The 57671-nt window shown below is 70.8% G+C and carries 45 protein-coding genes and 1 pseudogene (1 of these 46 running past the window's edge); 24 read left to right on the top strand and 22 right to left on the bottom strand.

Going from position 1 to position 57671, the window contains the following annotated elements; translation table 11 throughout:
- Positions 1 to 381 carry the start of a glycosyl hydrolase family 28-related protein gene (locus A6A27_RS25825; protein ID WP_073837249.1) on the bottom strand. The gene continues 1302 nt to the left of window position 1, outside the view, so only the first 381 of its 1683 coding nucleotides appear in the window; it begins with the start codon at positions 379 to 381; its stop codon lies beyond the left edge, outside the window.
- A gap of 418 nt (positions 382 to 799) precedes the next feature.
- A complete protein-coding gene (uxaC, locus tag A6A27_RS25820) occupies positions 800 to 2251 on the bottom strand; it encodes a glucuronate isomerase (RefSeq protein WP_073837248.1) in 1452 nt (483 codons plus the stop codon).
- A gap of 176 nt (positions 2252 to 2427) precedes the next feature.
- On the opposite strand from uxaC, the gene A6A27_RS25815 reads away from it, so the two are divergent.
- The 10 genes from A6A27_RS25815 (at position 2428) to A6A27_RS25770 (ending at position 13574) form a co-directional block, all read left to right on the top strand.
- On the top strand, positions 2428 to 3417 hold the full coding sequence (locus A6A27_RS25815; RefSeq protein ID WP_073837247.1) for a LacI family DNA-binding transcriptional regulator: 990 nt from the start codon (positions 2428 to 2430) through the stop codon (positions 3415 to 3417).
- 182 nt (positions 3418 to 3599) lie between these two features.
- Positions 3600 to 4703, top strand: a complete 1104-nt coding sequence (locus A6A27_RS25810; protein WP_241825463.1) for an extracellular solute-binding protein — start codon at positions 3600 to 3602, stop codon at positions 4701 to 4703.
- On the top strand, positions 4700 to 5845 hold the full coding sequence (locus A6A27_RS25805; RefSeq protein WP_073837245.1) for an ABC transporter ATP-binding protein: 1146 nt from the start codon (positions 4700 to 4702) through the stop codon (positions 5843 to 5845). The genes A6A27_RS25810 and A6A27_RS25805 overlap by 4 nt, the downstream gene beginning before the upstream one ends.
- The gene (locus A6A27_RS25800) at positions 5842 to 6768 is read left to right on the top strand and encodes an ABC transporter permease (RefSeq protein WP_073837244.1); all 927 of its coding nucleotides are present in this window, start codon (positions 5842 to 5844) and stop codon (positions 6766 to 6768) included. Before A6A27_RS25805 ends, A6A27_RS25800 begins: the two co-directional genes overlap by 4 nt.
- Positions 6768 to 7661, top strand: coding sequence for an ABC transporter permease (locus tag A6A27_RS25795; RefSeq protein ID WP_083672854.1), 894 nt, complete (start codon positions 6768 to 6770; stop codon positions 7659 to 7661). The genes A6A27_RS25800 and A6A27_RS25795 overlap by 1 nt, the downstream gene beginning before the upstream one ends.
- The gene (locus A6A27_RS25790; protein WP_073837243.1) at positions 7658 to 8272 is read left to right on the top strand and encodes a bifunctional 4-hydroxy-2-oxoglutarate aldolase/2-dehydro-3-deoxy-phosphogluconate aldolase; all 615 of its coding nucleotides are present in this window, start codon (positions 7658 to 7660) and stop codon (positions 8270 to 8272) included. Before A6A27_RS25795 ends, A6A27_RS25790 begins: the two co-directional genes overlap by 4 nt.
- A gap of 85 nt (positions 8273 to 8357) precedes the next feature.
- Positions 8358 to 9311, top strand: coding sequence for a sugar kinase (locus tag A6A27_RS25785; protein ID WP_073837242.1), 954 nt, complete (start codon positions 8358 to 8360; stop codon positions 9309 to 9311).
- The gene (locus tag A6A27_RS25780; RefSeq protein WP_073837241.1) at positions 9308 to 10828 is read left to right on the top strand and encodes a UxaA family hydrolase; all 1521 of its coding nucleotides are present in this window, start codon (positions 9308 to 9310) and stop codon (positions 10826 to 10828) included. Before A6A27_RS25785 ends, A6A27_RS25780 begins: the two co-directional genes overlap by 4 nt.
- The gene (locus A6A27_RS25775) at positions 10825 to 12318 is read left to right on the top strand and encodes a mannitol dehydrogenase family protein (RefSeq protein WP_198940450.1); all 1494 of its coding nucleotides are present in this window, start codon (positions 10825 to 10827) and stop codon (positions 12316 to 12318) included. Before A6A27_RS25780 ends, A6A27_RS25775 begins: the two co-directional genes overlap by 4 nt.
- A 134-nt stretch (positions 12319 to 12452) precedes the next feature.
- Positions 12453 to 13574 carry an IS630 family transposase gene (locus A6A27_RS25770; RefSeq protein WP_198940449.1) on the top strand — a complete coding sequence of 374 codons (1122 nt, stop codon included), beginning with the start codon at positions 12453 to 12455 and terminating at the stop codon, positions 13572 to 13574.
- Between the two features lie 72 nt (positions 13575 to 13646).
- Here A6A27_RS25770 and A6A27_RS45145 read toward each other — a convergent pair whose 3' ends face one another.
- Positions 13647 to 14024 carry a nuclear transport factor 2 family protein gene (locus A6A27_RS45145; RefSeq protein ID WP_198940448.1) on the bottom strand — a complete coding sequence of 126 codons (378 nt, stop codon included), beginning with the start codon at positions 14022 to 14024 and terminating at the stop codon, positions 13647 to 13649.
- Positions 14025 to 14327: 303 nt separating this feature from the next.
- Here A6A27_RS45145 and A6A27_RS25765 point away from each other — a divergent pair, with 303 nt between their 5' ends.
- Positions 14328 to 16181: a GH39 family glycosyl hydrolase gene (locus A6A27_RS25765; RefSeq protein ID WP_073837240.1), complete on the top strand. Its 1854-nt coding sequence runs from the start codon at positions 14328 to 14330 to the stop codon at positions 16179 to 16181.
- Positions 16182 to 16336: 155 nt separating this feature from the next.
- Here the strand turns inward: A6A27_RS25765 and A6A27_RS25760 are convergent, their stop codons facing one another.
- The 5 genes from A6A27_RS25760 to A6A27_RS25740 all read right to left on the bottom strand — a co-directional run bounded on the left by A6A27_RS25760 (position 16337) and on the right by A6A27_RS25740 (position 22069).
- The gene (locus A6A27_RS25760; RefSeq protein WP_073837239.1) at positions 16337 to 17881 is read right to left on the bottom strand and encodes a glucoamylase family protein; all 1545 of its coding nucleotides are present in this window, start codon (positions 17879 to 17881) and stop codon (positions 16337 to 16339) included.
- A gap of 29 nt (positions 17882 to 17910) precedes the next feature.
- Positions 17911 to 18759, bottom strand: coding sequence for a carbohydrate ABC transporter permease (locus A6A27_RS25755; protein WP_073837238.1), 849 nt, complete (start codon positions 18757 to 18759; stop codon positions 17911 to 17913).
- Positions 18760 to 18761: 2 nt separating this feature from the next.
- Positions 18762 to 19724: a carbohydrate ABC transporter permease gene (locus A6A27_RS25750; protein ID WP_073837237.1), complete on the bottom strand. Its 963-nt coding sequence runs from the start codon at positions 19722 to 19724 to the stop codon at positions 18762 to 18764.
- Between the two features lies 1 nt (position 19725).
- Complete coding sequence (locus A6A27_RS25745; protein WP_241825462.1) at positions 19726 to 20844, bottom strand: sugar ABC transporter substrate-binding protein; 1119 nt, start codon at positions 20842 to 20844, stop codon at positions 19726 to 19728.
- Between the two features lie 193 nt (positions 20845 to 21037).
- Complete coding sequence (locus A6A27_RS25740) at positions 21038 to 22069, bottom strand: LacI family DNA-binding transcriptional regulator (protein ID WP_073837235.1); 1032 nt, start codon at positions 22067 to 22069, stop codon at positions 21038 to 21040.
- Between the two features lie 119 nt (positions 22070 to 22188).
- On the opposite strand from A6A27_RS25740, the gene A6A27_RS25735 reads away from it, so the two are divergent.
- Positions 22189 to 24609: a beta-galactosidase gene (locus tag A6A27_RS25735; protein ID WP_083672853.1), complete on the top strand. Its 2421-nt coding sequence runs from the start codon at positions 22189 to 22191 to the stop codon at positions 24607 to 24609.
- Positions 24610 to 24683: 74 nt separating this feature from the next.
- Here the strand turns inward: A6A27_RS25735 and A6A27_RS25730 are convergent, their stop codons facing one another.
- Together A6A27_RS25730 and A6A27_RS25725 are read right to left on the bottom strand one after the other, a co-directional pair.
- On the bottom strand, positions 24684 to 25721 hold the full coding sequence (locus tag A6A27_RS25730) for an alpha/beta hydrolase (RefSeq protein ID WP_073837233.1): 1038 nt from the start codon (positions 25719 to 25721) through the stop codon (positions 24684 to 24686).
- A gap of 9 nt (positions 25722 to 25730) precedes the next feature.
- Positions 25731 to 26774 (bottom strand): hypothetical protein, encoded by a 1044-nt coding sequence (locus A6A27_RS25725; RefSeq protein WP_073837232.1) that lies wholly within the window; start codon positions 26772 to 26774, stop codon positions 25731 to 25733.
- 156 nt (positions 26775 to 26930) lie between these two features.
- On the opposite strand from A6A27_RS25725, the gene A6A27_RS25720 reads away from it, so the two are divergent.
- Positions 26931 to 28694 carry a phosphatidylglycerol lysyltransferase domain-containing protein gene (locus A6A27_RS25720; RefSeq protein WP_241825461.1) on the top strand — a complete coding sequence of 588 codons (1764 nt, stop codon included), beginning with the start codon at positions 26931 to 26933 and terminating at the stop codon, positions 28692 to 28694.
- The gene (locus A6A27_RS25715; RefSeq protein ID WP_083672852.1) at positions 28694 to 29452 is read left to right on the top strand and encodes an SGNH/GDSL hydrolase family protein; all 759 of its coding nucleotides are present in this window, start codon (positions 28694 to 28696) and stop codon (positions 29450 to 29452) included. Before A6A27_RS25720 ends, A6A27_RS25715 begins: the two co-directional genes overlap by 1 nt.
- A gap of 77 nt (positions 29453 to 29529) precedes the next feature.
- Here the strand turns inward: A6A27_RS25715 and A6A27_RS25710 are convergent, their stop codons facing one another.
- The 3 genes from A6A27_RS25710 to A6A27_RS25700 all read right to left on the bottom strand — a co-directional run bounded on the left by A6A27_RS25710 (position 29530) and on the right by A6A27_RS25700 (position 36529).
- On the bottom strand, positions 29530 to 30546 hold the full coding sequence (locus tag A6A27_RS25710) for a LacI family DNA-binding transcriptional regulator (RefSeq protein ID WP_158074045.1): 1017 nt from the start codon (positions 30544 to 30546) through the stop codon (positions 29530 to 29532).
- 39 nt (positions 30547 to 30585) lie between these two features.
- Complete coding sequence (locus tag A6A27_RS25705) at positions 30586 to 32025, bottom strand: glycosyl hydrolase family 28 protein (RefSeq protein WP_073837229.1); 1440 nt, start codon at positions 32023 to 32025, stop codon at positions 30586 to 30588.
- A 289-nt stretch (positions 32026 to 32314) separates the two neighbouring features.
- A complete protein-coding gene (locus tag A6A27_RS25700) occupies positions 32315 to 36529 on the bottom strand; it encodes a HEAT repeat domain-containing protein (protein ID WP_073837228.1) in 4215 nt (1404 codons plus the stop codon).
- Positions 36530 to 36832: 303 nt separating this feature from the next.
- Here A6A27_RS25700 and A6A27_RS25695 point away from each other — a divergent pair, with 303 nt between their 5' ends.
- Positions 36833 to 37789 (top strand): SCO2521 family protein, encoded by a 957-nt coding sequence (locus A6A27_RS25695; protein WP_073837227.1) that lies wholly within the window; start codon positions 36833 to 36835, stop codon positions 37787 to 37789.
- A gap of 6 nt (positions 37790 to 37795) precedes the next feature.
- On the opposite strand, the gene A6A27_RS25690 is transcribed toward A6A27_RS25695, so the two are convergent.
- The 3 genes from A6A27_RS25690 to A6A27_RS25680 are packed head-to-tail and all read right to left on the bottom strand — an operon-like array spanning position 37796 to position 41529.
- A complete protein-coding gene (locus A6A27_RS25690) occupies positions 37796 to 38773 on the bottom strand; it encodes an SCO2522 family protein (RefSeq protein WP_073837226.1) in 978 nt (325 codons plus the stop codon).
- Complete coding sequence (locus tag A6A27_RS25685; protein ID WP_073837225.1) at positions 38758 to 39687, bottom strand: SCO2523 family variant P-loop protein; 930 nt, start codon at positions 39685 to 39687, stop codon at positions 38758 to 38760. Before A6A27_RS25685 ends, A6A27_RS25690 begins: the two co-directional genes overlap by 16 nt.
- Positions 39688 to 41529: an SCO2524 family protein gene (locus tag A6A27_RS25680; RefSeq protein ID WP_073837224.1), complete on the bottom strand. Its 1842-nt coding sequence runs from the start codon at positions 41527 to 41529 to the stop codon at positions 39688 to 39690.
- Between the two features lie 388 nt (positions 41530 to 41917).
- On the opposite strand from A6A27_RS25680, the gene A6A27_RS25675 reads away from it, so the two are divergent.
- A complete protein-coding gene (locus A6A27_RS25675) occupies positions 41918 to 43942 on the top strand; it encodes a beta-propeller domain-containing protein (RefSeq protein ID WP_241825460.1) in 2025 nt (674 codons plus the stop codon).
- Between the two features lie 49 nt (positions 43943 to 43991).
- Here A6A27_RS25675 and A6A27_RS25670 read toward each other — a convergent pair whose 3' ends face one another.
- Positions 43992 to 44786 carry an SCO2525 family SAM-dependent methyltransferase gene (locus A6A27_RS25670; protein ID WP_073837223.1) on the bottom strand — a complete coding sequence of 265 codons (795 nt, stop codon included), beginning with the start codon at positions 44784 to 44786 and terminating at the stop codon, positions 43992 to 43994.
- A gap of 232 nt (positions 44787 to 45018) precedes the next feature.
- On the opposite strand from A6A27_RS25670, the gene A6A27_RS25665 reads away from it, so the two are divergent.
- Both A6A27_RS25665 and A6A27_RS25660 read left to right on the top strand, forming a co-directional pair.
- Positions 45019 to 45636: an IS110 family transposase gene (locus tag A6A27_RS25665; RefSeq protein ID WP_073837222.1), complete on the top strand. Its 618-nt coding sequence runs from the start codon at positions 45019 to 45021 to the stop codon at positions 45634 to 45636.
- A gap of 555 nt (positions 45637 to 46191) precedes the next feature.
- Positions 46192 to 46827, top strand: a complete 636-nt coding sequence (locus A6A27_RS25660; RefSeq protein ID WP_143194153.1) for a hypothetical protein — start codon at positions 46192 to 46194, stop codon at positions 46825 to 46827.
- 63 nt (positions 46828 to 46890) lie between these two features.
- On the opposite strand, the gene A6A27_RS25655 is transcribed toward A6A27_RS25660, so the two are convergent.
- Positions 46891 to 48531, bottom strand: a complete 1641-nt coding sequence (locus tag A6A27_RS25655) for a RecQ family ATP-dependent DNA helicase (RefSeq protein WP_073837220.1) — start codon at positions 48529 to 48531, stop codon at positions 46891 to 46893.
- A gap of 151 nt (positions 48532 to 48682) precedes the next feature.
- Here A6A27_RS25655 and A6A27_RS25650 point away from each other — a divergent pair, with 151 nt between their 5' ends.
- A complete protein-coding gene (locus A6A27_RS25650; RefSeq protein ID WP_073837219.1) occupies positions 48683 to 49975 on the top strand; it encodes an exo-beta-N-acetylmuramidase NamZ family protein in 1293 nt (430 codons plus the stop codon).
- 135 nt (positions 49976 to 50110) lie between these two features.
- On the opposite strand, the gene A6A27_RS46220 is transcribed toward A6A27_RS25650, so the two are convergent.
- On the bottom strand, positions 50111 to 50365 hold the full coding sequence (locus tag A6A27_RS46220) for a hypothetical protein (RefSeq protein WP_241825459.1): 255 nt from the start codon (positions 50363 to 50365) through the stop codon (positions 50111 to 50113).
- A gap of 301 nt (positions 50366 to 50666) precedes the next feature.
- On the opposite strand from A6A27_RS46220, the gene A6A27_RS25640 reads away from it, so the two are divergent.
- Positions 50667 to 50849, top strand: a complete 183-nt coding sequence (locus A6A27_RS25640; RefSeq protein ID WP_241825458.1) for a hypothetical protein — start codon at positions 50667 to 50669, stop codon at positions 50847 to 50849.
- Positions 50850 to 50930: 81 nt separating this feature from the next.
- Here A6A27_RS25640 and A6A27_RS25635 read toward each other — a convergent pair whose 3' ends face one another.
- Complete coding sequence (locus tag A6A27_RS25635) at positions 50931 to 52628, bottom strand: carboxylesterase/lipase family protein (protein WP_198940447.1); 1698 nt, start codon at positions 52626 to 52628, stop codon at positions 50931 to 50933.
- 105 nt (positions 52629 to 52733) lie between these two features.
- On the opposite strand from A6A27_RS25635, the gene A6A27_RS25630 reads away from it, so the two are divergent.
- The 3 genes from A6A27_RS25630 (at position 52734) to A6A27_RS25620 (ending at position 56134) form a co-directional block, all read left to right on the top strand.
- On the top strand, positions 52734 to 53510 hold the full coding sequence (locus tag A6A27_RS25630) for an aminoglycoside adenylyltransferase domain-containing protein (RefSeq protein ID WP_073837217.1): 777 nt from the start codon (positions 52734 to 52736) through the stop codon (positions 53508 to 53510).
- A gap of 117 nt (positions 53511 to 53627) precedes the next feature.
- The gene (locus A6A27_RS25625) at positions 53628 to 54806 is read left to right on the top strand and encodes a hypothetical protein (RefSeq protein ID WP_143194152.1); all 1179 of its coding nucleotides are present in this window, start codon (positions 53628 to 53630) and stop codon (positions 54804 to 54806) included.
- A gap of 41 nt (positions 54807 to 54847) precedes the next feature.
- A complete protein-coding gene (locus A6A27_RS25620) occupies positions 54848 to 56134 on the top strand; it encodes an MFS transporter (protein WP_073837215.1) in 1287 nt (428 codons plus the stop codon).
- A 71-nt stretch (positions 56135 to 56205) separates the two neighbouring features.
- On the opposite strand, the gene A6A27_RS25615 is transcribed toward A6A27_RS25620, so the two are convergent.
- Both A6A27_RS25615 and A6A27_RS25610 read right to left on the bottom strand, forming a co-directional pair.
- On the bottom strand, positions 56206 to 56580 hold the full coding sequence (locus A6A27_RS25615; protein ID WP_073837214.1) for a VOC family protein: 375 nt from the start codon (positions 56578 to 56580) through the stop codon (positions 56206 to 56208).
- Positions 56581 to 56715: 135 nt separating this feature from the next.
- Positions 56716 to 57057: pseudogene (locus tag A6A27_RS25610) on the bottom strand (OsmC family protein); the annotation flags it as partial.
- A 199-nt stretch (positions 57058 to 57256) separates the two neighbouring features.
- Here A6A27_RS25610 and A6A27_RS25605 point away from each other — a divergent pair.
- Positions 57257 to 57646: an MmcQ/YjbR family DNA-binding protein gene (locus A6A27_RS25605; RefSeq protein WP_241825457.1), complete on the top strand. Its 390-nt coding sequence runs from the start codon at positions 57257 to 57259 to the stop codon at positions 57644 to 57646.
- Positions 57647 to 57671 lie beyond the last annotated feature (25 nt).

Genomic DNA, 57671 nt, shown 5'->3' with positions numbered 1-57671 from the left:
GGTGTAGGTCCCCGGCGGCACGAGGACGACTCCCCCGCCGCGCTCGCCCGCGTGACGTACCGCGGCGTTGAATGCCGCCGTGCAGTCCGTCCCGTCGGGGCGGGCGCCGAAGTCGGTGACCTTTGCGATGACCGGGGACGTCGGCGGGCGCTCGCCGAGCCGGTAGCCGGCTGCGGACACGTCCGGAACGAGCGGGTGGCAGCCGCGGGCCTCCCGCCACTGTTGCAGGAGATCGGTGGAGGCGTCCCTCGGTGGGTCGGCGGCCTCCCCGGCCGCACGCGCCGGCCGAGCCTTGCCGCCGAGTGCCGTGGCGGCGGTGGCGGCTGCCCCCAGGCCGAACAGCCCTCGTCGGGTGATGGCGGGATGCGTAATCGGCGGCATGGCAACTCCTCCGAACCCTGGTCGAGCACGGCAAAGGATTGAAATCGTTTGCGGTGCGAGGTTCACGACACCAAAGGGTTGGCCGTGGGTCAATGCGTTACGAGACTGAAACTTGTTTCAATATCGATCTTCGTCCGCGCGGTCGTCGGTCCACAGGCGGGTAGGAGTTGTTGGGGTGCAGGCGACAGCTCCGGACGGCAGCTGACGTCCGTCCCACCGTGGCCCCGAATCCACGACGGTCACCGGCAAGTCGCCCTCGAAGCGGCGAAACGGCGGTGGTGACGTTGCATGGCCGCAGCGTCTGAGATTGTCGCCTGCGCCTCGCTCCCGTTGCCGCGGCCCGGCCCGGCCCGGACAATTCAGGTGAGCCGGGCCGGGCCGCGGCGCGTTGCGCGACTGTCAGAGCGGAGCAGTTCGGCTATTCCCCGGCAGCAGCGTGGGTGTCGGCTCGGCCTGCGGCGGGGGCGTATGCCTGTTGCGGCAGGCGGTATGCCAGGTCGATCGCGGTCTCCACGGCCTCGTCCTCCGACAGCCGGTGCTCCAGCACGAGCCGGGCCAGGTAGCCGGCGTCGATGCGGCGGGCGAGGTCGTGGCGGGCGGGGATCGAGAGGAACGCGCGGGTGTCGTCGACGAAGCCGGAGGTGTTGTAGAAGCCCGCGGTCTCGGTCACCAGTTCACGGAAGCGGCGCATCCCGTCGGGGCTGTCCAGGAACCACCATGGCGCCCCGAGCCGCACTGAGGGGTACACACCGGCGATCGGGGCGAGTTCGCGGGAGTAGACGGACTCGTCGACGGTGAACAGGATGAGCCGGAAGTTCGGGTCGCGCCCGAAGGCGTTGAGCACCGGCCGCAGCGCGCGGGTGAACTCGGTGGTGACGGGGATGTCGAATCCCTTGTCGGCGCCGAAGGCGGTGTGGATGGCGGTGTCGTGGTCGCGGAGCACCCCGGGGTGGATCTGCATGACCAGGCCGTCGTCGCACGACATTCGCGCCATCTCGAACAGCATGTGACCGGCGAAGGCGGCCGCGTCGTCGTCGCGCACGGCGCCGTCGCGCGCATCGGCGTAGATCCGCCTTGCCTCCGTCTGCGGCAGGGGCTCGGCGGCGGCGGTGAGGTGACCGTGGTCGGTGGCCCGCGCCCCGGCCTGCGCGAAGGCTTCGCGGCGGTTGCGCAGTGCGGCGAGGAAGCCGTCGTAGTCGCCGGTGTCCACTCCGGAGAGGTCCTGGAGCTGCTGGAGCCGCCGGGCCCAGCCGGTGGAGCCGACGTGGGTCAGGGCGTCCGGACGGAACGTCGGTATCACCCGGGCGCCGAGGCCCGCCGCTGCGAGCCGGGCGTGGTCGTCGAGCGTCGAGGTGGCCGGGTCGGTGGTGGAGATCAGCTCGATGTTGAAGGTGTCGAGCAGCGCCTGGGGCCGGAAGCCGGGTTCGGCCAGGCGGGCTTCGATCAGGTCGTACAGCAGGTCGGCGGTGTCCGGGCCGGGTGCTACGTCGATCTTGAGGACTTCGACGATCTCGTGTTCGAGCCAGTAGCGGCTGGGGGTGCCGCGGAAGAGGTGCCAGTGGGCGCAGAAGCGCCGCCAGATCTGCCGGGGGTCGGTCTCGACCGCGCCCCCGTCGGCCCTGTGGACGCCGAGGCTCTCCAGTGGAACGCCCTGGGACACGAGCATCCGGGTCACGTAGTGGTCCGGTACCACCAGCAGCTGCGCCGGGTCGGCGAACCGGTCGTCGTCGGCGAAGACGGCCGCGTCGACGTGTCCGTGCATGCACAGCAGCGGCAGCGCCTGCGTCGCCTGGTAGACCCGGCGGGCGACGGTGCGGATGTCGTCTCCGGCTGGCAGGGCTCGGTCGGGGTGCAGACGCAGCTGGGCCACGCAAATCTCCTTGCCGGCTAGGGCTGAACAACTCCTGCAAAGGATTGCATCGACCCCGCCCGCCTACAAGGGGAAGCTGCGTCCGTCTCCCGGAAACATTCACGTAACCAAGTATTGACACGGAACTGCAATCGGTTTCAGACTGCGAGGCACGCCACGGAGCAGGGAGGTGAGCCGTGCGAGCGACGATCCGCGAGGTGGCCCGCGAGGCGGGTGTCTCGGCATCGACGGTGTCTCGGGCGTTGTCGACGCCGGAGATGGTCAACGACGCCACCCGGGAGCGGGTCCTACGAGCAGCCGATCGACTGGGCTACGCGCCCAACCGCGCTGCCCGTGGTCTGATCACCGGCCGTACCGGCAACCTGGGCCTGATCGTCCCGGACCTGACCAACCCCTTCTTCCCCAGCGTGGTCAAGGGGGTGCAGGCCAAGGCGCGGGAAGCGGACTACGCCGTCTTCCTCGCCGATACCGACGAGGACCCGGCCGCCGAGATCGGGCTCGTGCGGGTCCTCGCCAAGCAGGTGGACGGCCTCATCCTGTGCTCCCCCCGGGCCCCGGAGGAGGAGATCCGCGAGCTGACCGAGCACACCACGCTCGTCATGGTCAACCGTCGCTTCGGCAACCTTCCGTCCGTCGTCTTCGACAACGCGGAGGGCGTGCGGCAGGCGATCGCCCATCTCCAAGCGCTCGGTCACCAACGGGTCGCCTGGGTCGGCGGGCCGCGAACCTCGTGGTCCACCCGGGACCGGATGCGCGCCATGCGCGCCGCGACCAGCGCCGCCGGCATGGACCTGTACGTGGCCGGTCACTTCCCGCCCTACTTCGAGGGCGGGGTCGCGGCGGCCGACCTCGTCATCGCCTCCGGCGTCACGTCGGTCATCGCCTACAACGACGTCATGGCGCTCGGTCTGCTCAGCCGGCTGCGGGACCGTGGCGTCGACGTGCCGCACGACATCAGCGTGATCGGCATCGACAACATCCAGATGTCGGCGATGTCCTCGCCGGCCCTCACCACCGTTTCGCTGGTCAAGGAACAGGCGGGCCGGGCCGCGGTCGACCTGTTGCTCGCCCTGCTGTTGCAGCCCGACAGCGTGCGCAACACGCGTCGGGAACTGCCCGCTCAACTTCTCGTGCGCGGCTCCACCGGGGTTGCGCGAACCACCTGACCACCACCTCCCCCACCGCCGGCCCACGGCCGCGACCTTCGGGGTGACCGAGGAAGGGATGTTCCATGGGTATCACTCGGCGCAGTGCCTTGATTGCCACCGCATCATCCGTGCTCACGTTCGCCGTCGGTTGCGGGGCGCCGAGCGGCCCCGGCGGGGACAGCGGCGACAGCAGCGGACCCGTGCCCGATAAGCCGAAGAAGGCCGTCACGCTCAATGTCCTGGACGTGGCGGGCAACCTGCAGCTGACGCAGGGGATGATCGACGAGTTCGTGCAGAAGAACCCCGACGTCATCTCGCGGGTCACCTACTCCAAGTCGCCCGCCCCGGAGCTGGCCGGCAAGATCAAGGCGCAGCAGAACGCCAACCGGGTCGACATCGGCCTGGTCCTGACCGGCGTCGACGGCCTCGCCGCCGGCATCGACCAGAACCTGTGGATGGACCTGCTGCCCACCTACGCGGACCGGTTGCCGGGGATGAACGACTACCAGGAACCGGCCGCTGCGATGCAGAAGTTGGCCGGCAACGCGGGCGTGACGGTCACCTACTACCCGTCCGGCCCCCTCCTGGAATACCTGCCGGCGAAGGTGTCCAACCCGCCGACCAGCGCCGAGCAGCTCCTCGCCTACGCGAAGGCGCACCCGGGCAAGGTCCAGTACGCCCGCCCGGCCAACTCCGGCCCGGCCCGAACCTTCCTGATGGGACTGCCCTACATCCTCGGCGACAAGGACCCCAAGGACCCGGTGAACGGGTGGGACAAGACCTGGGCCTACCTCAAGGAGCTCAACCAGTACGTCGAGTACTACCCCAGCGGCACCGCCGAGACGATGAAGAACCTCGCCAACGGGACCGCCGAGGTGATCGCCTCGACCACCGGATGGGACATCAACCCGCGGGTGCTCGGCACGGTGCCCAAGGAGGCGAAGGTCAGCTCGCTGCAGGGCTTCCACTGGGTGACCGACGCCCACTACGCCGTCGTCCCCAAGGGCGTCTCCACCGACACCCAGGCCGCCTTGCTGGCCTTGCTGAAGTTCATGCTCACCCCCGAGCAGCAGGCAAAGGCGTTCGACCAGGGCTACTTCTACCCCGGACCGGCGGTGAAGGGCGTCGACCTGTCGATGGCGCCGCAGAAGAGCCAGGACGCCATCAAGGAGTTCGGCCGCCCGGAGTACGAGCAGCTCATCGCCAGCAACCCGACCGAGGTTCCGCTGGACGCGAAGGCGCTCGTCGCGGCGTTCGACCGCTGGGACCGCGAGATCGGCAGCGGAAAGGTGAAGCAGGGATGAGTACCGCGACCTCAGGCTTCTCCGAGCTGCGGCTGGACGGTGTGTCACGCCGCTTCGGAAGCCAGGACGCGCTCAGCAACCTCGACCTGACCATCCGGGCGGGCGAGTTCATCGCCCTGCTCGGCCCCTCCGGCTGCGGCAAGTCCACCGCGCTGAACTGTCTCGCCGGGCTGCTGCCGCTGACCGCGGGCAGCATCTGGCAGGACGAGCGCCGGGTCGACACTTTGCCACCGGAACGCCGCGGGTTCGGGATGGTGTTCCAGAGCTACGCCCTGTTCCCGCACATGTCCGTCCGCGGCAACATCGCCTTCGGCCTGCGGATGCGGCGGCTGCCGAAGGACGAGATCCGCCGGCGTACGGCGGAAGCGATCCGGCTCGTCCGCCTCGAGGAGCACGCCGACAAGCTGCCCGGTCAGCTCTCCGGCGGCCAGCAGCAGCGGGTGGCGATCGCCCGCGCCGTCGTGCTCGAACCGTCGCTGGTGCTCATGGACGAGCCGCTGAGCAACCTGGACGCGAAGCTGCGCCTGGAGATGCGCACCGAGATCCGCCGGCTGCACCAGTCGCTGGGGCTGACCACCGTCTACGTGACGCACGACCAGGAGGAGGCGCTGTCACTGGCCGACCGCCTGGTCGTGCTCCGGGGTGGCCGGGTGCAGCAGATCGGGTCGCCCGAGCAGCTGCACACCCGACCGGGCAACTGGCACGTCGCGGACTTCATGGGCTACCGCAACCTGTGGCCGATGCGGGCCCAGTCCGTACGGGACGGCCTGGTCACGGTGGAGGCCGACGGGCTGCGGCTGGTCGGCGACCCGGTCGGCGACATCTCGCCGGGTGACGCGGTGATCGCCGGGGTGCGCCCGGAGGACGTCCGGGTCGCCGAGCCGGGCGCGCCGGACGGCGTGCCCGCCGAGATCGAGGTGGTCGAGTACCAGGGCCGGGAACTCGCGGCCGAGGCGCGCACCGCCGCCGGCCTGCAGGTCCACGTCCGCACCGAGCAGCGCCTCGCCCCCGGCGACGCGGTCTCGTTGCGCGTGGCACCGCACCGGCTGCTGGTCTTCCCGACCGACTCACCCGAGCAGCCTCCCGCCGCCCCCGGCGATCCGGCCGACGCGGTGGTCGAGGAAGCGGGGCTCGTCGGATGAGTGCCACGGCAACCCGCCCCGCGCCGTCCGCCGGTGCGCCGCAGTCTCCTCGGGCGCACTGGCGGCACCGCCTGGCCGAACGGGGCGTCGATGCGCAGTTGTGGCTGCTCGCGCCGGCAGTGCTCTTCGTCGTCCTGCTGTTCCTGTACCCGTTCTTCTACGGGCTCGGCCTGTCCTTCCAACCCACCGAGGGTGGCCCGTTCAGCGACTACGCACGCTTCTTCGGCGACGCCTACCAGCGTGACACCATGTGGATCACGCTGCGCCTCGCCCTGCCGGCTGCCCTGCTGAACGTGCTCGCCTCGGTGCCCATCGCCTACCGGATGCGGGGGCGGTTCCGCGGCAAGCGGCTGGTCACCATCCTGCTGGTCGTACCCATCACGCTCGGGACCGTGCTGACCGCCCAGGGCCTGCTCAACTTCCTCGGTCCCACCGGCTGGTTCAACCGCGTGCTGCTGGCGCTGCACCTCACCGATGAGCCGGTACGGCTCGTGCACAACTACTGGGGCGTCTTCTTCTCCCTGGTCATCACGGGGTTCCCCTTCGCCTTCCTGCTCGTGCTCTCGTACCTCACCGGCATCGACCCGACGCTGGAGCGGGCGGCTGCGACGCTCGGCGCGGGTTGGTGGCAGCGGTTCCGCATGATCACCCTGCCGCTGCTGGCGCCGGGGCTCGCCACCACGTTCTGCCTGACGTTCGTGCTGGCCTTCAGCGTGTTCCCATCCGCCGTGCTGGTCGGCAACCCAGCCGGCGAGACCCGGGTCATCTCGATCGCCGCGTACCAGGCCGCCTACGAGCAGTACGACTACCCGTACGCGTCCGCGATCGCCATGATCATGGGCCTGATCGAGCTGGTCGTCATCTCGGTGGTACTGCTGGCCCGCACCCGCCTCTACACCGGATCGACGGGAGGTAAAGGCTGATGAGCACGGTCACCGGCATCCGCCGCGGCGACGCGATCGCCGCCGGCGACCCCCGACCGCGACGGCGGCTCGTCGCGCGCCCCGCCGCCTGGCTGGTCTGGGGCGTGGTGGTCTTCTTCTTCCTCAACCTGCTCGGTGTCGTCGGATCCGTCCTGGTCAGCTCCTTCGGCCAGCGCTGGTTCGACACCTGGCTCCCCGACGGCTACACCGGCAAGTGGTACGGAGAGGCGTGGCACGAGTTCGCGCTCTTCGACGTCATCGTGGTCACCCTGCAGGTCTCCCTACTGGTCGTGGCGCTGTCGCTGGTGGTCGGGGTGCCCGCAGCGTACGTGCTGGCCCGGCGCAACTTCCCCGGCAAACGGCTCGCGTTGCTGGTCTTCCTGCTGCCGATCCTGATGCCGCCGATCACCTACGGCATTCCACTGGCGACGGTGCTCTACAAGTTCGGCCTGGCCGGTCACCTCTCCGGCGTCGTGCTGGCGAACCTCGTGCCGTCGGTGCCGTTCGTGATCCTCACGATGACGCCATTCATCGAGCAGATCGACCCGCGGATCGAAAATGCCGCCCGGATGTGCGGCGCCGGCCTGTGGTCGGTGTTCCTCCGGGTGCTGTCGCCGCTGCTGCTGCCCGGGATGCTCGCCTCGGCCATCCTCGTCCTGGTGCGCACCGTCGGCATGTTCGAGCTGACCTTCCTCACCGCCGGCCCCGACTCGCAGACCCTGGTGGTCGCCCTGTACTACTCCATGTCCGCGGCGGGTATCCGGGCACAGCAGTCGGTGGACGCCATGGCCGTGATCTACACCTCCATGATGTTGGTGCTGCTCGTGATCAGCCTGCGCTACGTCAACCCGACGCAACTGGTCGCCCGGGTCAAGGAGGAGCCGGACTCGTGAGCGACCTGATCACGCTGCTGCGCGAGCAGCGGATCCTGCCGGTGCTACGCCTGCCGACGGCGGCCGAGGCCACGGCCGCCACCGCCACCATGTTCGGTCACGGCCTGCGCGTGGTCGAGTTGACCGCGACGACCCCGGACTGGGCCAGCGCGGTGCGCGACGCACGCCACGCGGCGCCCGACGGCACGCTGGTCGGCCTCGGCACCGTCACCAGTGGGGCGCTGGCGGCGCAGGCGGTGGAGGCGGGCGCGCAGTTCCTGGTCAGCCCGTGGCCGGCGCCCGACGTCCGGGCGGTCGCGGCGAGCGCCGGGCTGCCGTTCCTGGAGGGCGCCTTCACTCCCGGCGAGGTGGCGGCCGCCACCGCACGGGGGCCGGTGAAGGTGTTCCCCGCCCATGTGGGTGGCCCGGCCTTCCTGGCCAGCCTGCGGCAGCTGCTCCCGGACGCGGAACTCGTACCCACCGGCGGGATCGCGCTCGAGGCGGTGCCGGACTGGCTACGGGCCGGCGCGTGCGCGGTCGGCGTCGGCAGCGACCTGCTGCGCCCGGGCGCGGCAGACCGGCTGCGGTCGCTGCTGGACGCATTCGAGGACGCGGGCGAGGCGACGCCATGACGATCGACGAGGAGGCGGCTGCCCGTTTCCCCTACTCCCCCGCGTACCTGCCGGTGAACCGGCTCGAGGACGGCACGGTGCACCCATGGTGATCATTGCCCCGGACGTACTCGTCCTCGGCGAGATCCTCGTCGAACTGACCGCACTCGAACCGCTGCGCGACGGCGCGACGCTGCGCTTGGGATTCTCCGGCGACGCGCTGAACGCCGCCGCCGCGGCCGCCGCGGCCGGCGCGCACACCTGCCTGCTGGCCCGGGTGCCCGACGACGAACTCGGCGACGAACTGGTGGCCCGGGTGGCCGCGCTCGGCATCGACCCGTCGTGCCTGATCCGCACCCCCGGGCAGCACGGCCTCTACCTGCAGCACGCCGACCCGTCCGGGCAGCGGGAGTTCGTCTACGTCCGGCGCGGCAGCGCCGGCTCCTGCCTGTCCCCCGCCGACGTGCCGCCCGACCTCGCCGAACGCGCGGGCGTGGTGCTCTCCAGCGGCGTCGCCTGCGCCATCTCGACCACGACGTTCGAGGCAGTACAAGTGGCCGCACACGCCGCGAACTGCTTCGTCTACGACCCGAACTGGCGGCCACGACTCGTCAACGCAGACACCGCCGCCGGCCACCTGCGGGCGCTGGCCCCGCACGCCCGGCTGGTCACACCGGCGTGGCCCCGCGAGGCCGCAGCGCTGCTCGGCGCCGCGGTGACGGATCCCGCCCAGGCGTGCGCCGCGTTCCGCGCGCTCGGGGCGGCAGCGGTCGCCCTCACCCGGGGCGCCGACGGCGTACTGCTGGACGACGGCGGGCAGCAGACCGAGGTGCCCGCGTATCCCGCCGAGCAGATCGTCGACCAGACCGGCGCCGGGGACGTGCTGGCCGGTACCGTCGCCGCCCGGCTCGCCCTCGGCGACACCCTGCCCGACGCGATACGGCTGGGCGCGGCCGCGGCGGCACTGTCGCTGCGCGGCCACGGCGGCACGGGATACCTGCCGGCGCTCGACGAGACCCGCCGACTGGTCGCGCAAACCGAACTGGAGGTCTCGGGATGAGCCTGGTGGTGTTGCACGAGGTCGACGACGTCGCGGTGGCGACGACCGCGATGCCGGACGGGACGTCCGTCGTGGTGCGCGGAGCGGGCGAGGTGACGCTGCGTGGCGACCTGCCCGCCGGGCACAAGGTCGCCCTGCGGGACCTGCCCGCCGGGGCGCTGGTGCGCAAGTACGGCCAGGTGATCGGGCGTACCCTCGCCGAGGTCCGCGCCGGCGAGCACGTGCACGGGCACAACCTCGGCATGCCGCAGGACGCCGCCGCCCGGACGGCGCAGGGACAACCGGCGCCAGCCGCACCGCTGCCCGCCGACCTGCGGCGGACGTTCCACGGCTACCGCCGGCCGGACGGCCGCGTGGCCACCCGCAACTACGTCGGGGTCCTGACCACCGTCAACTGCTCGGCGACCGTGGCCCGCAAGGTCGCCCGGCTCACCGAGGACCTGGCCGAGGAGGTCGACGGAGTCGACGGGGTGGTCGCCCTGACCCACGGCACCGGCTGCGGCATGGCCGCGCAGGGCGACGGCTGGGAACTGCTGCGCCGCACCCTGGCCGGCTACGCACGCAACCCGAACATCGGTGGGCTGGTCGTCATCGGGCTCGGCTGCGAGGTCAACACGGTGACCGGCCTGATGGCGGACCTCGGCGTGGCCGACCACGTACCGGTGTCGTCGTACACCATCCAGGAGCTGGGCGGCACATCCTCGGCGGTGCGGCGCGGCGTGGAACTGGTCCGGGCCATGATCGACGACCTGGCCGGCGCGGCCCGCACCGAGGTCGACGTGGCGGAGCTCGTCCTCGGCCTGCAGTGCGGAGGCTCCGACGGCTGGTCCGGCCTGACCGCGAACCCGGCCCTGGGCGTCGCCTCGGACCTGCTGGTCGCCGCCGGCGCGACCAGCGTCCTGGGTGAGACGCCGGAGGTGTACGGCGCGGAGCATCTGCTGGCCGCCCGGGCCACCGACCCCGCGGTGGCCGACGCGCTGATGGCGCGCATCCGCTGGTGGGAGGAGTACACCCGGCAGCAGGGCACGACGCTGGACGCGAATCCGTCCCCGGGCAACAAGGCCGGCGGCATCACCACCATCCTCGAGAAGTCGCTGGGCGCGGTCGCCAAGGCAGGCCACAGCCCGCTGGCCGCCGTCCGGGAGTACGGCGAGCAGATCCCCCGGCCGGGCCTGGTGTTCATGGACACCCCCGGCTACGACCCGGTCTCGGTGACCGGCATGGTCGCCGGCGGGGCGAACCTGATCTGCTTCACCACCGGCCGCGGTTCCGTCTTCGGCAGCCGCCCCGTGCCGACGGTCAAGCTGGCCACCAACGCCGAGCTGGCCACCCGGATGGCCGGCGACATCGACCTGGACTGCTCCGCGGTGGTCGAGCAGGGCGTACCGCTGCCGGAGATGGGCCGCCAGGTGTACGACCTGCTGCTCGACGTGGCGTCGGGCCGGCGCACGGCCAGCGAGGAGCTGGGCCTGGGCGGCGAGGAGATCGTGCCGTGGCAGCTGGGAGCGGTGCTGTGACCGACGGGACGGGGACCGGGCAGCGGCTGCGCCTCGACACGCTGGAGCGGATCACCGGGCCAGGCCAGGGCTGGCGCGGCCCGCAGGTCGATCCGCGCGCGCTGCGCGTCGGGATCGTGCACCTGGGCATCGGCGCGTTCCACCGGGCCCACCAGGCCGTCTTCACCGAATTGGCCGCCGCGGCGACGGGCCGCGACGACTGGGGCATCACCGGCGTCACCCAGCGGTCGGCGTCCGTGCGGGAGCAACTGATGCCGCAGGACGGCCTCTACACGGTGCTCGAACGGGCCGCCGACGCGGCATCGCTGCGCGTCATCGGCAGCGTCCGGGAGGTCGTCTTCGGCGGCGCCGACCCGACGGCGGTGGTCGACCGGATCACCGACCCGGCCGTGCGCGTGGTCACGCTGACCGTGACCGAGAAGGGATACCGGCGCGACGGTGCCGGCGGCCTGGACCGGTCCGATCCGCAGGTCGCGGCCGACCTCGCCGGCCAGCCGCCCGCAACCGCCGTCGGCCAACTGGTACGCGGGCTGCAGCACCGCCGGTCGCGAAGCGGCGCACCGATCACCGTGCTGTCCTGCGACAACCTGACCGGAAACGGGCAGGTGCTGCGCGCACTGGTGCACGACTTCGTGGACGCGCTGCCGCCGTCGCAGGCGGCGGGGCTCGCGGACTGGATCGCGACGTCGGTACGGTTTCCGTCCTGCATGGTCGACCGGATCGTGCCGGCCACCACCGAGCAGGACCGCGCGGACGCCCGCCGGATGCTCGGCCTTGAGGATCGGGGCGTGGTGGTCGCCGAACCGTTCAGCCAGTGGGTCATCGAGGACGATTTCGCCGCCGACCGACCCGCCTGGGAACGCGCCGGCGCCGTCCTCACCACCGACGTCGCCGGGTGGGAGGCGGTGAAGCTGCGCATGCTCAACGCGAGCCACTCGCTGCTCGCCTACCTGGGCGCCCTGTCGGGACACGACACCATCGCCGGCGCGCTGTCCGACGACCGGCTCGCGGCGGCCGCTGAAGCGCTGATGGTGCAGGATGTGGCGCCCACCCTGCGGGTGCCGGACGGGCTTGATCTCGACGACTACCGGCGTCAGGTGCTGACCCGCTTCGCCAACCCGGCGCTGCGGCACCGCACGGTGCAGGTGGCGATGGACGGGTCGCAGAAGCTGCCGGTGCGGCTGCTGGGCACGGTTCGGGACCGCCTGTCCGCCGGGCAGGTGCCACGGCACGCGACGCTCGCGGTCGCGGCCTGGATGGTGTACGTCGCGCGGGGCCACGACGTACGGGGGCGAGCGCTGCCGCTGGACGATCCGATGGCCGACCGGCTGCGCGCCGCGGCGGCCCCGGCCGACGGTGCCCCGCACCGCCTGGTCGACTCGCTGCTGCGCGTACCGGAGATCTTCGGCGCGGACCTTGCCGAGCACGACGGCTTCCGGACGGCGCTGATCGACCACGTCGCGCGGTTGACGAAGGGCGATCTGGTCTGACCCGACGGCGCCGCTGTCCCTGCGGGGTCAGCGCCGCCGTCGGTTGTCCAGTGCTGTGACCGCATACGTTCACCGGGTTGGCGGTCGTGGCGGTTGGATGTGCGGCGACGTCCGATCCGATCGCTGGAGGCCCGGTGGCCGGGCCTGCCCGTGTACGCAGACTGACCGACCAGGAGGGGCAGAAGCTGCAGCAGATCATGCGCAGGGGCAGCACGAGTTCGGTGCGCTACCGGCGCGCGATGATGCTGCTCGCCTCGGCGGGCGGGAACCGGGTGCCGGTGATCGCCCCGCTGGTCCAAGCCGACGAGGACACCGTGCACGATGTGATCCACCGCTTCAACGAGATCGGCCTGGCCTGCTTGGCCCCTCAGCGGGCGGGAGGCCGTCCCCGCCTACTCAGTCGTGAGGACGAGGACTTCGTCATCCGGACGGCCACCACTGGCCCCACCAGGCTCGGCCAACCCTTCACCCGCTGGTCGATCCGCAAACTCGCCGCTTACCTGCGGAAAGTGCACGGCCGCGTCATCCGCATCGGCCGTGAAGCCTTACGGTGCCTGCTCCGGCGCCGCGGCATCACCTTCCAGCGCACCAAGACTTGGAAGGAGTCGCCCGACCCTGATCGCGACGCCAAGCTCGACCGGATTGAGCAGGTGCTGGACCGCTTCCCGGACCGGGTCTTCGCCTTCGACGAGTTCGGGCCTCTGGGGATCCGGCCCACCGCGGGCTCCTGCTGGGCGAAACAGGGCAAGCCAAACCGGCTGCCGGCGACCTACCGCCGCACCCATGGCGTCACCTACTTCCACGGCTGCTACTCCGTGGGCGACGACCGCCTGTGGGGCGTCAACCGACGTCGCAAGGGCACCGCCAACACCCTGGCCGCGCTCAAGTCGATCCGCGCCGCCCGACTCGACGGCGCCCCGATCTACATCATCCTGGACAACCTCTCCGCCCACACCGGCGCGGACATCCGCCGCTGGGCGAAGAGGAACAAGGTCGAGCTGTGCTTCACCCCGACCTACGCTTCCTGGGCCAATCCGATCGAGGCCCACTTCGGCCCGCTGCGGCAGTTCACCCTGGCCAACTCCCACCACCGCAGCCACCCCGCGCAAACCCAGGCACTGCACCGCTACCTGCGCTGCCGCAATACCAACGCCCGCCACCCCGACGTACTCACCGCCCAACGCAAGGAACGCGCCCGCGTCCGCAGCGAGAAGGGCATCCGCTGGGGCGGACGCCCCCTCAACACCGCAGCCTGACCAACCGCGAACCGCAGCCCCCGAGCGCCGAAGGGGGCAAGTTCAGGAGAAGGACAGCGACAGAAGGATGACTCAGGAGGCGGACGGTTCGATCTCCCCCGCAAAGACGATGAACTGGTCGATGAGGCTCCGCCGCAGATGGACGACGTCCGTTCCCGCCAGGCGGGGACCTCCATCCGGCGTGGTAAAGACCCACTGGTACCGGGCCCACTCGTCAGGCATGTCCACCGCCGAGCAGCGCACCATCGTGCCGGTCCCCGCCGGGTGGCGCCGGATGTCCAGCACGAACCGCTCGACCGCCGCGATTCCTTCGCTGCGACCCAACGGCCCCCAGAAAACCACGTCTGAGGTCAGAGCCTGGGAGAGCAGGGCAGTCACATAGCTGTCGTCCGAGGCGTTGAACGCGGAGATGAACGTGTCGATCGCGGAGCGTGCAATCTCTTCCTGCATGCCCCAGTAATACCAGCCGTTTCGCGTGCGCTCGTCCCGCGAGCCGCCTTCCGATCACGGTGAACCATCCCGGTCACACCACTAGGCGATCAAGGAGCTGGCGGGGAGGCGGGAGGCTGCTTCCAGCGCCGCGGGTTGCCCGGTGAGTGTGGTCGTTGACGCGCAGTCGGGAGATGACGGCCATGTGCAGGGCGCTGTTGGCGGCACGGTCGCCGCCGCGGTACGTCGTCGGGATCGCGCAAGCGACGGTAACCGGTTACAGTCCTCGAAACCGGATCAACCACGACCGCCAGGAGGCACCCGGTGACGAACGCCAGCGGAACCCGGCCGTCCGACGCCCGGACCGATTGGGAAGCCCGCATAGCGCGCCGCAGCGACGAAGGCGGCACGGCCGCGCTACCCGACCTGCCCCCGCCTGCCGGGCTCACCGCCACCCCGGGCCACGGACACGTCCGCCTCTCCTGGCAGCCCGTCGACGGCGCGGTCGGCTACCTGGTGCACCGTGCACCGCTGGACGGCGACCGGGTGTCCGGGCCGTTCACCCCGGTGGACCACCTCGGCGGAGACGTGCTCTCCGTGCCGGACACCTGGTACGTCGACACCACCGGCACCCCGGGCGAGCGGTACGCGTATGCGGTGGCCGCTGTACCTGAGGTGACCGTGACCGGCGCGCTGAGCGGCCCGGTCCCGGCGGCCGCCCTACCTGCCGGCGGTGAACCGCCCACCGTGACGCTGCACCTCGACGCGGGCGCCGCGGGCACGACCCTGCACCGGCCCTGGCAGCCGATGATCGGCAGCGAGCGGCTGTCCCAACTGCTCTGCCGGGACCGCTCCGGCGGCCGGGAGATCGGGGCCGAACTGCTGGCCGCGCTCCGCCGGGTACGCGACGAGATCGGCGTGAACACCGTGCGGGCGCACTCGATCCTGCACGACGACCTCGGTGTCTACCGCGAGGTCGACGGCGAGCCGGTGTACGACTTCAGCCGGGTGGACCAGGTCTATGACCTGCTGCTGGGCATCGGCATGTCGCCGGTGGTGGAGATCGGGTTCATGCCCCGCGACCTGGCCAGCGACCCGGACCGCACGGTCTTCGAATACCGCGGCATCATCTCCCCGCCGCGCGACTGGGACCGGTGGTCCGGGCTGGTTCGGGCGCTGGTGGCCCACCTGCTGGACCGGTACGGCGAGCAGGTGCTCGGTTGGGACTTCGAGGTGTGGAACGAGGCCAACCTGGAGGTCTTCTGGTCCGGCAGCCGCGAAGAATGGATGCGGCTGTACGACGTGACCGCCCGCGCGGTCAAGGACGTCGACCCGCGGATCCCGGTGGGCGGCCCCTCGTCGGCCGCCGCCGGTTGGGTGGACGCGTTGCTGGAGCACGCCGCCCGGTCCGGGACGCCGGTGGACTTCGTATCCACCCACACGTACGGCAGCCCGCCGCTGGACCTGCGGCCCACCCTGGCCCGGCTCGGCTTCCCCGACGCGCGGATCCTGTGGACCGAGTGGGGCGTCACCCCCACCCACTTCCACCCGGTCAACGACGGCACCTCGGCCGCCACCTTCCTGCTCACCGGCATGCGGTCGGCCGCCGGCCGGGTCGACGCGCTGTCCTACTGGGTAGCCAGCGATCACTTCGAGGAACTCGGCCGGCCGCCGAGGCTGCTGCACGGCGGGTTCGGTCTGCTCACCGTCGGCGGCATCGCCAAGCCGCGCTACCACGCCCTGCACATGCTCGCCCAGCTCGGCGAGACCGAGCTGCCGGTACGGGCCACCGGCGACGGCGCCGACGGCCTGGTGCAGACCTGGGCCAGCCGGCGCGCCGATGGCAGCCTCGCGATCCTGGTCTGGGTGGCCACCCTCGACCAGGACAAGCGGGATGGTGATCCGGCGCTGGCCCGGCGGATCCGGCTGGTCATCGACGGCGCTGCCGGCCGGCCCGCCGTGGTCTCCCGGCTCGACTGGGAGCACGGTGACATCACCACCCTCGCGGACCGGTTGGGCGTCGCCGACTGGCCGACCGACGAGCAGTGGGCCGCGCTAGGCGCCGCTGACCAGCTCCCGGTGGAGAAGGTGCAGCCGGCCGCCGAGGCCGGGGCCGCGGTGATCGAGCTGGACCTGCCGCAGCCTGGGGCGGTGCTGGTCGAGGTCTTCGGGGCCTGAGGCGGGCCCGGGAAGTAGGCCCTCAGCCATCGGCTGAGGGCCTACTTCCCGGATCAAACGTGACCAGGGCATTTGCTAACCGAACGACGCACGACCCTTGGCACGATCCACGGGTTGGACAGGTGCCTACACCTGTGCCGCGATGTCACTCGCCGTCATGAAGCGGCCCCGCGCAGCTGCGGAAGGTTCTGGTTGGCCGGAACGTTGAACGTCTCCTGTGCGATCAGTGGACGGATCCGGCCTTCGAACTGCGGCGAGACGAACGCGCGGCGGACGAGGTCGTCGGCGAGCTCGTTGCCGAGCGCCCCCATGATCATGGCCTGGTCGAGCGAGAGGTGGCGCTTGGCCACGGTGCCGCTGCCGACCGCGATCGCGTCGTAGAAGCCGCCGGGGCCGTACGAGTCGAAGTTGGCCTTGAGCCGGGCGAGGTTGTCGACGACCGCTCCCTTGGCGTACGGGAGAGCGAGGAACGCCGCGTGCGGGGTCACCACGCCGTCGCCGTAGTCGGGGTCCGGGCCGGCCGGGCGGCAGTCGCCGAACCCCGCGTCGTACTTCGAGCGCTCCATGTCGGACGGGTAGCCGTCGGTGTCCATGCCCATCGCGTCGACACCCCAGGCCATGTAACCGCCGGCCGGGTCGCTGGCTGGGGAGAAGCCCCAGTAGCCGTACCCGGCGTCATTCATTCCGTGCTCGATCTGGCCGGCGACCGTCGCGGGGTGGTTGCGGCCCCAGCTGTTGGGTGCCCACCTTGCTTCGGGCACGAACAGGTCGGGCATCAGCGCCTCGAACATGTCGCCGCCCCAGCTGGGTACGAACTGGATGCCGCGGTACTGGTACGCGCCCTCGTACACCGGAACGCCCGCGTAGGTGGTGTTGAAGCCGACCGGCTGCATCTCGTGCCAGCTCCAGTCGCAGGTGGCCGGCAGGGTGCGCATCGTGTTGTAGTAGGCCTTTGGTGGGATCTGACCCATGGCGATGCCCAGGTAGGTCGCGATGCGCGGTTCGGTGACTGTGATGTCGTAGTGGTTGCAGGTGAACCAGACGCCGTCGCGCTGCCGCGAGCATCCCGGGGGTGGCGCGTCCCAGAAGCCGCCGGCGATCAGGCCGCTGGCCCCGAACGGGGTGGCCGCCGCCGGGTTGTAGTAGAAGCCGAAGTTCATCTTCCGCAGGATCGCGTCGGCCTTGCCACGCAGCTCCGGTACGGCGCCCTTGACCACGTTGAGCGCGGCCGCGAGCCAGCCGTTGTCCACGCTGGACAGGAATGGGTAGACGGTGCTGCCGTTGTCGGGCCAGACCGTGACGACCGAGCCGTCCCGCGGGTCGTACCAGTTGTAGTACATGCCCGACGTGGTGTGGTGCTTGAGCCCGGCGAGCGTGTCGAGGGTCTTGGCGATCCGGTCGCGGGCTTCCGCCTTGGAGATGATGCCGAGCTCGCGGGCGACCACCGCGGACCACATGTAGCCGCCGATGTTGGTGGGGGACGTGTAGGTGGCGCGGTTGCCCGCGGCCAGGTCACCGGTGATGTTGTCGGCGACCAGGCCGGTGCCGGGATCGGTCATGGCGACCATCGACCGCCATGTGTCCTTGGCATAGCCGAGCAGGGCCCGGTCGGCGCCGCGCTCGTCGGGTGCCGCGACAGCGGCCGAGCCGCCTGCCAGCACGAGCGCCAGCGCGAGGAGCGGTGCGAAAAGGCGTCGCATGGATCTCCTTGTCTCGTTCCGGGGATGGATTATTTGATTCCAGTGGTCGCGATGCCGCGCAGGAAATGCCGCTGGAGGAACAGGAACACGATGAGCACCGGAAGCACGACGACGACCGCTCCCGAGAGAAGCAGACCGTAGTCGGTGCGGTTCTGGCCGACGCTGTAGAGCGCGAGGGCGACCGGCAACGTGTACTTGTCCTCCGTGGTGGCGACCACGAGGGGCCACAGGAAGTTGTTCCAGGAACCGAGGAACGTGAGGATCCCGAGGGTGGCCAGTGCCGGCCGGCACAGCGGAAGCACCACCCGCCAGAAGATCCGGTACTCGCCGGCGCCGTCGACCCGGGCCGCCTCGATGAGGTCGTCGGGGATCGACTGGAGAAACTGCCGCATGAGGAACACGCCGAACGGTCCGACGAGGAACGGCAGGATCAGGCCGGCGTACGTGTTGGTCAGGCCCATGTTGCTGACCAGCACGAACTGCGGGACGAAGGTCACCATGCCAGGCACCATGAGCATGCCGAGCACGGCCAGGAAGAGCACTCGCTTGCCGGGGTACCGCAGTTTGGCCAGCGCGTACCCGACGAGCGAGCAGAACAGCAGGTTACCGATCGTGACCAGGGCCGCGACCAGGGCCGAGTTGAGGAAGTAGAGCGGGAAGTCCAGCCGGGAGAACAGCTCGCGGAAGTTGTCGAGCGTGAACGTCTCGGGCCACCAGGTCGGCGGCACCTGGCGGATCTCCCGTTCCGGCTTGAGCGACGCCAGCGCCATCCAGACGAACGGTCCGGCCACGGCGAGCAACCCGAGGACCAGGACGACGTAGAGCACGGTCTTGGCGACCCGGTCACGGGTACGCAAGGCGGTGTCCTTTGCGACCATTGTCAGTTCCTCTCCCCGAGCAGGCGGAACTGCACGACCGACAGCGCCACGATCGCCAGGAAGAGCACGTAGCTGGCGGCGGCCGCGTAGCCGTAGTTGCCGAAGCCGAACTGGTTGTAGATGTGGAATGACACCGACAGCGTCGAGGAGAGCGGGCCGCCCTGCGTCATGACGAACGGTTCCTCGAAGAGTTGGAGGTAGCCGATGCCGGTGACCACTCCGCCGAAGAGCAGCGTCGGCCGCAGCATCGGCAGGGTGACGTTGCGGAACTGCTGCCACCGCGTCGCGCCGTCGAGCGTCGCCGCCTCGTAGAGGTCGGCCGGCACCGCCTGAAGTCCGGCCAGGAAGATCACCATCAGGAAGCCGAAGTTGCGCCATGCCGCCATGACGATCAGCGACGGCAGCGCGAGCCTGGTGTCGAACAGCCAGCTCGGCCCGTCGATCCCGACCAGTCGCAGCAGGTTGTTGACCAGCCCGATCTCGGGGTCGAGCAGGAAGCGCCAGACCACCGCGATCGCCACGATGCTGGTCACGACCGGTAGGTAGAAACCGACCCGGAACAGCGCGCGGAAGCGTACGAGCCCGGAGTTGAGCGCCGTCGCTGCGGCCAGCGCCAGCACCATGGTCAGCGGCACCCCGACGACGACGAAGGCCAGGGTGTTGACCGACGACCGCAGGAACAGGTCGTCGGAGAACAGGCGGGTGTAGTTGTCGAGGCCGACGGCGTTGACGGCGAGCGGGTTGCGTAGGTCGGTGGAGCGCAGGTCGGTGAAGCTCATGACCAGCGACGCCACCACCGGCAGCGCCATGAACACTGCGAACAGCACGGTGAAGGGCGCGGAGAAGGCCCAGCCGGTCAGCGCCCGCCGCAGACGTTGACGTCGCCGGACCGACCCGGCGGGCCGGCCGGGGCTGGTCGCCTCGGCCGGTCGCGCCGGTGCCGTCGCCCCGGGGGCGCTGGTCATGTCAGCTCCCGGTCCCGATGGCGCTCGCCTGCTGCTGGATCGCCTTGGCGGTCGCGGCCGGGTCGGTGTTCTGCTTGCACAGCTTCTCGACCTCGAGGTCGAACGCGGCCGCGATCTGCTCCCAGGTGGTGATCGCCGGCGGCGCCTTGGCGCTCTTGAGCTGCTGGCCGAACGCGGTCAGGAACGTGTCGCCGGTAAGCGTCGAGTCGGTCCAGGCCGATTGGACGGCGGGCAGGTCCTTGACCGCCTGGTACCACTTGACCTGCACCTCGGGCTTGCTCAGCCACTGCACGAACTTCCAGCCGCCGTCACGGTTCTTGGCGTCCTTGAAGACCGCGAGGTTGCTGCCGCCGATGAACGAGGTCGACGACTTCTTCATCGGCATCTGCGCGACCGCGTACTTGTCCTTGAAGCCGGCGCCGCCCTGCTCCTCGACGATGCCCATGTGCCACGGGCCGGAGATGAACGCGCCGATCTCACCCTTGACGAAGCCGGGCTCGAGCGAGCCGTCCGGCAGCGCGGTCGGGGACAGGCCCTCCTTGAAGAAGGACTGGTAGTAGGCGAGCGCCTCGGTCATCTCCGGGGTGTCGAAGCTCAGCTTGTCCGCGCTGGCCACGTCGGCGCCGTTGGACCAGGCGAACGGCAGGACCGACTGCCAACTGCCGGTCTTGCCGGGCTGGAGGTTGAGGCCCCACTTGGCGCCGGCCTTGTCCTTCATGCCCTTGGCCATGGCCTTGAGGTCGTCCCACGTCTTCGGGCCGTCCGGGAACCCGGCCTTGGCGGCCAGGTCCTTGCGGTAGTAGATCAGCCGGGTCTCGACGTACCACGGGACGCCGTACGAGGTGTTGTCGACGATCGTGGTGTCCCATGCGCCGGGGAAGAAGTCGTCTTTCTTGATCAGATCCGACGGGGTCGGGTCGAGCGCGCCGGTCTTGGCGAACTCGCCCTGCCAGGTGGTACCGATCATCGACACGTCCGGCGTCTGCTTCGCGGCGATGGCGCTCGCGATCTTCTGGTGCGCCGCGTCCCAGGGCACCGCCGTCACGGAGACCTTGGCGTCGGGGTTCTCGGTGGAGAACTCCTTCGCGAACTCGGCGAGTTTCTCGCCTTCGGTGCCCATCGCCCAGACGGTGATGTCCCCGCTCGCCTTGCCTGCGCCGACGGACTTCGCCTCTTCCTGGCCGCCGCCCGAGTCACGGCCACAACCGGCCAACGCGACCGACGCGGCCAAGAGGACCCCAGCCGTGGCGGCTAACCGCCTACTTCTCATGTCGTACCTCCAGGGGGTTGGTGGTTTCCAGGGGGTGAGCTGTTCACCTGCCGGTGCCTCCGGTCGGGGGCGCCGGGCAGCCGCAACTGCGGCGCAGGACGAGTTCGGTGGGCAGCACGAGACCGCCCGCAGGGGTGTCGCCGGGCTGGCCGGCGGCACGCAGGATCAGCCGGGCCGCTTCGGCGGTGAGCTCGCGGACGGGTTGCCGGACGGTGGTCAGGGCGGGGGTGACGAGAGCGGCGGCCGGCATGTCGTCGAAGCCGGTGATGATCAGGTCCTGCGGCACCCGCAGGCCCCGGCCGAGGGCGCCGACCAGCACACCGAGAGCGATCTCGTCGTTGGCGCAGACCACCCCGGCGGGCCGGGGCGTGCTGCCGCCCAGCAACTGGTCGGCGGCGAGCACCCCGTCGGCCTGCTGCATACTGACCGCGACCGGGTCGGCGGGCGGCCTGATGCCGAGGTCGTGGTGCGCCTGCCGGAAGGCGGCCCAGCGTTCACTGACGTCGGGCGAGCCCTCCGGGTTGCCGACGAAGACCAGATCGCGCAGGTCGTGGTCGGCGAGCAGGTGTCGGGTGAGCGCCAGCATGCTGCCGGCGTTGTCGGCGCGTACCGAGGGGATGTCGCCGGGGCCCTCGCCGGCGACCACCACTACGGGGACCGTCTTGGCGAGCCGGAGCAGCGTCTCGTCGGAGATGGTGCCGCCCATGACGGCGACTCCGTCCACCCGGCGGCCCATCTCCAGCACCTGGTCGTCGGAGTCGGAGCGCAGGTGCGTGCAGAGGATGTGCACGCTGGCCCGAGACGGCACCGCTTCGGACTCGAAGCCCTGGATCAGTTCGGTGAAGTAGGGGCCGGACAGGCCGGGGAAGACCAGGCCGAGAGCGCCGTGCCGGCCGGCGGCCAGGGCGCGACCGAGGTGGTCGGGGCGGTATCCGTGCTTCTCGATCGCGTCCAGCACCCGGCGGCGCATCTCCTCGGAGACCTGGCCGGTGCCGTTGGAGACCCGGGAGACGGTGGCCACGGAGACGCCGGCGAGCTTCGCGATCTCGCGAACCGTCATGCGGCTGTTGCTCATCGCTCCCTCGATCCGTAACGTGCGGTTAACAGAAACCGGTTTCAGCCGACCATAGGCAGCCGAGACGAAGTTCACAAGTCTCTGATCCACAATCTCCCGTGTGAGGAGCTCTGCCCCATATGACAGAAGTGCTGCTCCGGGATCGCAGGATCCTCATCAACGGCCGGCCCGAGCTGCTGCTCGCCGGTGAGGTGCACTACTTCCGCCTCGCCCGGGCCGACTGGGCGGACCGGCTCGACCAGCTCCGCGACTGCGGCGGCGACACCGTCGCCACATACGTGCCGTGGCTGTGGCACGAACTGCCCGACGGCTCGGTCGACCTGACCGGGCGTACCCACGAGCAACGCGACCTGGCCGGCTTCCTCGACCTCGCACACCAGCATGGGCTGCGGGCCGTGGTCCGCCCCGGCCCGTTCGTCATGGCCGAGGTCAAGAACGAGGGCATCCCCTACCGGGTGTACGACGAGCACCCCCACCTGCTCCCCACCACCTGGGACGGCGCGCCGATCAGCACCCGCACCATCGACTACCTGGCACCGGAGTTCCTCGCCGCGGCCGACGGCTGGTACGCCCAGGTGATGCCGCTGGTCGCGGAGCGCCTCGCGCCACGCGGCGGCCCCGTGGTGGCGGTCCACCTCGACAACGAGATCGGGATGCTGTCGTGGGTGACCAACTCCCCCGACCTCACCGACGGCCTCTGCGCCGACCTGGCACGATGGGCCGTCGAGCGGTACGGCAAGGACACCGCCGCGGCGCGCATCGGCGCCGACCCGACCGATCCGCCCGCGTGGGCGGCCGCCCTGCGCACCCCGGCCGAGGAACGCTCCCTGGCGCTGCACCACGACCTCGGGCGCTACATGCGGGACCGCTACCGCCGGTACGTGACGGCGCTGCGAGCCAGCGCCGAGCGGCACGGGGTGACCGGGGTGCCGTTCCTGGTCAACGTGCACGGCACCGACAGCGGGCGGGGACGCACCTTCCCGATCGGCATCAGTCAGCTCATGGAGTCGTACCGCGGGCAGCCGCAGCTCACCTCCGGCTCGGACTACTACCTCGGCGACCTCACCGTCACCAACGTCGCCGACCTGTACGTGTCCAACGCCTTCCTGGCCGCCGCGCACGACGGCGACCAGCCACTGACCTGCCTGGAGTTCGAGGCCGGCAACGGCGACTACGGTGAGGACCTGTCGACGCGCTACCCGCCCGAGGCGATCGACCTGAAGACCCGGCTCTGCGTGGCGCAGGGCAACCGACTGCTCAACCTCTACCTGTTCGCCGGCGGCCACAACCCGCCGCTGGCCGAACCGGTCGGCGACGGCAACGACCGGATCGCGTTCACCGGCGAGCGGCACGGCTTCGCCGCCCCGGTCGGCCCGGAGGGACAGCTAAACCCGACGTATCCCGCGGCCCGGCGGGCGCTGCACGCCGTCCGCGGGGTGGCCGACCTGCTCGCCGACGGCGACGAGGAACACGACGCGCTCGCCCTCGGTTTCGTACCCGACCACTACCTGACCGAGTACCACCACCCGGCGTCCACCAACCGGTCCGAGCAGGTCGCCGAGCTGGAACGGTTCCGCGGCATGGGCGCGCGGGACGTGCTGGCGCGGGCGCTGCTGCTCGCCGGCTACTCGTTCCCGGCAGTGAACCTGCAGGCTCCGGCGGGCGGCGCAGCACAGGGGCCGGCCGGCACGCCGCCCGTGCTGGTGCTGGCCACCGCCCCCACCCTCGGCTCGGACGTCCAGCAGCGGCTGGTCGACCATCTGCGGGCCGGCGGCCGGCTGTTGCTGCACGGACCGCTGCCCACCCGCGACCACGACGGCACGCCGTGCACCCTGCTGGCCAACGCGCTCGGGTTGCGGGCGGACGGCTGGCTGGAGGGCGGCCCACACTACTTCCCATCGGTGGTGGGCCACGCCTGGGCGGCCCGCCCCGCCGAGGTCCGGGTCGGCTACGCCCAACTGCTCACCGGGTCGGGTGAACGGCTGCTCACCGAGGTCGGCTCCGGACAGGCGTGCGGCGTCGAGGTGACCGTGGGCGCCGGCCGGGCCGTGCTTATCGCCACCGACTACCCGTGCCACCTGGACTTCTGGCGAGCAGCGCTGGACCGGCTCGGGGTGCGGCCCCGGCTCCGGCACGACGCCAGCGAACCCGGGCTGGTCCTCACCTCGACCGTGGACCGATCCGGCCAGCGGCTGCGTCACCTGATCAACGTCGCGCCGTCAGCGATCGAGTTCAGCCTGTGGCACCGGGACGAGCCGGTACTGTCCGGCCGGCGACTGCGGATCGGCGCCCGCGCCGGGCTGATGCTGCCCGCCGGGGTCCGCGTCGGACCGGCCACGCTGCTGGAGAGCAGCTGCGAACTGGTGGCCCGAAACGGCACGGAGGTGCTGCTCCGGCCGACCCAGCCCGAGGATGTCGCGGTCTTCGCCACCGACCGGCCGGTACACGCCGACCGGGGCGAGGTGACCGTCGCCGACGGTCGAACCACCCTGACCTTCCGGGCCACGGATGGCGAACCGGTCCGGGTCAGAATCGGCTGACCGCCGCTCCCCGGTGGTCAGGGCGTCGATCCCGGTCGACGCGCCCAGCGTCGCCGTAGCCGCGGCACGTGGCGTCAGCCCGCCGCCAGTGGTCGGGCCAGCCAACTGGAGAGCCAGTCGAACGCGGTTGGCTCCATCGCCAGCCAGGTACCGGCGTTGTGGCCACCGCCGTCGATATACCCGGTGGTGACGCTCATCGGCGCGTGGGCCAGCCGGGCCAGGGTGGTGGCGCTGCGCAGCGACGAGTGGTCCGCGCGGGCGCTGCCAAGGTAAAGCGCGATGGCGGGTGGCGGTAGGTGCTGCAAGCGCCAGGCATCGTTGTTCAGCGTGTTCTCGGAGCCGTCCCCGACGGTGATGCCTGGGGTGGTGTAGCCGGAGAGGCTCGCTGCGGCTGCGTATCCGGTCGGGTGGCGCAGGGCCAGGTTGGCGGCACAGAAGGCGCCGGCCGAATAGCCGATCAGCCCCCAGCCGGCCCGGTCGGTCCGTACGCGCAGTTGGCTCTTGACGGCCTCCGGCACGTCGACGGTCAGGTACGTCTCTGCCTGCGGTCCGTGACTGAGGTTGGTGCACTCGGTGTCCAGCAGCCGGTCCGGCGTTATGTACGGGAACAGCACCACGGTCGGTGCCATCCGACCGGCGGCGATCTCCCGGTCCAGGTACTCGGGTGCGTGCAGGGTTTTTGTCCACCCCATCGGTGACGACGGGTAGCCGTGCAGCGCCTCGATGACCGGGAAGCGGGCGGTGGGGCGCGCGTCGTAGGCGGCCGGCAGGTACGCCATCATCGGCAGCGAGAGACCGCTGGCCCTACCGGGGACGGTGAGGTTGACCAGGCGTCCACCGGATCCGCCGCCGGGCGGCGGCGGATCCGAAAGCGCAGCTGCGGCCGGTGGTGCGCCCGTCAGATCGGACCACGAGGTGTACGTCTCGACCTGACGGTTGACCCATACCAGGGCGGCGGCGAGGGCGGTCGCCACGCAGAGGCTGGCGCTGCCGGCCCGCAGCGCCACCCGCCACCATCCGCTGCCACGCTCCCAGGTCAGCGCCAGCGCGACGGCGGCGACGACGGCCGTCGCGACGGCGAGCAACAGGAGCGCGAGGCTGTCCGGCGCCATCTTTCCCTCCTAAGCGGACGTGTTGGCAGTGCCGACGGGCGGCTGCACCGCGGCGGAGCCGCGCGGCGGCAGCAGGCTGGGCTGGCCGGGCGGCGTATGCACCTGCCGCACCAGTGGCGCGGGCTCGGGCAGCGGGGCAGGCAACTGCCGGATCGCCCAGAGCAGCGCCGCCCGCAGCGATTCCACGCCGGACGGCCGGGTGGAGCCGGCACGGGGCACTACGGCCGGGCCGCCGGTGGCGGTACGCGCCGGAGTGCCCAGCACGGCCACCGTCACGCCCACCGGCAGCCCTTTCGGTGCGGCCACGCCAGCGGGCCGGCCGCGCCCCGCCCCGACGGGAACCACCGCCAGCGCCGGATAGCGGCCGGGCGCGGCCAGCACCACCTGGCGGGCCAGCGGCTCTTGCCGCGCCGACGACACCAGGGCCCAGCTGTGCCCGGTGACGCGCAGGTCCCGGCTCAGTTGGGCGGGCAACGCCATGGCCAGCGCCGGAACCGACGCTGCCGGGGTGGTATGGGCGAAGATCAGCACGGCCGGTCCTGCCGCCGTCTCCGCCGAGCGGGCCAAACCAGTCACGGCCGCATCGCCCCACCCGTCCCCCGCGCTGCTGAGGACCAGCACCGCCGGGTATCGCCAGCCGGGGTTGCGCAGGTAGTCGGCGGGTACGGTGACGGTCGGTGGGGCGGCCAGGTGCCAGTCCGCCCACCCGTCCGGTCGCCACTCGAAGGCGAACGGCTGTGCGGAGTCGCTGTGGTCGTGCTGGCGCACCCACTGGTCCAGCTGGCCTGGCGTGCTGGCATTGTGACGGCCGCCAGCGATGGCCTGAGTCAGCAGGTCGTCCCAGTTCGTGTAGAACTGCGCGGAACGGTTGACCGCCAGCCCCACGGCCAACAGCACCAGGGCCTGGGTCAGCAGCACGCCCACCACCCGCACCGGGATGCGGAGCCGGCCGAACCGCCGCCAGCCGACAACGGTTGCGGCGGCCGCCCCGACGGCAGCCAGCCCCGCCAGGACGAGCAACGAAATGCCGGTCAGTGCCATGTGCACCTCCACGCCCTGAACCGTGCCGGTAGGGCTGATGGTCCACCCGTTCGCTGAGAGAGGCTGCAACATTTGCTGGAGGATCGCTGAACGCGGCGGTGTGGGCCGCTCAGGTCACTCACAGCGCGCACGCTGATGGGGCTCAGCGAGGCGGCCGATGATGACCCCATGGCGCCGCAAGGAGGCACAGCATTCGTCGGCGAGCCCTGGCGGCCACGCCCGCCGCTGACGCGGGCCGGCGTGGCCCGGCTTGTGCAGGTGGCCGGCGTGTTCACCATCCTCACCTGGCTCCTGCCGCCGCGTCGTGGCGGGCTGGAGGTCCTGGCGGAGTACCTGCCGTTGACCGGCGTCCTCACCGCCCGCGCAGCCACGGCGGTCAGCGGGGTGTTGCTGGTCTACCTGGGCGCGGGGCTGCGGCGGGGCAAGCGCAGCGCCTGGCGGTTGGCCGTCTTCCTGGCCAGCGTCGGCATGGTCCTGCACATCGCCAAGGGGCTCGATTTTGACGCGGCGGCGGTCTCGGGCGCACTGCTGGCCATGCTGGTCGCGGTGCACGGCCAGTTCCGGGCGGTCGCCGATCCGCGCAGTCCGTGGCGCGCGCTGGCGGCGTTCGCCGGCTTTGCGGGCGCCGGCTTCACGCTCGGCATGCTGGAGATAGCCCTACGGCCGAACCGCCTGGTCGGCACGCCGGGCGTGCGGCTGTGGGCGGAGCACGCCGCGCTCGGTCTGGTCGGCGCACCCGGCCCGCTGCGATTCCGGCACCCGCTGGGCGCCGAGGCGGTCAGCCTCACCACCGGCGCGTTCGGGCTGCTCGCGGTCGGCGCCGCCACGGTGCTGCTGCTGCGCCACGCTCGGCGCGGTGCCGACGAGCGAACCGCGGAACAGGACCACCGGCTACGCGAGCTGCTACGCCGGTACGGTGCGGCCGACTCGCTGGGCTACTTCGCCCTGCGTTGGGACAAGCTGCTGATGTGGGCGCCATCGGGAAAGGCTGCCGTGCCGTATCGCGTCATCAACGGGGTCAGCCTCGCCACCGGTGACCCGATCGGCGACCAGGACGCGTGGCCGCAGGCGATCGACGCGTGGCTGGCCGACAGCGCCCGACATGGGTGGACCCCGGCAGTGCTCGGCTGCGGGCTGTCCGGCGGACGGTCGTACCGCCGCAGCGGCCTGGACGTGGTGGAGCTCGGCGACGAGGCAGTGGTGGACACGGCCGGGTTCAGCCTCGAGGGCCGGCCGATGCGCGCCGTGCGCCAGGCGGTTGCCCGCGCGAAGCGCGCCGGGTACACCAGCGAGGTGATCCGCCAGCGCGACCTGTCGCCGGCCGCACTGGCGGAGGCGGTACATGCGGCGAGCCAGTTCCGGGACGGACCGGTGGAGCGCGGCTTTTCGATGGCGCTGTCCCGCATCGGCGACCCGCAGGACGGCGACTGTGTGCTCGTGCTCTGCCGCGACGGCGCCGCTCGGCTGCGTGGCGTGCTGCAGTTCGTACCATGGGGCAACGACGGCCTGTCGCTGGACCTCATGCGTGGCGACCGCTCGGCGGTCAACGGCGTAATGGAGCTCATGGTGGTCAGCGCGATCGAGGCGGCACCCGGCCTGGGCGTGGGACGGCTCTCGCTGAACTTCGCCGTGCTGCGCTCGGTCTTCGCCCGCGCCGAGGGGCTGGGGGCCGGGCCGGTCCTGCGGATCTGGCACCGGCTACTGCGGCTGGCCTCCCGGTTCTGGCAGATCGAGTCGCTGTACCGGGCGAACGCCAAGTACCAGCCGGCGTGGCAGCCGCGCTACCTGTGCTTCCCCACTGCCCGCGACCTGCCCCGGCTCGCCATGGCCGTACTGAAGGCGGAGGCCTTCCTGCCGACCGGGTGGCGCCGGGCGCGGCGCGCAGACGGCCACGCTACCGCACCATCCCTCGAACCGCTCGGGGTGAGGTGATGGCAGAAGGGACACGGCGACGCACCGCCCTACGACGCGCCGCTGCGATCGCCATGCTCCTGTCGCCTGCGATCAGCGGCGCCGAACCGCCGCCGCCCGCAGCGGGGCCCGCCGCGGGTGCGGTGGTCGCGCTCGGCGACTCCGTGCCGGCCGGGTCGGCCTGCGACTGCGTGCCCTTCCCGGACCTGTACGCCCGCATGCAGGTGCCCGCCGTCCCATCCGTCAACCTCGCCCGCGGCGGCTTCAGCTCCGACGACGTGTGGGCGCAGCTCGAGTCCCCTGATACGCACGAGGACCTGCGCCGGGCTGGCGTCATCATGATCATGGTTGGCGCGAACGATCTGGCCGCCGCGTTCGACGCCGACGGCAACGACGCAACCTACCAGCGAGTCGCGGCGCGAGTCGGCGACAACGTGGCCGCCACGATTGACCGGATCCGCGAGTTGCACGACGGTCCCGTCACGGTGCTCGTGCTCGGCTACTGGAACGTCGTCAAGGACGGCTCCGTGGGGCTTGCCGAGTACGGTGATGCCGGCATGGCGCAGTCGGCTACCGCCACCCGCTACCTCAACCAGGCTCTACGCGACGCGGCCGCTGAGACGGCCGCACTCTACGTGCCCACCTACCCGGCGTTCAAGGGCGTCGCCGGCAACCAGGACCCCACCGACCTGCTCGCTGACGACGGCGATCACCCCAACGCGGTGGGCCACGAACTCATCGCCCGCGCGGCGAACGCCGCCGTAGCTGCCAGCGGTTGACCATGGCCGCCATGCTCCCGCCCCGCAGGCCCAGCCGATCCGGGCCATCGCCCCGCCCGAGCGGCCGGTGGGGTGAGCTACCTGCGCCCCTGTCCAGGTGGGGCGGTGGAGCCGCGGACGGCAAGCTCGACCGGCACGCTGGTCGCCGTCGTCGACGGTCCGGCTCCCTCGGTGGCGAGCCGCTCCCAGGCCAGCCGGCCGACCGTCCGCTTGGGCACGGCTACCGTGGTGAGCCCGGGCGGGGTGAGGGCGCTGAGCGGAATGTCGTCGAAACCGGTCACCGAGACATCGTGCGGCACCGTGACGCCGAGTTCGGTGAGCCGGCTCAGCACGCCCAGCGCGACGTAGTCGTTGAACGCGACGATCGCGGTCGGCTTGTGCCCCAGTGCTTCCTCGGCCACCCGGTGGCCGTCCGGGGCCGTCGAGCCGCACGGGATCTGCACGACGTCGAGTCCCCGGCCTGCGGCGGTGCGCAGGGCGCGCCGGCGCTGCCCGTCGGACCAGGCGTGGGGCGGCCCCTGCAGGTAGACGAGACGGCGGTGCCCGAGCGACGCGAGGTGGGCGCACAGCTGTGTCATCCCCTGGTGGTAGTCCACCAGCACAGCCGCCACCGACGGGTGTCGGACCAGGCGGTTGACCACGACGAGGGCCGGGAGCTTGGTGGCCAACTCCCGGAGTCGGAGCGTGCTCATCCGGGGTGAGCACAGCATCACGCCGTCCACCCAGCGGCCCAGTTCGGTGGCGGCCCGGTACTCGACCTCGGGATCCTCGTCGGTGTCGGCGACGAGGGTGCGCCAGCCGCGCTCGGCGGCCGCCGGCGTCGCGCCCTTGAGCACCTCGGCGAAGTAGGGATTCGCGAGGTCCGGGACGACGACGCCGACGGTGTGCGACCGTCCGCTGAGCAACACCTGCGCCGCGGGGTTGGGCCGGTAGTCCAGGTGCGCCGCGGCGTCGCGTACCCGTTGGGCCAGGTCAGCCGAGACCGGTTTCGCGCCGGTCAGCACCCGGGACACGGTCGCGGTGGACACCTGCGCGAGTCGGGCCACGTCGTGGATGGTCGACCGGGGCGGTGAGCTGCGGGGCGTTCGCTGCACCGCCACATTTGACCACGCGGCCCCCGGTGCTCCGGACACTCAGGCGGAGGCGAGCACGAGCGGTTGCCCGTTCTCGACGACGTTGCGTAGCACGAGGTTGTCGACATACTCCACCACGCCCGGCTTACCCGTGGTGCCGAAGTCCACGTTCGTGAGGGTCACGTCGGTGATGTGGTCGTCGGCGTAGCCGCGAAGGTTGAGGGCGCGCCCGGCCTGGCCGACGGTCAGGTCCCGGACGTCGATGTTGCGCACCACCGGGTTGAACCCGTAGCCGGGACCCTCCTCGTAGAAGAAGTTGACGTCGATGACGGCGCCGGCGACCTCGCCGATGCGGATGTCGCGGGCGTAGACGTCGGTGATGAACCCGCCGCGGACGGAGTTGGTCTTGAACCGCAGGGCGATGTCCAGGTTGGGGCTGGACATCTCACAGTTGCGGGCGAAGACGTTGCGCACCCCGCCGGACATCTCGCTGCCGATCGTCACCCCGCCGTGGCCGTCGCGCATCAGGCAGTCCTCGATGAGGATGTCCTCGCTCGGGACGTTGACCCGGCGCCCGTCGGCGTTTCGCCCGGCCTTGATCGCGATGCAGTCGTCACCGGTGTCGAAGGTGCAGCCGCGGATGACGACCATGCGGCTGGATTCCGGGTCGCAGCCGTCGTTGTTCGGGCCGTGGGAGTTGACGGTGACGTTCTGCACCAGCACGTTCTCGGACAGGGTCGGGTGGATCTCCCACATCGGGGAGCGGACGATCGTGACTCCCTCGATGAGTACGTTGCGGCAACGGTAGGGCTCGATGAAGGACGAGCGCAGATAGTCGCCCTCGCCGAACACCCGCTGCTCGACCGGCACGTCCTGCTCTGCCATGGCGAACAGCCGGGCCCGGGCGGCGTCCTGCTTCGGGTCGCCGGGCTTCCAGCCGTACTCGGCCTTGCCCTTCCACGGCCACCAGTGCTCGTTGTCCGCCTGGCCGTCGAGCACGCCGGTGCCGGTGATCCCGATGTTCTCCTGCTCGAAGGCGTAGATCAGCGGTGAGTAGTTGTAAAGCTCGACGCCCTCGAACCGGGTCAGCACGGCCGGCAGGTAGTCGGTTGGGCGTTGGCTGAACAGCACCACCGCCTCGGCGGTGACGTGCAGGTCGACGTTGCTGAGCAGGTGGATCGGCCCGGTGAGGAACCGGCCGGCCGGCACCAGCACGTGCCCTCCCCCGGCGGTGTGACAGGCGGCGATCGCCTGCCTGATCGCCTCCGTGCAGTCGGTGGCGCCGTCGCCGACGGCGCCGTACTGCCGGATGTCGAACCAGCGGTTGGGGAAGTGCGGGCGGCGTACCTTCGCGCTGATGTACTCGGCGCGGGCCCAGGGGTTGCCGGGCGGCGTGGGATCGGCGCTTGCCCGGCCGGCGACCAGCGGCGCGAAGGCTGCCGCGGAGGCGGTCACCCCGGCCCATCGGAGGAAGTCACGTCTACTGTGTTCGGTCGTCATGAAAGCTCTCCTGGTCTGGCGGGACGGGCAGGTAAAGCTTTTCCTACCCGGCAAACGCATCGGAGTCAACGGATTGGCGGATGGGGACAGGGTCTGCGACGGTGGTGCGGGAAAAGCCTTGCCGCACGGCTGCAACGTGCGCGCCCGGGCATCACCCACCCCGCCACCTTCGACCAAGGAGGGTCCTGGCGCTCACCGGAACCTTGCCGGTCACCGCCGCCCTGATGGAATCAGATAGGTGGCTACCGCCGGCCATTGGGCGCCGGGCGCGGCCCCGTCCAGCGGCGGGTCACGGGAAGTCGTCGGGCTTGGTGTCGGGCAGCGAAGCCAGCAGTTGGGCGGCCAGCCGCCGTACCGTGCCGTCGTCCTCCTGGTGGGCGAGCCGGACGAGCACCTCCCGGGTCCGGCTGTCCCCCCGGTAGTGACGGGTCAACGCGAGCAGCGCGGTGCGGCGGATCTCCCAGTCATCGTCGTCCGCCAGCCGCAGCAGCAGCTCCCGTACCCCCATCCGGTCGGCCAGCGTCGCGCCCAGCTGTTCCACGGCCCGGCGCCGGACCTCCAGGTCCGGGTCGTCGCGGACCAGCCCCACCAGCAGTACCCGGACCTCCGGATCGGCCCCGAAGTGCTCACCGAGCGCGGCGGCGATTCGGGCGCGGATCGCCGGGTCCTGGTCGGCCAGGCGGCGCATCAGCCGCAGCGTCACCGCCATGGACGCCGAACCCCGTTCGGTCAGGCAGCGCACCGCCGCGTCGAACACGGCCGGGTCGGTGTCCGACTCGACGCATTCCAGCAGCACGTCGGTCACCACGTCGGGGCTGCCGTACGCGCACAGGGCCTGCACGGCGGCCAGCCGGATGCCGGCGTAGCTGTCTCGGCGGGCCCGCCGGCACAGCGTCTCCAGCAGGCTGCCGGCTTGGCCGTGGCGGGCGAGTGCCTGCGCGGCGGCGCGCAGCACGTTCGGGTCGGGGTCGCGGCTGACCTGCTCGGCGAGGCATTCGCGCACCTCGGGGTCCGGTGGCTCGCCGAGGTGGGTCAGGCTGCGGGTGACCCGCAGCCTGACGATCGGGTCCCGCTCCTGGGAGGCCCGGCTGATGAGCAGGTCGCGGGTGGCGTGGCCGAGCAGCGGCCGGCCGGTGAGCAGGTCGACCGCGGCGAGCCGGACGCTCGCGGTCGGGTCCCGGCGGGCTCGTTCCAGCAGCAGTTCCCCGGTGCGGTGGTCCGGGTAGGCCTCGGCCAGGGCGCGCACCGCGGCGAGGCGCACGGTCGCGTCGTCGTCGGCACGCGCGGCGTACGCCGCTACGGTCCATCCGGAGTCGTCCGCGCGGTCCTGCTCGAGCAGTGCGGTCACCGCCGCGGCCCGCACCGACGCGTCCTCGTCCTGCTCGATCTGGTCGACCAGCCGGGCTCGGCAGCGCCCCTCCGGATCGGGTACGAGCGCCAGCCGCTGCACGGCGACCGCGCGCAGCCGCGCGGAGGAGGCCGAGCAGGCCAGCTTCAGCAGCAGTTCGGTGCCGTCGGGGCTGGGCCCGCCCGGCAGCAGTTCGGTCACCAGGCCGCGCCGCACCTCGTCCGGGGCGTCGCTGGCGACCCGCTCCAGCGCCCGCGTACGGGCCGTGTCGGCGCGCTCCGGCAGTGCCAGCAGGCCTTCCAGCGCGCGCTGGACCACTGCGGGGTCGGTGTCGGTGTCCAGTAGTCGTTGCAGCGTCTCGGGTACGCCGGGCAGGTCGGCGCAGCGGGCGGCGAGGACTCCCACGGCGGCCCGCCGCACGGCGGTGGCGGGGTCTTCGGTGGCCCTCGCCAGCACCTGACGGACGTCCTCGGACAGCTCGGCCCGGCCGCCGAGGGACTGCACGGCGAGCGCGCGTACCGCGGGGTCGGGTGATTCGGTGAGGTCGCGCAGCACGTCGACGAGCTCGGGGTCGGCGCTGAAGTGTGCGACCAGAGCCCGGACGGCGGCCTGCCGTACCGCGGTCGAGACTTCCGCCTGTGCCTGGGCGAGGAGCAGGTCCCGGCATCGGCGGCGGCTGGGGTTGGTGGTGTCCAGCCGGCCGGCGGCCTCGGCCAGCCCGGCGACCATGGTGAGGTGGGCCTGCCGTTCGCGGCCCTGCCCGAGCTCCCGGACCAGCAGCTCCTCCAGCTGTTCCTCGGCGGTGGACAGCACCGCGGCGATCCGGGTCGCGAACGCGGAGCCGGAGCGCCAGCTGGTGCGCACTCCGCGGCGGCGGTACCAGTGCAGGAAGGCAGCTCGGCCGGGCCAGTGCCGTCCGAGCGCCCGGATGGAGGACAGCAGTTCCTGTTCGGTGAGTTCCACCAGGTTCGGGTCGTCGGCGGAGATGCCGTGTTCGACCAGCAGCACGATCTGGCCCAGCACGGCGTTACCCGCGCCGGCCAGCTCGGCCGGCTGGGGCGCTTCCGCCACGCACTGCGCGGCCAGCACCAGGTTCCATGGTGGGCCGGTGAGGTTCAGCGGCGGCCAGGGTTGGTTGACCTCGGTGGCGAGGAGGGTGACCAGGTCGTTGGCGGTCGGGGCGGGCAGCGCGCTGGCGACCAGCCGGAGCACTTCCCGCCAGGACGGGTCGGCCCAGTGCTCGCGGAACAGCGCGCGCAGCTGGTCGAGGCCCCAGGCGTCCGGATCGTGCTCGAACCTGTCCACGATCTCCTCGGCACAGAAGAACTCCAGGAACGTGCGGTGCACGAACCCGAACAGCCGCAGGCCGTACCGTTCCAGGATGAAGCTTCGCTGGCGCAACTTGTCGATCATTGAGTAGGCCATGGCGAGCGCCCGCTCGTTCTCGAATCCGTAGAAGTCGACCAGGTGGTCCCGGAAGATGCGCGCCAGCTCGTCGGATTCGATGTAGTTTCCCGCCGGACCGGACTCCCGGAACTGCATCCGGAACGCTAGGTGGCGCAGCAGCCGCCGCTTCGCCTGCGGGTCCAGCGGCGGTACGTCGCCGTGGCTTTCCCGCAGTTGTTTGGTCACGTCCCACTCGGAGATCAGGACGTCGGTGACGTGGGCGTAGAGCCGGCGCCGGTTGCGTGGCAGTGGGTGGCCCCGGCCGACGATCGCCATGAGCATCAGCAGCAGCGGGTTGCCGGCGATCTCGTGCATGGCCCGGGATCTGCGCACCACGTCGAGGATCTGCCGCCGCTGCCGGTCCGCCTCGGCCGCCGGGGTGGGCATGACGTAGCGGTACCAGTTGCCGAGGAAGCGGGCGATCCGTTCGTCGTCGAGGTCCTCGAGGGTGAAGTGGTCGAAGCCGGCGTTGGCGAAAGTGTGTCGCAGGTATCCGGCTGCCCGTGAGGTGACCACCGTCCGTACGCCGGGGTATTCGTTGGCGAACGTGGCGATCTGTGCGGCCACCTCCTCCCGCTGGGCGGGGTCGAACACCTCGTCGAGGCCGTCGAACAGGAACAGTGCCTGGCCGCCCTGGCGCAGGTACGACTCCAGCACGTCCTGGTCGATTCCGGCGAGTCCCTGCTGGTGGCGGTGGCCGACGTAGTCGAGCAGGCCGTCGCACCGGCCGTCCCCGCAGTGCACGGCGTACGAGCGCAGCTCGATCAGGACTGGCAGGTAGCGGTCCAGCGCGGCCAGTCGGGGCTCGACGCAGGCGCCGGCCAGTGCCAGCGCCAGGTAGCGTGCGGTTGCTGACTTGCCGGAGCCGGGGTCGCCGAGCAGCACGATGGCCCGATGGCTGGGATCGCACACCACGTCGAACAGGGCGAGTGCGTCCTTGGCCGCGTACTCCTCCCAGAGCCGCTCCACTTCCTCCGGGTCCACCACGCCGGGCAGGCCGCCGGTGTCACCGTCGGGTGTGGAGCCGGCCCAGCGCCACCACGCGAGCGGCATTTCCGGCCGGGCGTCCTCGTGTACCCGCGGTTCCACGAACACCTTCGGCAGGCCGACCGTGAGGTATCCGATGGTGGGTCGTGGCGACACTCCGTCCAGGGGCACCGCCTGGTAGCGCAGCGCCAACTGCTTGTAGTAGTGGTTGCGTACGGCGTCTGGCAGGTGGGTGTCGGGGTCGGCGGGTTCGCGGGCCGGGGAGCGGCCGCTGCGCACGTCGGCCAGCGCCACGGTGACCTTGGCGGACAGGTCGTCCACACTGGAGAAAAAGGCGCACAGGTGGCGTTCCTTGAGTTCGCGGCGCAGCGCGACGATCTGCTGCCAGTCGGCGTCGCGGTCGATCATGTCCACCGGCCACGGCGTGTCCTCGGCGAGCAGGAAGATCAGGCAGGGTTTCCCGGCGGCGAGGGCCTCCCGGTATTCCAGTTCGGTGATGGAGGATTCCTGGCCGGGCGGTCGGAACCCGTACCGCCAGGCGAACAGCCCCACGTAGAGGTCGCAGCGGCGTACGTCGGCCAGGCAGCGTTCCAGGGGTGGCCTGATGTCGGCGCCGTACGCCTCCATGGCCACGTCCTCGATCTCGAGACGACGTGCCGCGGCGTGCACGGCAGCGCGATATTCCAGCAGGTCCTTTTGGGTGGCCGAAATGTAAACCTTCATGAACGGCAAACTCCAGGGGGTGGCTGGGGACCGCACCATTCAAAATATCAGCCGACGTCACATCCCTCTGACCCGCGAACGTCCGGCAACCCCAGCCACACATGGGATTCCCGCCAGCGGGGAGGCCTATGATGGCCACTGGACAGATACGGGCCCGGAACGGGCGGAATCCCGTGCCCACGGGTGTTTCGACATTTCCCGCACGGGTCCGTGTCGGTGCGGGTCACGGCGGCGTGCGTCAATCACCATGGGACCGCATTCCGCGGGTGACCGCGGACCGGTGGCGGCGATGCGGAGGAAGCCATGCTCACGGTGGGTGAGGTGCACACCAGCCTGCTGCAGCACAGCACTGCGCTGGCACAGGAGCAGAGCGCCGAGGTGCTCAGCCTGGTCGAGGGTGAGGCCGTGCTGACGTCGCGGCGTCCGTCGCTGTACGCGGTGTCGCCTGACGTGCGCACCGGCGTGGACTGTTGGCTGCCCAGCGCCAAGAAGCGCCAGCTACGCGGCGTGGGCGCGGTGGTCACCCGGGCCATCATCACCGGCGGCCGGATCGGCCAGGCGTCCTCGGTCATCCAGGTCGTCCCCGGGCAGCGCCGCCAACCGTGGTCGCACTACCTGGCCAGTCCCGGCGTCCTGGAGACGGTCGGGAAGCTGGACGCCGCGGACCTGGCGGCGGGCTTCCTGCACGGCAACGCCGCCGATGTGCTGAACCTGGAGGCGATCACCGGCCGGGTGCTCGACGGCGTGCAGATGTCCGACCTGCTGGACCGGCGCCCGCCACTGCGCGCGGCGCGCACCCGGCTGCGCTGGACCGCGCGGGTCGCCGAGCGACCGGACCAGGTCTCCTCGGCGGTGGTCACCGTGGACTCCCCGACGCTGCGCACGGTCGAACTCGTGGTCGGCCCGCAGGACGTGCCGGCCGCCGTGGCCGGCCTCTGCGAAGATCTCGCCCTGCACGACTGGCTGCTCACCATGCTCTCCGCCGTCGTGGAGGCCGCGGTGACCCGATCGGTCTCCGGGCAGGAGCACATCGAGCGGCTGCGGCCGGTGCTGGAGCACCTGCTGCACCTGTGGCTGCCCGGCGCGCGGGTGGACCCGCGGCTACGGCCGATCTGGGACCGGCTGGAGCAGGTACCCGGGTTCAGCCGGCAGTGGAAGTCGTCGGTCAACTGGATCCGAGATCAGATCAGCGTGAGCAACCAGGCCCTGCTGCGTGATCTGGCCGGCCGGGTGGCGGTCAGCCAGCCGCTCCCACGCTGACCACGCTCACTCGCCGATGAACACGTAGCTCAACCGGTCGACCAGCTCGCTGGGCAGCTGCAGGCCCTCCCCGCCGGCCCGCTTGGCGACCTGCCGGGCGACCGGCGGGGGCACCGCGACCTGACCGAGGATGGTCCGCACTGCCAGCTCCACCGGCAGGTACCGGGTGTCCATCAGGGTCAGTGTGCGATACGCGCAGAACGGCGCGGCGACCGGGTTCAGCTGGACGACCGACGGCAGCTGGTCCCAGTCGGTGGGCAGTTCGCCGGCAAGCCGGCACGGCTGCGTGATCGTCTCACCCCGGTGCCGTAGCACGCCCAGCCGAGTCATCTGCCAGACCGAGGCGAGCAGCGCGCAGGCCCACACCCGCGTGTTCGGCTCGTCGGACCACAGCTCGATGTCGACGAAGATGGAGTGCTGGGGGTCGCCGGACTGCACCGGCGGGGACCACGGCAGTGGCAGGGTCATCGCCGGCGCGTCGACGTGCCCGGGCGAGCGCTTGCCGTTGGACAGCCAGCCCGACTCGCTCAGCGGCGGGCGGCTTCCGGTGGTGTGCCGGGGCGGCTCCACCACCAGCGTGTCGACCACCAGTTGGGCCAGCTCGACCCCGTCGTGCCGGGCGAAGCTGGACTCCCGGGCCACGTAGTCCAGCGTCAGGCCGTGCTCCGCCGCGGCGCTCTGCACCTGCGGGATCACCTCGCGCGGGGTGCCGAACCGGTGGAAGTAGTCGTCCACCAGGAAGCAGGTGCTGATCCGGGGCTGCCGGTTGGGTGGCAGTCCTCGTCGGGCCAGCGCCGGGATCGCCCCCGCCCAGTCCGCGATCCGTTCGAACTTGCGCCTCAGTTCGTGGCACCCGTCGCCGAAGTCCTCCGCGTAGAAGTGGCCCAACTCCACCGACAGATGCGAGTACGCCACGCTCTCGGTACGACGCACCGCAGCCGCCTCCTGGAACCTGACATCCACGCCGATCACGCGGTCTCCCATGCCGTTTCGTCGAAAAGCTTCTCGGTCAGATCCACGAAGGCGTCCACGGTCTTGGCGTTCGCGATCTTGGTCTGCACGTCGTGGTCCGAGATGAGCTGCTCACGCCACTGCAGCAAGGGATCCAGCGGCACCGCGCCGAGCAGTGTGGTACGCCCGACGCCCCGCCGTCGAGCCAGCTCCGACAGCTCCGCGTCGCACTTGCGCAGGAAGGCCTGCTGCGCGAGGTCGAGGTGGCCGACCTCGGGACCGCGCGAATCGATCACCGCGGTGCGGATGAACCGCAACGACTCCCGCAACCGCTCCGGCTCGTGGCCGTACTCCTTGCCCATCGCCAGGATCCCGCCGGCCTCGAAAGCCAGGTCCGCGGCCGCCGTGACATGCTGCGGGGTCCACCGGTGGAAGACCAACCAACGAACGGTCACCTTCCGCAGGGTGGGCGTGGCGGTCGCCGCCAGCGCAATCTGGCTGGCATAGGACCGGCCGGCGCTGAGGTCCACCAGCGTCAGATCGAACTCCTCCTCCAACCGGAGGAAGAGCTCGGCGCAGCGCTTGGCGATGTCGTTGGTGAAGCCGAACTCGCTGCCGTTGCGCTGCCCGGGCAGCAGCACCAGGGGACCGGACCCGATCGGCCGCTGCCGCAGGCTGGCCCGCTCCGAGGTGCCCCACACGTCCAACTGCTCCGGCGACGGGATCTCCCCGCGCAGGTACCGGTGCAGGCCACCACCGTTGGGTCCGGCGCCCTCCACCCCGTTGACCGCCTGCGGGATCTGGAACGTGATGCCGGCCGTCGGCGAACCGAAGTCGTAGTCCAGATAGCAGGTGGGGCGGCCGGACAACGCGCTGCGGTAGGCGATGTTCGCCGCGGTCACCGAACGCCCGGTGCCGCCCTTGTGCGACGTGACGAAGACCAGCATTCAGATCCCCTCGCTGGCTTTCTGCTGCCCGGTGGTGATGTCGTTGAGCAGCAGCAGCAGGGTGTTCGCCAGCGCGGCCGCCGTGCCGGGCCGTTCGTCCACCAGCGTCTGCGCCCGGCGCAGGCTGGCCCGGATGCTGCGCATGCTGCGCTGCATCGCCTCACCGGCGAACGTGCCGCGCATCAACTCCCGGTCGAACAGGTACTCGGCCTCGTCGATGAGATCCTGCGCGTACGCGGCGAGCCGGCCGGCTCGTGGGAACGGCCGCTCCCAGAGCAGCTGACCGGCGCTGACCAGGGCCTGCACCACCCGCTCGGTCAGATACCAGGAGGGTGCGTCCGGCTTCGACGCCAGCCCGGGGAAGGCACCGCCGGCGTGGTCCCACAGCCCGCGGTGCCGGCCGTCCGGGATACGCCGCAGCAGCAGGTGCTCCCACACCTCGTCGGCAAGTTCGAGCAGCTCGCTGCGCTGCCGGGCGTTGCTCAGCAGACCCGCGACGGTGGCCGCCCGCTGCAGCAGCACCGTGGAGAACTCGTTGACGTTCCACGTCATGATCGGCTTCGACGTGTCGTCGTTCAGCGTCACCCGCTTGCCCGGCGCATGCACGATCAACGCCGGCTCGTCGGGCGAGGCACGCCGGGTGATCCGCGACCGCTGCGCCAGCTCCACGAGCACCGCGGCGATCCGCCCGAGCTCCTCGTCGGCGCCGCGCCCACCGGCGAGCAGTCCCTTCACCGCCAGCGACGTGGCCTGCAGGGTGTAGTAGTCGGTGCGGTCACCGTCAGTCGTCCGCCACGGGATGTCCTCGATCGGCCACCGCCGCCGGTTGCCGAAGGTCGCCACCGTCGCCCAGTAGGTGCGGGTCAGCTCCCAGCGCAGTTGCAGTGCCCGGGACAGCCGCTGCTGCTCCTCGTTGAGCAACCCGAGCAGGCGGGTGCGCTCGGAGTTCAGGTCTTCGATGGCATCCATCGCGATGACCGTGAAGTAGAGATAGGGAGCGTTCTCCGCCGAACCCTCGCGCTGCTGGCCGATCGGCTCGGTGGTCGGGACCTCCTCGGCGCCGGCGATGGTCCCCCACGACCAGCCGCACTCGAACAGCATCTCGCTGTTGTCCAGGTCCTCGGTCACCCGACCGGACCCGATCACCACGCTGCGCAGGCTGGCCATGGTGTCCCGCAGCTGTTCGCGCAGCGCCGCCACAAGTTCACGGCGGGGCAACTCGTCCTGGTTGACCATGTCGCACAGCCGGACGCCGTACTCGTCGGTGGCGGTGAAGACGAAGGTACTGAAGCTGCGCAGCAGCCCCACCATGGCCGCCGTGAGGCGCGCGCTGGCCATCGCCTCGAGGTTGTCCAGTTGGGCCAGCAGGTCGCGCCGCTGGGTGGAGCCACGGTAAACCTTGACGAAACCGATCGTCGCCAGGGTGAGCGTGACGGACACCGCGAACGAGTCGACGATGTCCTGGGAGCGCTGCTTGTCGGTGAGGTCCGGGCCGCCCTCCAACGGGTTGAGGTAGCTACCACCGTCGAACAGTGGGGTCCCGGTGTCGTCGGTGTACCGGGTGTAGTAATCGATCATCACGCCGACCAGCCGACGGGGAATCTCAATCGCACCGCCGATCGGGCCCAGTGCCTCGATGACCTCTTCGTCGGTGCGGTCCGGGTCGTCCAGCGACAGCACCGGGACCTTGGCCGCCGGGAGCAGCAGAGTCAGCAGTTGCTCCGCGTCGCTGATGGAGTTGCTGCCGCTGCGGCCACCCCAGTGCCATTCACCGTCCAGCCAGCAACTGCGTACCGTGGCCCGCCAGATGTCGAGGATCTCCTGGCGCGGCTGTATCCGCATGATCCACCGCCGTCTGCTGTAGTCGTCGACTCGAAACTGCTGGTGTTGCCGTGCGCACGAAGATCCACGATGGTGCGTGCCACCACATCGTATCGGTCGCGTCGAGTACCGCCAGAGCGGCTTCGATGGCCGCGTGTCGACGGCGGAAGCCGGCCGTCCAGGTGCGACTCGTACCCCTGATCCGAGACGGCGGCAAGATGTGAGTCCACTTTCGGGACTGAACGCCGGGGCCGCGTGAATCGAGGCTCCCGGCGTCATCGATCGGGTAAACCTCAGCGCGGGCGAGTTCGCCAGGAACCCGGCCCGGGGCGGACACGTCATAGGCCACATGACGGGTAGCAGCGTCCACGCCCCCCATCGAACCGCCGCCACCGGCGTCCTCCGAGTCATGACTCAAGCCCAGGTCATGCGAATGATGCTGGTCGTCAGCCTGTCCCTGGTCGCCGGCTGTACGGCGGAACCGGCCGCCGCGCCACCACGTGACCGGGCAGTACCGGCCGGCGGTTTCCGGCTCGTTGCCTTCGACTCCTGCGCGGAGGCGCTGCGGCAGCTCAAGACAGCTGCCAAGGCGTACGTCGGGCCCTGGGGGTTCGGCCCGAACGGGGACCTGCATGCCGCGAGCGGTGCGGAGCAGGCCGGGGCGCCCGCCGCAGCGAAGCAGGCGAACGCGGCTCCCGGGGCTGGCGCCCCCGGCTACTCGGGCACCAACACCCACGAGGCCGGAGTCGACGAGCCGGACCTGGTCAAGACCGACGGCAAGCGGATCGTCACCGTCAACCGGGGCAAGCTGTACGTGATCGATCCGGCCGCCCGCCGGCTGACCGGCGAACTGGAGCTGGTGCCCGGCGCCGACGGGTTCGGTGGCGCCGAGGACAGCCTGCTGCTCCAGGGCGACCGGGCGCTGGTACTGCTCCGCGAAGGGCGGGCCTGGACGGCGAAACCCGCCGCCGCTGCGGGCGGCCGCGCGGCGCCGGCGGACGGACGTCCCGTCCCGACGTCGGAGGACGTCGTCGGCCCACGGCTGATCATGGTTGACCTCTCCGGCGCACCGAAGATCATCGGCGAATACCGGATCGACGGGAGCCTGGTGGACGCCCGCCAGGTGGGCACGACGGTTCGTGTCGTGATCCGCTCCGCCCCTCGACTGGCCTTCCCGTACCACGAAAAGGTCACCGACGCGCAGCGCACCGCCGCCAACCGAGAGATCATCGACAACGCCACCGCCGACGACTGGCTGCCCCGGTACGAGATCACCGCCGGCGGGCGGACCAGCACCGGGCGGGTCGGCTGCGACCGGGTGAGCCGGCCGGCCAGCTACTCCGGCACGTCGCTGGTGACCGTGCTCAGCTTCGACCTGGGTGCGGCCACGCTCGGCGCCGGCGACCCGGTCACCGTGCTGGCCGATGGCGACACCGTCTACAGCAATGAGTCGCGGCTGTACGTCGCCAACGATCAGCGCTGGCGCGTGCTGCCGATGCTGACCAGGCGGAACGCCGCCCCCGACCCGAAGGACGAGACCACCGAGATCTACCAGTTCGACACCTCGGGCAAGGGCACCCCGCGATACCTCGCCGCCGCGACCGTGCCGGGCTGGCTGATCAACCAGTACGCCATGTCGGAGTGGGACGGGCACCTGCGGGTGGCCACCACCAGCGGCCGCACCTGGGGCGACAAGCCCGACTCGGCCTCCAGCGTGTACGTCCTGCGCGCCCACGGCACGACGTTGACCCAGGTCGGCAAGGTCACCGGACTGGGCAAGGGCGAACGTATCCACGCGGTGAGGTTCGTCGGCGACGCCGGGTACGTCGTCACCTTCCGGCAGACCGACCCGCTCTACACCGTCGACCTGCGGAATCCGACAGCGCCGAAGGTAAGCGGTGCACTAAAAATCAACGGGTACTCGGCGTACCTGCACCCAGCCGGCGAAGGGCGGCTCCTCGGCGTCGGGCAGGAGGCGACGGACAAGGGCCGGGTCCAGGGCACCCAACTGTCACTCTTCGACGTCTCCAATCCGGCCAAGCCGACCCGAACCGCCCAGTACCACGTCAAGCAGGGGAACTCCGAGGCGGAGTTCGACCCGCACGCGTTCCTCTACTGGCCGCCCGAACGCCTGGTCGTGGTCCCACTGACCGTCTACGGAGGCGCCGTGCGGCCTGGCACGGCCAACGGCCAGAGTGCCGCCGGAAGGCCGGGTCCGCCGACCAACGTGGCGCTGGCGCTGCGGGTCGGCGACAGCGGGTTCACCGAGGTCGGCACGGTCGACCACCCGCTGGACACGGGGCGCCCCGAGGATCTGATGCCGATCCGCCGGTCACTGATGGTCGACGAGGTGCTCTGGACCGTCTCCGACGCCGGCCTCAAGGCCACCGACATCTCCACGATGAAGACCCTCGGCTGGCTGCGGACGGCGTGACGGTCGACGCGGCCCACGCGCTACCTCATCCGAAGCTCTGAACACTGCTTCAGCCACGAGTACGACCCGTGGCCAGCAGCATGCTCAGGTACCCGTCCCGCAGCGGCGGCGTGGGCGGCACCTCGTGGACGTTCAGGTCGTACGCGCCGAGGGCGATGCTCGCCACCACGTCGACGCGCTGCAGTTCCACGGCCGGAAACCAGCGTTGGCCGACGTGGTAGCCGCGGGAGCCGAGCATGAACGCCACGGCGAACGGCGAGCCCGGCTGCAGGGCACTGAGAAACCGGCCCACGGCGCGCTGGAATTCCGCCCGGTCGGCCGATATCGAGCAGGCCACGAAGAACATCGTGCCCGCGTCCCAGGTGCGCCTCGGCAGATCGAAGACGCTCGCTTTCCGAACCCGGCCCACCTGCGCCAGGCGGCCCCGCGGGTCGGCCAACGCGGAATACGCCGGGTGCTCCGCGCAAACCTGCCAGTACGGATCCCACAGCTCGTCGTAGCCGTCGATCTGCGTGCGCAGCCAACCCACGTTCGACGCCGACCATTCACACAGGTCCATGGCGCGCGCGAACGGCAGGAGCGACAGCGCCGGGTAGAGATTAGCCCCCGACCCCACATCGACGCAGCGCACGTCGGAGAGCTCCGCATCGGCAAAGAAATCTCTGGTACGGCAGAGAATCTCGCGGTCATCGGCGCGCAGCGCCGAGTAGTTGTGCCGAAGATAGGCGTGGGAATCGAAGCTGTCCCACTCGACCTCGGAATTGGCCGGCCGCTCGGACTGGGTCGGCGGCGATGGGGTTGACGACGCGCCGCAGCCGCTGCCAGCTGCCGGCGTCAACGCCATGAATATGCCTCCATCGGTGTCGGCGGATCACTCTGGTCGTCGCCCCGGCGCGCTCAGCCCACCGCCATTGTGTATCGAAGGTGGTACCGACTGGCAAGTGGACGGACGGCATCAACCACCGGGGGGTGACATCCGCCAAGGAATCCGATTGCCGATAGGTGGGAATCGGTCAGATTGCTGACAGCGCGAGCACCGCCGCGACGGCGACAGCGAAGCGAGGGCCTTGGCCGCAATGACAGAGCGTCTGCGCCGCGCCGGCGTGGTCAACGTCGCCATCGAACGTGGTGACGGGCCGCTGGTCGAGGCGCTGCTGGACGCCGGACTGTCAGTGTTCGTGGTCCCCAGTCGGCAAATCAAGGCGTTGCGGACCCGCTACGGCTCGGCCGGGAACAAGGACGACCGCTTCGACACCTACATGCTGGCCGACACGCTACGCATCGACGGGCAACGCTGGGCACCGCTGCGCGAAGACCGGGCTGATACCCGCGCATTGCGTGCGTTGTGCCGGGCGCGCAAGGACCTGGTCGAGAATCGGGTGAAGGTCGTCAACCAGTTGCGGGCCAACCTGGAGCTGGCGATGACCGGCGCCATCGGGCTGTTCAGCAAGCCAGACAGCCCGATCATGCTGGCGTTTCTGCGCCGGTTCCCCACCGCAGACAAGGTGGCATGGCTGTCGCCCCGACGCCTGGCCAACTGGTTGGCCTCAGTCGGCTACTCCAGCGGAGTCGATCCAGCGGTTCTCCACCAACGGCTAACAACCGCAGCGCCTGGCCTAACGGGGGCGGAAGGAGACGCCCGCGTGCTGATCACCCTCGGGCTGGTCGCGACACTGGAGGCGCTCAACACCTAGATCAAGGTGCTGGATGACCAAATCAAAGCAGCGTTCGACGCTCACCCCGACCACTATCTTCGCCAGCCTCCCACGCTCCGGCATGATCCGTGCCGCCCGCCTGCTGGCCGAAATCGGCGATTGCCGGGGCTGGTGGCGGTGCCGGGCGAGGAAGCGGGGCGGGGATGGCCGCGCCGATCAGCTGCTCGTCAAGGCGTCGGCGGGACGGTTGCCGGGCGGCCGTCATGGTGACCGCCGCAGCCATTCGCGCGGCCTCTACGTCCGGTGCCGGGCACCCCGATCTTCGATGCGCACACGTGCGACAAGGTGCCCTCATCGGGAGCCACCACGGCGGTGAGCTCCCCTGACGTCGCACGGATACCGGTGTCCGAGGAGGGATTTGAACCCCCAGTGGGACATGACACACCAGCGCTCCCACGCATCTTCGAGTCGCCTGTGCCCGGCATTCGACTCTGAGTGCTGCAATGACCCGGCTCTGCACCGGCCCAGGCACAGTGGGCTCCAATCCGCCCATGCAGGCGGGTTGATCGACTGGCACCGTGCACAATGCTTGCCATGGTGCGGAGCCATGATCGCGTGCGATGGGTGGCGGCTGGGCCGGTCGTCGGGATGGCGTTGGGTGGCGTCGACTCGGTGGTGAACCATGTGCCGATCTGGCTCGGCGAAGTCGGCACTGCACGCGCGGAGCGTGGTGGCTGGTCGCAGACGGCAGAGTTCGCGAGTCTGGTTCTCGACGCCGGATGGGCGTGGGCCGCGACGGCGGTGCTGGTGGGCTGGCTGGTGAGCTGGCACACCCGACCCGTTGCGGGGTTGCTGCGCGGGGCGGTAGCCGGGGGATTCACGTTGGCGTTCGCCACCACCGCTTACTACGGCATGGACGTGCTCTTCGACGGCGGCCCTTGGTGGGGCATGGCGACCCGGTACTGGCTGATCGGCAGTGTGGTGGTCGGCCCTGCGCTCGGGGTTGCCGGCGCGTTGATCCGGCGACCCGGTCCGGCCGGGACACTCGCCGCCCTGCTGACGCCTGCCGGCGCCGCTCTGCAGATGGTGATACTGCCTCCGCCACCGGAGAGCCTGATGGCTCAGCCGGTGCGGCTGACCGTTTGGGCATCGGCGGCAGTAGCCACTGTGTTGATCACTCGAGCGAAGGGTCGTCGCGGGATTCTGGCACCGTCAGTCAGGCCGCGCTGAGGCGGGTCTACCCAATGGTCAACCCGTTTCGCCGCGGCGAACCGGCAATGGATGATTCCTACCTCAGCGGCGGCTCACCTCGAGCTGGAGCAGGCCCTGGGTCTGCACGACCGACACCGACAGGGTCTTGTAGCCGACATCGTCGAAGAGCACGGTCATGCGGTCCTTCTCGTACCCGAGCACCACGCCGGGTCCCCACTTGGCGTGCCGCACCGTGCTGTGCAGCGGGTACGGGCCGTCGTCCGGGATCACCTCTGACGTGCCGCCGGCACAGTTGTCGCAATGTCCGCAGGGCAGGCTCAACTGCTCCCCGAAGTAGCCCAGCAGCGATTGCATCCGGCAGCCGGGAATCTCCGCGAAGCGGCGCATCATGTCGGTGCGGGAACGCTGCCCGGCCTGATAGCGGGCGTATTCGGCCAGCGCCTGCCGCGCCGCCTCTTCGGGCAGGGGCGCGTACCGAGGGACGGTGAGCTGTCCCCTGGGGCCGGTGGCCACCGCGCCGACCTGCTCCAGCAGACTGAGGTGGCTGGCGAGCTTACGGGTGCCCAGGCCGGTTGCCGTCGCCAGCGCGGTGCGTGTCATCGGGCCGCCGTGCAGGGCTGCTGCGACCGCTCGTAGCTCGTGCAGGTCGGGTGCGCCGCCGGTGAAGAAGCGTTGCAGGGCGACGTCCTCAGGCCGGTGGAGCAGCAGTGCCCGGGCTGGTTCGCCGTCACGCCCTGCCCGGCCGATCTCCTGCAGGTAGCTGTCGGGTGAGTCGGGCAGCGCCACGTGTGCCACCCAACGGATGTTCTGCTTGTCGATGCCCATGCCGAACGCCGAGGTGGCGACCATGATCGGCACCCGGTCGGCGAGGAAGTCCTCGTGGCGGCGGTGGCGCACTCCCGCCGCCATGCCCCCGTGGTATGCCTCGGCGGGGAAACCCGCGTCGGAGAGCCGCTCGGCGAGTTCCTCGGCGGCGCGCCGGGTCGGCACGTACACGATGCCCGGCGGGTCGGCCGCCTTGAGGAAGGCGAGGAGCCTGCGCCAGCGGTAGTCCTCGCTGGGGCAGTGCGTGGCGGTTACGAAGAGGTTCGGCCGGTCCAGCCCGCTCAGAACAAGCCGTGGCTTGCGCATGCCGAGGCGCGCGGTGATGTCGTCGCGTACCGGCGGCGACGCGGTGGCGGTCAACGCCACCACCGGCGGTCGCCCCAGCTCGTGGATGAGGTGGCCGATGCTCAGGTAGTCGGGGCGGAAGTCGTGTCCCCACGAGGAGATGCAGTGCGCCTCGTCGACGGCCACCAGTGCCGGACGCAGCGCGCGGACCTCGGCCAGCCGCTCCGGCGAGCTGAGTTGCTCCGGTGTGATGAACAGGAAGGTCGCGGCACCCGAGCGCAGCTCGGCCAGGGCGGCGGCCTCTTTGCCGGGGCTCTCCGCGGAGCTGATCCGAACCGCGCGCAATGCCGGATCGTCGCGCTCGTTGAGGTTGCCGATCTGGTCCTGTTGCAGCGCCAGCAGCGGTGAGATCACCACGGTGGGACCGCGCAGCAGCGTCGCCGGAACCTGGTAGATGGCGGATTTACCGCCGCCGGTGGGCAGGACGACGAGCGCGTCGCGGCCCGCCAGTAGCGCCCGCATCGCGCGTAGCTGCGCCGGGCGTAGCTTCTGCCAGCCGAAGTGCCTGCGGGCGGCGCGGCGTAGCCGCAGGGTGCGAAACATGAACATCATCGCCGGGCATGTTAGGTCGTCGATCCGCTGCGGCTGGCAGCAGGTGCACGTCCGGCCACACCACGGTGGCGCAGGATTGTAGGTATCCTTCCTTGACTGACCGTGGGGCTGTAGCTAAGTTTCGATGAACTGAGCTGCTTGGAGGCACCCTATGGAGCGCAGGACCTTCCTCACCGGAGCCGGGGCGGTCGCCGGTGGCGCCCTCGCCGGGACCTTGGCCAGCGCACCCGGCAGCGCCGACCCGGGGATCCGCCGGATCGAGACGGGCCTGGACGTGCTGGTGCGCTCCGGCTTCGCGGAGCTGCGCGGGCAGCAGGTGGGAGTGATCTCCAACCCGACCGGCGTCGACTCCGCCTACCGGCACCTGGTCGACCTGATGCACGCCTCGGGTCAGGTCGACGTGGTCGCGGCGTTCGGCCCGGAGCACGGCTTCCGGGGCTCGGCCCAGGCAGGCGGCAGTGAGGGCACCGGCACCGACGCGCGGACCGGTATCACCGTCTATGACGCGTACGGCGCCTCGCAGGCCAAGTGGGAGGCCATGTTCACCCAGTCCGGGATGGACACCGTGGTGTTCGACATCCAGGATGTCGGCGCGCGTTTCTACACCTACATCTGGACCATGTACACCTCCATGCTCGCCGCGGCTCGCGTCGGCAAGCGGTACGTCGTGCTCGACCGGCCCAACCCGATCGGCGGCCGGGCATACGGCCCGATGATGACCCCCACCTACACCTCCGGCGTCGGGCTGAAGGAAATCGTCCAGCAGCACGGCATGACCGTCGGCGAACTGGCACGCTTCTTCAACGCCGAGTTCCTGCCGGCCGAGGTGGGACGGCAGGTCGACCTGCACGTGGTGCAGTGCCGGCACTGGAAGCGGAGCATGCTGGCGGCCGACACCGACCTGCCCTGGGTCATGCCCAGCCCCAACATGCCCACCACCGACACGGCGCTCGTCTACCCCGGCACCTGCCTCTTCGAGGGCGTCGCGTCGATCACCGAAGGTCGCGGCACCTGCCGGCCGTTCGAACTGATCGGCGGGCTCGCTACCGACTTCGACTACCACTGGAGTGACCGCCTCAACGCCCGCGACCTGCCCGGAGTCGAGTTCCGGGAGGCGTACTTCTCGCCGACCGCCGCCGGCCAGAAGCCGGCGCTGCTCAACAAGCTCTGCGCCGGCGTCGAGGTGAAGGTCGTGGACCGGGCCGCCTACGACCCGATCCGCACCGGGGTGGCGCTGCTGGTCGAGGCGCGGAAGTATCCGGCCTTCGCCTGGCGGCAGGACGCGTGGGACGCACAACGGCCGTACTGGATCGACAAGCTCACCGGATCGCCCCGGCTACGCACGATGATCGACGCGGGCGCCGACGTGGACGACGTGGTGGGCGCCTGGGCCGACGAGCTGGCCGCCTTCGACCGGCAGCGCCGGCCCTACCTGCTCTACTGATCGAGCCGGTCACGGTCGTCGCCCCGGTTGATCGAGGGGAGACATGTCTCCACCCGGCAGCAGGGCACTCGCCGTGGATGTCGCGCGCAATGACCTGGCGCAACCGGTGGCGGGCGAAGCCGATGATCAGGCGCGCTACGGAGAGCGTGGCGCCTCGTGGAGCCACGGTGCGACGCGAGGGGCCGCTACGATCAGCGCGACCGCGAGCGCGGCGATGAGTCCCTGCCCGATCCGCCCTGCAGTGATTCCTTCCGCTGGGTCCAGCAGGTAGTTGGCATACCAGTTCGCGACGGCGTCGGTCGCGAGGACAACACAGCCGAGCACCAGCCCTTCGACACGACGCAGCACCAGCAGAAGCGCCGCAAGCGGATCCAACAGCGTGAGGGACATGAAGTAGAGCTCCAGCCACGTCGGGGCCGACGCCAGTAGATCACCCCTGCCGCCGAGAAGGTCGATCAGGTGGACGACTCCGCCGTATACGAAAACGCAAGCGGCGGCGGTGACGACAGCCCGAACCCAGCGCGGCGTACCTGACCATCTTTCACTCCGCACCCCGCCAGTGTGACGTCCGGAGGCAGGTTCGCATGGACCCGACACGCGGCCCAGGTCTGTCTCGGCCCGGCTGCGCTACCTGACCTCGCGTGAGAACAACGCGGCGCTGCGCCGGCGGCCGGACGGCGAGTTCGAGACCGTGGCGCACGACCCGCGTCTGCTCTGGCCCGACACGATGTTCGTGGCCACGGACCGCCGCCTGTACGTCACCGCCAACCAGCTTCAGCGGCAGCCGACGTACCAGCGCGGACAGGACCTGCGGCGCAAGCCGTACGCCCTGTTTCGCATCCCGATCGACGCCGGACCGGTGCTGCTGCGCTGAGCCGCCCGGCCGTGGCCCGGTGCTGTCGAGCGGGTGGCGCGGGGTCGGCGAGATCGGCGCCAACCCCGCGCTTCCAGATCCTCAGCCGTACAGCGACTGCCAGAAGTCGTAGTGGTGGGCGGCTTTGGCGTCGGCGGGCCGGACGGCATCCGGGCTCAGCGACAGCACGTGCCGCCCGTCATACCGAGCCCAGATCGGTGCGCCCGGAGCCGTTGGGTCGCCGGTGTACGCGAATCGCGTCCAGTAGGCGATCATCTGCTCGCCCAGCGCCTGCTGGGCGCCGGACAGCGGCTGGGCGTAGCCGACGGTGAACAGGTACGGCAGTTCGGCGGTGTGGAAGGCGCCGAGCGGAAAGCTGGGCGGGTTCGCCCCGACGAAGAACGGCGCGTGCCCGTCGCCGAACTCGTACACGTATGTCGGGGTGTGACGGGCCAATGCGGCAGCGGTGTCCAGGGTGGATCGGACCCAGACGGCATCGGTGAGCGCGGCGCCCAGAGCCTCGCTCGGTGACGCGTAGCTGCTGCTCGGATAGTGGGCCGCGACCTTTCCCGCGTTGCGGTGCCACTCCTGGCGGAGCTGGTCGAGGTACTGGGTGTTGGTCAGCGGGCATTCCTGCGGCCGGTCGGGCAGGGTCGGCACCCCCGGGCCGCAGTTCGCCCCGGTCACCTCCAGGCCCCACACGCGTAGCCGCTCCTCGTCCCGGTTGTAGCCGTGGATCACGGGCACCCGGTGGAACCGGCCCGTGGCCAGCGCCTCGGCCGGGTCGGTCGGCAGGATCGGGCCGCCCAGCACGGGTCCGAGGTCGGGTAGCGATGCCGTCGCCGTCAGGACCTCGTCGACTGGCTTTGCCCGCAGGCACGCCGCGGCGTTGGCCACGTTTGAGCAGCCGAGCGACCTTGCCAGAGCCAGCCCTTCCTGCTGCGCCACCGCCCGGGGCCGCGGCGATGACGTGGTGGCCGGGGTCCAGCCTGCGGTGCACGGCCCGCTCTGCATGATCACCTTGTCGAACAGTCCCGCCGACGCGGGTGAGGCCAGGTGCGCGCAGCTGCTGAAGCTGCCAGCGGACTGCCCGAACAGGGTCACGTTGCGCGGGTCGCCGCCGAAGGCCGCGGCGTTGTGGCGCACCCAGCGAAGGGCGGCCTGCTGGTCCTCCAGGCCGAAGTTGCCCGACCTGGCCGCGCCGGCGTCGAAGGCCTGATGGGCGAGGAAACCGAGTGCGCCGAGCCGGTAGTTGACGGTCACGACGACGACATCGCCGCGGGTCGCCAGAGCCGTCGGGGTGTAGATGTCGCCTGCTCCGTAGGTGAGGCTGCCGCCGTGCAGCCACACCATGACCGGCCGTAGCCGGGTGCCACCGCCGCGTGGTGTGGTCACGTTCAGGAACAGGCAGTCCTCTGCGGTGCTCGGCCGGCCCATCGGTATGCCGGTGGGCTGGGCGCAGGCGTTGCCCGGCTTCGTGGCGTCGCGCACCTCCGTCCACGGCGTGGGAGGCTGCGGCGAAACCCAGCGCAGCTCGCCGACCGGCGCCGCCCCGTACGGAATCCCCTGGAAGGACCGGTACCCGCCGGTGACCACGCCCCTGATCGGGCCGCTGTCTGTCACGACGACGGCGGAGGCGCCGCTGCCCGTCGTGGTATCCGCGGTCGAGGGCGGCGCGAGCGCGACGGCAGCGGCGGCCAGTGCGCTGAGGGCGGTGACCGCGATCAGCGCGCCGCGCGCCAGCCGCGATGACCGACGTCGCGCCCGAACCGGCTCAGGCGAGTGGATCATGTTCGTCATACCGTCGATCCAACCCGGCGCCGGCCGGCCGGTCAGGAGTATCAGCACCTCGCCATTGGTGGTGCCAGTACCACTGACCGCTGCGGCACCGCTACGGTCGCTTGTGTGATCGAGGAGCTGACGCGGAGGTACCTTCAGGCGGTCGACCGGGCAATGCCCGGCTACGTGCGGGGCTTGTACGTCGTCGGCTCCGCCGCGCTCGGTGCTTGGCAGTCGGGTGCCAGTGACGTCGACGCGGTGATCATGACCTCGCGGCCGGCCGGCGGCGAGGACCTCGCCCAGCTCGCGGGGATCCACGCCGACATGCCTCGGTCACCCCATTTCGACGGGGTCTACCTGGAGCCCGCGTTGGCGCAGTCCTGGCCGGCCGACCGGCGGGTGGTGCCGTTCGTCGTCAATGGCGAGTTCCAGATCGGCAAGCCCTGCGGGGAGCTCACGCCGGTGCTGTGGCTGACGCTGCAGCGGTACGGCATCCCGGTTCGCGGCCCGGCCGTCGCCGAGTTGGGGGTTCGGGTCGACCCGGAACAGTTGCGTCGCTACAACCTGGACAACCTGCGTGAGTACTGGCAGGCGCTTGTCGCAACGTTCCCGGCGGAGCTGGCCGGCGTGGCCCCCGACGCGGTCGTAGACGCCGGCATCGTCGCCTGGTTCGTGCTCGGCCCCGCGCGCTTGCACTACACACTCGCCCACGGTGACATCATCTCGAAAGCCGCGGCGGGCGATTACCTCGCGCAACTGCTCCCCGAATACGCCGATCTCGCGTATCGGACCGTCCGCTGGCGCGCGGGCGAAGCGGAACCTTTCACCGCCACCGACCTCGTCACCGCAGGCGACAGTGTCATCGCCGTGGCCGACGACGCGTGGCGTCGCTTCGGCAACTGATCCCTGCCACTTTTTGTGGCGGACAGATCACAGTACGTCGGGTGTGCGGCGGCAGCGTTCACCGCACCCTCCACAATGGTGGCCGGCAGCTGTCCGGGGAAGAGGAGCACGACGTTGATGCGATCAGCACTTGCGGCGAGGACCACCCGGTGGCGCTACCTGACCGCCGTGCTCGTGGCCGTGACAGCAGTCGTGACGGCCGCAGCGCCCGCCCATGCGGACGCTTCCAGGTACGTGTCGGCGGCCTCGGTCGAGACGCTGCACGGCGACCTGTCCACGGTCAGCCCCACGGTGCGCACCACCTACCCCGGCGACCCGCTGCTCGCCGCCGACTACCTCAAACCGATGGGCCCCCTCGGCCATTACGGGCTGGTCGGCCCCTGGGGACCACTCGGAGTGGCCGGCCCGGTCGGCAACACCGTCTGGAACCCGTCCACCTGGATCACCGGCACCTGCTGGGACGACTGGGCCAGTATGCTCGCCTGGTACAACGGGCCGATGAGCGACTGGGGACCGCTCGGCCCCAACGGCCCGCTCTCCCCGCACGCATACAACGAGACGCTGCCCGCGCGAGGCGACTTCAGCAAGCAACTCCAGGCCGGCGGCGTCTGGGGCGTGCTGGGACCCGCGGGACCGCTGGGTGTGCTCGGCCCGCTGGGCCCACTCGGCCCGACCGGCGCGCACGGCCTCGGCCGAACCTCCGACGGCGGATACGTCGACAGCGGCGGAAGCGTCCGCCGCGCCGTGGAGGTGCCGTACGACTCCGCCGCCCGCCGCTACGATCTGTACGAGCTCTACCGGGACGAGTACGCCCGCACCCTCGGGTACGGCAACGACACCTCGTTCATGGTGGAACGGAGCTACCTGGCACCCGGCAGCACCGTCGAATACCGGTTCACCTCCGCCAGCACCCAATGGGTCACCATCAACATCGTGCCGACGTGGATGCGCTACGACCTGGCGACACTGTCCAGTTACGTGAGCAGCGCGGCGGGCAACCACCTGAACTACCCGGCCGGCACGGCCCATGGCAGCGCGCTCGTCGACGACTTCGACCTGCAGCTGACCGACGACACCGGGCGGGTGCTCGCCGCGTCCGATTCCGTCGAACTGGCCGACACGATTCAGGTCCAGGTCGCCGCCGGCACGCGGCTCACGCTGCGCGTCACCTACTACCAGCGCGGCTCCTACGTCGGCTACCACGACGGCTACCGGCTCTTCGTCACCGGTTCCACGCCCTACCTCGCCGGCACCGACATCACCGGGGCCCACCAGCGCCCGGTCGGGGTGGTGTGATCCAGCAAGCGCCGAGGCACGAGGGGTGAGGGCGAGGCCTGATGATCGTTGCCAGCAATCGTCGGTTCGGCCTGCTGTGGTGCAGCACTCTGCTGTCCAACCTGGGTAACTGGCTGATGGTTGTCGCGGTGCCGGTCTACGTGTACACGATGACCGGCTCGACGATGAGCAGCGGCCTGGCCTTCGTTGCCCAGACGCTGCCCGCGGTCGCCTTCGCCCCGCTGGCCGGGGTGCTGGTCGACCGGTGGGACCGCCGCCTCGTCATGGTCGGCGCGGACCTGCTGCGCATGGTCATCGTCCTGGCGCTGCTCCTGGTCGACGATCCCGGCATGCTCTGGCTCCTCTACGCGGCGATGTTCGCCGAGAGCGCCGTCGGGCACGTCTTCCAGCCGGCAGCCCGGGCCGTCGTCCCCGCCATCGTGGGCCGGGGCCGGGACCTTGAGGCGGCGAATGCCTGGAACACCGTCGCGGGCGGGATCGTCCGCCTCGCCGGCGCGCCTGTCGGCGGCGCGCTCTACGCGATCGTGGGCTTCGACGGGCTAGTGCTGATCGACTCCGCGACGTACCTGGTCTCCGCCGTGTTGATCTTCAGCATGGGCCGCTTGCGGGCGGACGAGCGGGACCATGAGCCGAAGGTCGTCTCGTCCTGGCCGGCCACGTTCCGGGGCCAGGTCCGGGACGGTCTGGCCTTTCTGCTCGGGCACCGCGTGCTCCGCGCGACGCTGGTCGTTTCCAGCCTGTTCCTGCTGGCCAACGCCGCTCTGAACGTGCTCCTCGTGCCGTACGTCATCCGCGTGCTCGGCGGCGACGCCGGTGATGTCGGTGTCCTCATGGCCGCGCTCGGTGCGGGCTTCCTGGCCAGTGCGTACGCCGGGAACGTCCTGTCCCACAGCGGCCGGCTCCGGGCGGCTGTCACCGGCTGCCTGCTGGCGATCGCCGGCTGCTTCGCCGGGCTCTTCCTCATTCCCCACTTCGCCGCCGCAGTGGTGTTCATCGCGCTGGCCGGTCTGCCCGGTGGTTCACTGCTGATGCTGGCTCAGGTGCAGGTACAGCGGCAGACACCAGACCGGCAGCTCGGCCGGGTCAGTTCGGCGTTCTCCGCGGCGGAGATGGCCGCGACGGTGGCCGGCGGCGCGATCGGCAGCGTGGCCGGGCAGCAGCTGCCGCTCACCCTGACGGTCTGGCTGGTCATCGTCGTTCTCGCTGCCAGCGCGGTGGTGGCCGCGCGGCTACTGCCGTCCAGGGTGCTGACTGAGGTGGCGGTTGCCGGGCAACGGGAATCGGTGGGCGAAGAGGCCGTGACCTGGCCCGAGAAAGCTGCCGGTTGAATGGTCCGGCGAAGTTCCCGATGTGCGGCCGCCGGAGGGCGTTCGGCATCCGGCATGGCGTGGCCGGTCACCTAGGTGCCGCGCTCGGCCTCGCCCCGTTCGATGCAGAACTCGTTGCCCTCAGGGTCGAGCAGAGTGACCCAGCCGCGCCCATCAGCGGTGCGATGGTCCTCGTAGATCTTCGCCCCGAGGGCGACGATGCGCTCCACCTCCTCGTCGCGGGTCCGCTCGGTCGGCATCCAGTCGAAGTGGATCCGATTCTTCACCGTCTTGCCCTCGGGCACCCGGATGAACAGGATGCCGGGCACGGGCGAGGGTGCCTCGATGAGGACCTCGGCGTCACCCGGCTCGTCCAGGTCCGACACCGGCCACCCGGTGACGTCGCTCCAGAACGTCGCGAGGCCATACGGCTCGGCACAGTCGACGGTCACATGGCGGAGGATCATGGCGCCGACCTTAGCCGACAGGCATAGCAGGTGAGTTGCCCGAGTTGACGACGACGGATGTGCCCGGCCCTGGATTTCCGGGGCCGGGCACGGTCGGCTGACCCCGCCGTGCTGAGCTCGTGAAGCTTCCCCAGCTCAGGCGGCGAGTTCCTCGGCGGCCGGACTCACCAGGGCCACCGAGCCGTTGATCTCCTGCGGGTTGCGGCGCAGGTTCAGGATCGGGCACACCCGTTGCACCTCGGCGTGCAGCCGGGCCAGGTCCTCGTCGGAGGCGGGCGAGGCGACCTGCACCTGGTAGCGGAAGTTGTAGGGATAGACGGGCGCGTCGATGTTGTCAGGCGCCTGGCCACGTGGGTCGTACTCGGCCTGCGCGTCGACGGCGAGCGAGTCGAGCGGGATTTTCAAATCGGCCGCGTTGATGAGGAAGATGTGGGTGACGCAGTTGCCGAGCACGCCGGCCTGCAGTTCCGGCGAGCCGGGGCCGAGGTCGTATCCGGCGAGGTCGGGGCGGGAAACTCCAGGTAACCGTTCCCGCCGCTGAGCCCCGCCTCAGCCGGACAGTTCCCCGCATCCGCGAGCCCGCGCCGCCGACGCACCACCCAGATCCCGCATCCCCCGCCGCGCGGCCGTGCTCTCGTAAGCTGAAGCCACCCGATCCGACCGCTCCGGAGGCACCGTGGCCATCGACGAGGAAAGCCTGCTCGATGAGATCCGCCGGATCTGCTCGGCCTTCCCGAGCGTGACCGAGCGCCCCAGCCACGGCGCGCCGACCTGGTTCATCCGCGACAAAACGTCCTTCGTCATGCTGTGGGCGGACGGGCATCACCACAACGTCTTCCCCCACCTGTGGTGCGCCGCGCCGCCCGGCGCCCAGCAGGAACTCATGGCCGCCAACCCGCAGGTCTACTTCCGGCCGCCCTACGTGGGGCACCGCGGCTGGATCGGGGTGCGGCTGGACCGGGACGTGGACTGGGCCGAGGTGGCGGAGGCCTGCGAGGAGGCGTACCGGGCGACAGCGCCAAAGCGACTGCTCGCCGAGCTGGGCAATCGCCCGGCGACGGGCTAGATCCTTGGGTTCGAGAATCTGAACA

Source organism: Micromonospora sp. CB01531, from assembly GCF_001905095.1.
Taxonomy (GTDB): Bacteria; Actinomycetota; Actinomycetes; order Mycobacteriales; family Micromonosporaceae; genus Micromonospora.
Note: the sequence above shows the minus strand (reverse complement) of the source record. Positions and strands in the feature narration are given on the sequence as shown.

Coding starts and splice junctions, on each gene's coding strand:
- A6A27_RS25675 (WP_241825460.1), top strand. CDS start 41,918: ATGACTCAAGCCCAGGTCATGCGAATGATGCTGGTCGTCAGCCTGTCC.
- A6A27_RS25660 (WP_143194153.1), top strand. CDS start 46,192: ATGGTGCGGAGCCATGATCGCGTGCGATGGGTGGCGGCTGGGCCGGTC.
- A6A27_RS25755 (WP_073837238.1), bottom strand. CDS start 18,759: ATGGTCGCAAAGGACACCGCCTTGCGTACCCGTGACCGGGTCGCCAAG.
- A6A27_RS25695 (WP_073837227.1), top strand. CDS start 36,833: ATGCTCACGGTGGGTGAGGTGCACACCAGCCTGCTGCAGCACAGCACT.
- A6A27_RS25730 (WP_073837233.1), bottom strand. CDS start 25,721: ATGGCGCCGGACAGCCTCGCGCTCCTGTTGCTCGCCGTCGCGACGGCC.
- A6A27_RS25715 (WP_083672852.1), top strand. CDS start 28,694: ATGGCAGAAGGGACACGGCGACGCACCGCCCTACGACGCGCCGCTGCG.
- A6A27_RS25635 (WP_198940447.1), bottom strand. CDS start 52,628: ATGACGAACATGATCCACTCGCCTGAGCCGGTTCGGGCGCGACGTCGG.
- A6A27_RS25705 (WP_073837229.1), bottom strand. CDS start 32,025: ATGACGACCGAACACAGTAGACGTGACTTCCTCCGATGGGCCGGGGTG.
- A6A27_RS25745 (WP_241825462.1), bottom strand. CDS start 20,844: ATGGGCACCGAAGGCGAGAAACTCGCCGAGTTCGCGAAGGAGTTCTCC.
- A6A27_RS25670 (WP_073837223.1), bottom strand. CDS start 44,786: ATGGCGTTGACGCCGGCAGCTGGCAGCGGCTGCGGCGCGTCGTCAACC.
- A6A27_RS25700 (WP_073837228.1), bottom strand. CDS start 36,529: ATGAAGGTTTACATTTCGGCCACCCAAAAGGACCTGCTGGAATATCGC.
- A6A27_RS25805 (WP_073837245.1), top strand. CDS start 4,700: ATGAGTACCGCGACCTCAGGCTTCTCCGAGCTGCGGCTGGACGGTGTG.
- A6A27_RS25720 (WP_241825461.1), top strand. CDS start 26,931: ATGGCGCCGCAAGGAGGCACAGCATTCGTCGGCGAGCCCTGGCGGCCA.
- A6A27_RS25800 (WP_073837244.1), top strand. CDS start 5,842: ATGAGTGCCACGGCAACCCGCCCCGCGCCGTCCGCCGGTGCGCCGCAG.
- A6A27_RS25785 (WP_073837242.1), top strand. CDS start 8,358: ATGGTGATCATTGCCCCGGACGTACTCGTCCTCGGCGAGATCCTCGTC.
- A6A27_RS45145 (WP_198940448.1), bottom strand. CDS start 14,024: ATGCAGGAAGAGATTGCACGCTCCGCGATCGACACGTTCATCTCCGCG.
- A6A27_RS25740 (WP_073837235.1), bottom strand. CDS start 22,069: ATGAGCAACAGCCGCATGACGGTTCGCGAGATCGCGAAGCTCGCCGGC.
- A6A27_RS25750 (WP_073837237.1), bottom strand. CDS start 19,724: ATGACCAGCGCCCCCGGGGCGACGGCACCGGCGCGACCGGCCGAGGCG.
- A6A27_RS25760 (WP_073837239.1), bottom strand. CDS start 17,881: ATGCGACGCCTTTTCGCACCGCTCCTCGCGCTGGCGCTCGTGCTGGCA.
- A6A27_RS46220 (WP_241825459.1), bottom strand. CDS start 50,365: ATGTCCCTCACGCTGTTGGATCCGCTTGCGGCGCTTCTGCTGGTGCTG.
- A6A27_RS25625 (WP_143194152.1), top strand. CDS start 53,628: ATGCGATCAGCACTTGCGGCGAGGACCACCCGGTGGCGCTACCTGACC.
- A6A27_RS25615 (WP_073837214.1), bottom strand. CDS start 56,580: ATGATCCTCCGCCATGTGACCGTCGACTGTGCCGAGCCGTATGGCCTC.
- A6A27_RS25620 (WP_073837215.1), top strand. CDS start 54,848: ATGATCGTTGCCAGCAATCGTCGGTTCGGCCTGCTGTGGTGCAGCACT.
- A6A27_RS25690 (WP_073837226.1), bottom strand. CDS start 38,773: ATGGGAGACCGCGTGATCGGCGTGGATGTCAGGTTCCAGGAGGCGGCT.
- A6A27_RS25665 (WP_073837222.1), top strand. CDS start 45,019: ATGACAGAGCGTCTGCGCCGCGCCGGCGTGGTCAACGTCGCCATCGAA.
- A6A27_RS25795 (WP_083672854.1), top strand. CDS start 6,768: ATGAGCACGGTCACCGGCATCCGCCGCGGCGACGCGATCGCCGCCGGC.
- A6A27_RS25655 (WP_073837220.1), bottom strand. CDS start 48,531: ATGATGTTCATGTTTCGCACCCTGCGGCTACGCCGCGCCGCCCGCAGG.
- A6A27_RS25780 (WP_073837241.1), top strand. CDS start 9,308: ATGAGCCTGGTGGTGTTGCACGAGGTCGACGACGTCGCGGTGGCGACG.
- A6A27_RS25685 (WP_073837225.1), bottom strand. CDS start 39,687: ATGCTGGTCTTCGTCACGTCGCACAAGGGCGGCACCGGGCGTTCGGTG.
- A6A27_RS25680 (WP_073837224.1), bottom strand. CDS start 41,529: ATGCGGATACAGCCGCGCCAGGAGATCCTCGACATCTGGCGGGCCACG.
- A6A27_RS25650 (WP_073837219.1), top strand. CDS start 48,683: ATGGAGCGCAGGACCTTCCTCACCGGAGCCGGGGCGGTCGCCGGTGGC.
- A6A27_RS25735 (WP_083672853.1), top strand. CDS start 22,189: ATGACAGAAGTGCTGCTCCGGGATCGCAGGATCCTCATCAACGGCCGG.